The 56731-nt window shown below is 54.6% G+C and carries 55 protein-coding genes (2 of these 55 running past the window's edge); 42 read left to right on the top strand and 13 right to left on the bottom strand.

Going from position 1 to position 56731, the window contains the following annotated elements; all coding sequences use genetic code 11:
- Nucleotides 1-131: the final stretch of a cytochrome c-type biogenesis protein CcmH gene (locus HYQ67_RS08220; protein WP_202303200.1), read on the top strand. 943 nt of this gene lie to the left of the window's left edge; only the last 131 of its 1074 coding nucleotides appear in the window; the start codon falls outside the window, past its left edge; it ends in the stop codon at nucleotides 129-131.
- Nucleotides 132-151: 20 nt separating this feature from the next.
- Nucleotides 152-910: a phospholipid-binding lipoprotein MlaA gene (mlaA, locus tag HYQ67_RS08215; protein ID WP_202303199.1), complete on the top strand. Its 759-nt coding sequence runs from the start codon at nucleotides 152-154 to the stop codon at nucleotides 908-910.
- A gap of 62 nt (nucleotides 911-972) precedes the next feature.
- Here mlaA and fadL read toward each other — a convergent pair whose 3' ends face one another.
- Nucleotides 973-2307 (bottom strand): long-chain fatty acid transporter FadL, encoded by a 1335-nt coding sequence (fadL, locus tag HYQ67_RS08210; RefSeq protein WP_489146060.1) that lies wholly within the window; start codon nucleotides 2305-2307, stop codon nucleotides 973-975.
- A gap of 366 nt (nucleotides 2308-2673) precedes the next feature.
- Between fadL and HYQ67_RS08205 the strand changes: the two genes are divergently transcribed.
- The 4 genes from HYQ67_RS08205 to sixA all read left to right on the top strand — a co-directional run bounded on the left by HYQ67_RS08205 (nucleotide 2674) and on the right by sixA (nucleotide 7373).
- The gene (locus HYQ67_RS08205) at nucleotides 2674-2958 is read left to right on the top strand and encodes a YfcZ/YiiS family protein (RefSeq protein WP_202303197.1); all 285 of its coding nucleotides are present in this window, start codon (nucleotides 2674-2676) and stop codon (nucleotides 2956-2958) included.
- A 245-nt stretch (nucleotides 2959-3203) separates the two neighbouring features.
- Nucleotides 3204-4514: an acetyl-CoA C-acyltransferase FadI gene (fadI, locus tag HYQ67_RS08200; RefSeq protein ID WP_202303195.1), complete on the top strand. Its 1311-nt coding sequence runs from the start codon at nucleotides 3204-3206 to the stop codon at nucleotides 4512-4514.
- Nucleotides 4514-6673 carry a fatty acid oxidation complex subunit alpha FadJ gene (gene fadJ / locus HYQ67_RS08195; RefSeq protein WP_202303193.1) on the top strand — a complete coding sequence of 720 codons (2160 nt, stop codon included), beginning with the start codon at nucleotides 4514-4516 and terminating at the stop codon, nucleotides 6671-6673. Before fadI ends, fadJ begins: the two co-directional genes overlap by 1 nt.
- 211 nt (nucleotides 6674-6884) lie before the next feature.
- Nucleotides 6885-7373 carry a phosphohistidine phosphatase SixA gene (sixA, locus tag HYQ67_RS08190; protein WP_202303191.1) on the top strand — a complete coding sequence of 163 codons (489 nt, stop codon included), beginning with the start codon at nucleotides 6885-6887 and terminating at the stop codon, nucleotides 7371-7373.
- Nucleotides 7374-7476: 103 nt separating this feature from the next.
- Here the strand turns inward: sixA and smrB are convergent, their stop codons facing one another.
- A complete protein-coding gene (gene smrB / locus HYQ67_RS08185) occupies nucleotides 7477-8028 on the bottom strand; it encodes an endonuclease SmrB (RefSeq protein WP_202303189.1) in 552 nt (183 codons plus the stop codon).
- Nucleotides 8029-8197: 169 nt separating this feature from the next.
- On the opposite strand from smrB, the gene prmB reads away from it, so the two are divergent.
- From prmB to HYQ67_RS08155, 6 genes are all read left to right on the top strand, one after another.
- The gene (gene prmB / locus HYQ67_RS08180; protein WP_202303187.1) at nucleotides 8198-9130 is read left to right on the top strand and encodes a 50S ribosomal protein L3 N(5)-glutamine methyltransferase; all 933 of its coding nucleotides are present in this window, start codon (nucleotides 8198-8200) and stop codon (nucleotides 9128-9130) included.
- An 83-nt stretch (nucleotides 9131-9213) separates the two neighbouring features.
- The gene (aroC, locus tag HYQ67_RS08175) at nucleotides 9214-10299 is read left to right on the top strand and encodes a chorismate synthase (protein ID WP_202303185.1); all 1086 of its coding nucleotides are present in this window, start codon (nucleotides 9214-9216) and stop codon (nucleotides 10297-10299) included.
- Nucleotides 10300-10303: 4 nt separating this feature from the next.
- Nucleotides 10304-11128, top strand: coding sequence for a penicillin-insensitive murein endopeptidase (gene mepA / locus HYQ67_RS08170; protein WP_202303183.1), 825 nt, complete (start codon nucleotides 10304-10306; stop codon nucleotides 11126-11128).
- A gap of 11 nt (nucleotides 11129-11139) precedes the next feature.
- Entirely contained in the window at nucleotides 11140-11937 is a 798-nt protein-coding gene (locus HYQ67_RS08165) for a sulfite exporter TauE/SafE family protein (protein ID WP_202303181.1), read from the top strand.
- A 16-nt stretch (nucleotides 11938-11953) separates the two neighbouring features.
- On the top strand, nucleotides 11954-12502 hold the full coding sequence (locus HYQ67_RS08160; protein ID WP_202303246.1) for an elongation factor P hydroxylase: 549 nt from the start codon (nucleotides 11954-11956) through the stop codon (nucleotides 12500-12502).
- A 27-nt stretch (nucleotides 12503-12529) separates the two neighbouring features.
- Nucleotides 12530-12808, top strand: coding sequence for a YfcL family protein (locus tag HYQ67_RS08155; RefSeq protein WP_202303179.1), 279 nt, complete (start codon nucleotides 12530-12532; stop codon nucleotides 12806-12808).
- 135 nt (nucleotides 12809-12943) lie between these two features.
- On the opposite strand, the gene mnmC is transcribed toward HYQ67_RS08155, so the two are convergent.
- Nucleotides 12944-14944, bottom strand: coding sequence for a bifunctional tRNA (5-methylaminomethyl-2-thiouridine)(34)-methyltransferase MnmC2/FAD-dependent 5-carboxymethylaminomethyl-2-thiouridine(34) oxidoreductase MnmC1 (gene mnmC / locus HYQ67_RS08150; protein ID WP_202303177.1), 2001 nt, complete (start codon nucleotides 14942-14944; stop codon nucleotides 12944-12946).
- Between the two features lie 156 nt (nucleotides 14945-15100).
- Here mnmC and fabB point away from each other — a divergent pair, with 156 nt between their 5' ends.
- Together fabB and HYQ67_RS08140 are read left to right on the top strand one after the other, a co-directional pair.
- Nucleotides 15101-16321, top strand: coding sequence for a beta-ketoacyl-ACP synthase I (fabB, locus tag HYQ67_RS08145; RefSeq protein WP_202303174.1), 1221 nt, complete (start codon nucleotides 15101-15103; stop codon nucleotides 16319-16321).
- A 222-nt stretch (nucleotides 16322-16543) separates the two neighbouring features.
- The gene (locus HYQ67_RS08140; protein WP_202303172.1) at nucleotides 16544-17725 is read left to right on the top strand and encodes an MFS transporter; all 1182 of its coding nucleotides are present in this window, start codon (nucleotides 16544-16546) and stop codon (nucleotides 17723-17725) included.
- 63 nt (nucleotides 17726-17788) lie between these two features.
- Here the strand turns inward: HYQ67_RS08140 and flk are convergent, their stop codons facing one another.
- Nucleotides 17789-18796 carry a flagella biosynthesis regulator Flk gene (flk, locus tag HYQ67_RS08135; RefSeq protein WP_202303170.1) on the bottom strand — a complete coding sequence of 336 codons (1008 nt, stop codon included), beginning with the start codon at nucleotides 18794-18796 and terminating at the stop codon, nucleotides 17789-17791.
- 124 nt (nucleotides 18797-18920) lie between these two features.
- Between flk and pdxB the strand changes: the two genes are divergently transcribed.
- The 9 genes from pdxB to purF all read left to right on the top strand — a co-directional run bounded on the left by pdxB (nucleotide 18921) and on the right by purF (nucleotide 28009).
- Nucleotides 18921-20057 carry a 4-phosphoerythronate dehydrogenase PdxB gene (gene pdxB, locus HYQ67_RS08130; protein WP_202303168.1) on the top strand — a complete coding sequence of 379 codons (1137 nt, stop codon included), beginning with the start codon at nucleotides 18921-18923 and terminating at the stop codon, nucleotides 20055-20057.
- Nucleotides 20058-20124: 67 nt separating this feature from the next.
- A complete protein-coding gene (locus HYQ67_RS08125) occupies nucleotides 20125-21138 on the top strand; it encodes an aspartate-semialdehyde dehydrogenase (protein WP_202303167.1) in 1014 nt (337 codons plus the stop codon).
- The gene (gene truA / locus HYQ67_RS08120; protein WP_202303165.1) at nucleotides 21138-21953 is read left to right on the top strand and encodes a tRNA pseudouridine(38-40) synthase TruA; all 816 of its coding nucleotides are present in this window, start codon (nucleotides 21138-21140) and stop codon (nucleotides 21951-21953) included. Before HYQ67_RS08125 ends, truA begins: the two co-directional genes overlap by 1 nt.
- Nucleotides 21954-21985: 32 nt before the next feature.
- Nucleotides 21986-22645, top strand: coding sequence for a DedA family protein (locus HYQ67_RS08115; protein ID WP_202303163.1), 660 nt, complete (start codon nucleotides 21986-21988; stop codon nucleotides 22643-22645).
- 137 nt (nucleotides 22646-22782) lie between these two features.
- Nucleotides 22783-23703 carry an acetyl-CoA carboxylase, carboxyltransferase subunit beta gene (gene accD, locus HYQ67_RS08110; protein ID WP_202303161.1) on the top strand — a complete coding sequence of 307 codons (921 nt, stop codon included), beginning with the start codon at nucleotides 22783-22785 and terminating at the stop codon, nucleotides 23701-23703.
- 63 nt (nucleotides 23704-23766) lie between these two features.
- Nucleotides 23767-25035: a bifunctional tetrahydrofolate synthase/dihydrofolate synthase gene (folC, locus tag HYQ67_RS08105; RefSeq protein ID WP_202303159.1), complete on the top strand. Its 1269-nt coding sequence runs from the start codon at nucleotides 23767-23769 to the stop codon at nucleotides 25033-25035.
- Nucleotides 25025-25744, top strand: coding sequence for a cell division protein DedD (gene dedD / locus HYQ67_RS08100; RefSeq protein WP_202303157.1), 720 nt, complete (start codon nucleotides 25025-25027; stop codon nucleotides 25742-25744). The genes folC and dedD overlap by 11 nt, the downstream gene beginning before the upstream one ends.
- 224 nt (nucleotides 25745-25968) lie before the next feature.
- A complete protein-coding gene (gene cvpA / locus HYQ67_RS08095) occupies nucleotides 25969-26457 on the top strand; it encodes a colicin V production protein (RefSeq protein ID WP_202303154.1) in 489 nt (162 codons plus the stop codon).
- A gap of 34 nt (nucleotides 26458-26491) precedes the next feature.
- Entirely contained in the window at nucleotides 26492-28009 is a 1518-nt protein-coding gene (gene purF, locus HYQ67_RS08090) for an amidophosphoribosyltransferase (RefSeq protein WP_202303152.1), read from the top strand.
- A gap of 39 nt (nucleotides 28010-28048) precedes the next feature.
- Here the strand turns inward: purF and HYQ67_RS08085 are convergent, their stop codons facing one another.
- Complete coding sequence (locus HYQ67_RS08085) at nucleotides 28049-31084, bottom strand: glycosyl hydrolase family 95 catalytic domain-containing protein (RefSeq protein ID WP_202303150.1); 3036 nt, start codon at nucleotides 31082-31084, stop codon at nucleotides 28049-28051.
- A 305-nt stretch (nucleotides 31085-31389) separates the two neighbouring features.
- Here HYQ67_RS08085 and HYQ67_RS08080 point away from each other — a divergent pair, with 305 nt between their 5' ends.
- The 6 genes from HYQ67_RS08080 to hisP all read left to right on the top strand — a co-directional run bounded on the left by HYQ67_RS08080 (nucleotide 31390) and on the right by hisP (nucleotide 36230).
- Nucleotides 31390-31959, top strand: a complete 570-nt coding sequence (locus HYQ67_RS08080) for a UbiX family flavin prenyltransferase (protein ID WP_202303147.1) — start codon at nucleotides 31390-31392, stop codon at nucleotides 31957-31959.
- Between the two features lie 290 nt (nucleotides 31960-32249).
- Nucleotides 32250-33026 (top strand): lysine/arginine/ornithine ABC transporter substrate-binding protein ArgT, encoded by a 777-nt coding sequence (argT, locus tag HYQ67_RS08075; RefSeq protein WP_202303145.1) that lies wholly within the window; start codon nucleotides 32250-32252, stop codon nucleotides 33024-33026.
- A 163-nt stretch (nucleotides 33027-33189) separates the two neighbouring features.
- Nucleotides 33190-33972, top strand: coding sequence for a histidine ABC transporter substrate-binding protein HisJ (gene hisJ, locus HYQ67_RS08070; protein WP_202303143.1), 783 nt, complete (start codon nucleotides 33190-33192; stop codon nucleotides 33970-33972).
- A 74-nt stretch (nucleotides 33973-34046) separates the two neighbouring features.
- Nucleotides 34047-34733 (top strand): histidine ABC transporter permease HisQ, encoded by a 687-nt coding sequence (locus HYQ67_RS08065; protein ID WP_202303141.1) that lies wholly within the window; start codon nucleotides 34047-34049, stop codon nucleotides 34731-34733.
- The gene (locus tag HYQ67_RS08060; RefSeq protein WP_202303140.1) at nucleotides 34730-35446 is read left to right on the top strand and encodes an ABC transporter permease; all 717 of its coding nucleotides are present in this window, start codon (nucleotides 34730-34732) and stop codon (nucleotides 35444-35446) included. The genes HYQ67_RS08065 and HYQ67_RS08060 overlap by 4 nt, the downstream gene beginning before the upstream one ends.
- 10 nt (nucleotides 35447-35456) lie before the next feature.
- Nucleotides 35457-36230: a histidine ABC transporter ATP-binding protein HisP gene (gene hisP / locus HYQ67_RS08055; RefSeq protein ID WP_202303138.1), complete on the top strand. Its 774-nt coding sequence runs from the start codon at nucleotides 35457-35459 to the stop codon at nucleotides 36228-36230.
- A gap of 99 nt (nucleotides 36231-36329) precedes the next feature.
- Here the strand turns inward: hisP and HYQ67_RS08050 are convergent, their stop codons facing one another.
- The 3 genes from HYQ67_RS08050 to yfcG form a co-directional block, all read right to left on the bottom strand.
- On the bottom strand, nucleotides 36330-37223 hold the full coding sequence (locus HYQ67_RS08050; protein WP_202303136.1) for a TIGR01777 family oxidoreductase: 894 nt from the start codon (nucleotides 37221-37223) through the stop codon (nucleotides 36330-36332).
- Nucleotides 37224-37245: 22 nt separating this feature from the next.
- The gene (gene folX / locus HYQ67_RS08045) at nucleotides 37246-37614 is read right to left on the bottom strand and encodes a dihydroneopterin triphosphate 2'-epimerase (protein ID WP_202303134.1); all 369 of its coding nucleotides are present in this window, start codon (nucleotides 37612-37614) and stop codon (nucleotides 37246-37248) included.
- Nucleotides 37615-37684: 70 nt separating this feature from the next.
- Complete coding sequence (yfcG, locus tag HYQ67_RS08040; RefSeq protein WP_202303133.1) at nucleotides 37685-38314, bottom strand: GSH-dependent disulfide bond oxidoreductase; 630 nt, start codon at nucleotides 38312-38314, stop codon at nucleotides 37685-37687.
- A gap of 151 nt (nucleotides 38315-38465) precedes the next feature.
- On the opposite strand from yfcG, the gene yfcF reads away from it, so the two are divergent.
- Genes yfcF through yfcD form a run of 3 tightly spaced genes read left to right on the top strand, consistent with a single transcriptional unit; the run spans nucleotide 38466 to nucleotide 40324 of the window.
- Nucleotides 38466-39110, top strand: a complete 645-nt coding sequence (yfcF, locus tag HYQ67_RS08035) for a glutathione transferase (protein ID WP_202303131.1) — start codon at nucleotides 38466-38468, stop codon at nucleotides 39108-39110.
- Between the two features lie 58 nt (nucleotides 39111-39168).
- Nucleotides 39169-39720 (top strand): phosphodiesterase, encoded by a 552-nt coding sequence (gene yfcE, locus HYQ67_RS08030; RefSeq protein ID WP_202303129.1) that lies wholly within the window; start codon nucleotides 39169-39171, stop codon nucleotides 39718-39720.
- 58 nt (nucleotides 39721-39778) lie between these two features.
- Nucleotides 39779-40324 (top strand): NUDIX hydrolase YfcD, encoded by a 546-nt coding sequence (gene yfcD, locus HYQ67_RS08025; protein WP_202303127.1) that lies wholly within the window; start codon nucleotides 39779-39781, stop codon nucleotides 40322-40324.
- A 74-nt stretch (nucleotides 40325-40398) separates the two neighbouring features.
- Here the strand turns inward: yfcD and HYQ67_RS08020 are convergent, their stop codons facing one another.
- Nucleotides 40399-41418 carry a LacI family DNA-binding transcriptional regulator gene (locus HYQ67_RS08020; RefSeq protein WP_202303125.1) on the bottom strand — a complete coding sequence of 340 codons (1020 nt, stop codon included), beginning with the start codon at nucleotides 41416-41418 and terminating at the stop codon, nucleotides 40399-40401.
- Nucleotides 41419-41675: 257 nt separating this feature from the next.
- Here HYQ67_RS08020 and HYQ67_RS08015 point away from each other — a divergent pair, with 257 nt between their 5' ends.
- The 5 genes from HYQ67_RS08015 (at nucleotide 41676) to HYQ67_RS07995 (ending at nucleotide 45632) form a co-directional block, all read left to right on the top strand.
- Nucleotides 41676-42119 (top strand): PTS sugar transporter subunit IIA, encoded by a 444-nt coding sequence (locus HYQ67_RS08015; protein ID WP_202303123.1) that lies wholly within the window; start codon nucleotides 41676-41678, stop codon nucleotides 42117-42119.
- An 82-nt stretch (nucleotides 42120-42201) separates the two neighbouring features.
- Nucleotides 42202-42474, top strand: coding sequence for a PTS sugar transporter subunit IIB (locus HYQ67_RS08010; RefSeq protein WP_202303121.1), 273 nt, complete (start codon nucleotides 42202-42204; stop codon nucleotides 42472-42474).
- A 20-nt stretch (nucleotides 42475-42494) separates the two neighbouring features.
- The gene (locus HYQ67_RS08005; protein ID WP_202303119.1) at nucleotides 42495-43874 is read left to right on the top strand and encodes a PTS ascorbate transporter subunit IIC; all 1380 of its coding nucleotides are present in this window, start codon (nucleotides 42495-42497) and stop codon (nucleotides 43872-43874) included.
- Nucleotides 43874-44710 carry a transketolase gene (locus tag HYQ67_RS08000; protein WP_202303117.1) on the top strand — a complete coding sequence of 279 codons (837 nt, stop codon included), beginning with the start codon at nucleotides 43874-43876 and terminating at the stop codon, nucleotides 44708-44710. The genes HYQ67_RS08005 and HYQ67_RS08000 overlap by 1 nt, the downstream gene beginning before the upstream one ends.
- A complete protein-coding gene (locus HYQ67_RS07995; protein WP_202303115.1) occupies nucleotides 44700-45632 on the top strand; it encodes a transketolase family protein in 933 nt (310 codons plus the stop codon). Before HYQ67_RS08000 ends, HYQ67_RS07995 begins: the two co-directional genes overlap by 11 nt.
- Nucleotides 45633-45734: 102 nt before the next feature.
- On the opposite strand, the gene pta is transcribed toward HYQ67_RS07995, so the two are convergent.
- Entirely contained in the window at nucleotides 45735-47876 is a 2142-nt protein-coding gene (gene pta / locus HYQ67_RS07990) for a phosphate acetyltransferase (RefSeq protein ID WP_202303114.1), read from the bottom strand.
- 80 nt (nucleotides 47877-47956) lie between these two features.
- Nucleotides 47957-49159, bottom strand: a complete 1203-nt coding sequence (gene ackA / locus HYQ67_RS07985; RefSeq protein ID WP_202303112.1) for an acetate kinase — start codon at nucleotides 49157-49159, stop codon at nucleotides 47957-47959.
- 333 nt (nucleotides 49160-49492) lie between these two features.
- Between ackA and yfbV the strand changes: the two genes are divergently transcribed.
- The 4 genes from yfbV (at nucleotide 49493) to HYQ67_RS07965 (ending at nucleotide 53131) form a co-directional block, all read left to right on the top strand.
- Nucleotides 49493-49948: a terminus macrodomain insulation protein YfbV gene (gene yfbV / locus HYQ67_RS07980; protein ID WP_202303110.1), complete on the top strand. Its 456-nt coding sequence runs from the start codon at nucleotides 49493-49495 to the stop codon at nucleotides 49946-49948.
- Between the two features lie 97 nt (nucleotides 49949-50045).
- Nucleotides 50046-50540, top strand: a complete 495-nt coding sequence (locus HYQ67_RS07975; protein ID WP_202303108.1) for a YfbU family protein — start codon at nucleotides 50046-50048, stop codon at nucleotides 50538-50540.
- The gene (locus HYQ67_RS07970) at nucleotides 50533-51213 is read left to right on the top strand and encodes a sugar phosphatase (protein WP_202303106.1); all 681 of its coding nucleotides are present in this window, start codon (nucleotides 50533-50535) and stop codon (nucleotides 51211-51213) included. The genes HYQ67_RS07975 and HYQ67_RS07970 overlap by 8 nt, the downstream gene beginning before the upstream one ends.
- A gap of 85 nt (nucleotides 51214-51298) precedes the next feature.
- Entirely contained in the window at nucleotides 51299-53131 is a 1833-nt protein-coding gene (locus HYQ67_RS07965; RefSeq protein ID WP_202303104.1) for an SLC13 family permease, read from the top strand.
- 109 nt (nucleotides 53132-53240) lie between these two features.
- Here the strand turns inward: HYQ67_RS07965 and yfbR are convergent, their stop codons facing one another.
- Nucleotides 53241-53840, bottom strand: a complete 600-nt coding sequence (gene yfbR / locus HYQ67_RS07960; protein ID WP_202303102.1) for a 5'-deoxynucleotidase — start codon at nucleotides 53838-53840, stop codon at nucleotides 53241-53243.
- Between the two features lie 83 nt (nucleotides 53841-53923).
- The gene (gene alaA, locus HYQ67_RS07955; protein ID WP_202303100.1) at nucleotides 53924-55138 is read right to left on the bottom strand and encodes an alanine transaminase AlaA; all 1215 of its coding nucleotides are present in this window, start codon (nucleotides 55136-55138) and stop codon (nucleotides 53924-53926) included.
- Nucleotides 55139-56135: 997 nt separating this feature from the next.
- Between alaA and lrhA the strand changes: the two genes are divergently transcribed.
- Nucleotides 56136-56731: the 5' portion of a transcriptional regulator LrhA gene (gene lrhA / locus HYQ67_RS07950; protein WP_202303098.1), read on the top strand. Its footprint extends 340 nt past the window's final position; 596 of the gene's 936 nt are visible here — the first part of the coding sequence; the start codon lies at nucleotides 56136-56138; its stop codon lies off the right edge, out of view.

The following is a 56731-nucleotide window of genomic DNA, read 5'->3' as shown; positions in this document are numbered from 1 at the left end:
TTGGTGCCTGGCAGGTCATGCTGAAACTGCTTCCCGCGAACGATCAACGCCGCGCTGTCGTCGAGCGCAGTATCGCGCAGGCACAGGCTCAGGCAGGCAAGGACATGACCAAACCTGAGAGCGTAAACTAACAATAACAGGGAGACGCATAATGAAATTTCGCCTGACGGGGCTGGCCCTGGCTACGACCCTACTCGTAGGGTGTGCCAGTTCGGCCGATCAACAGACACAGGGCCGTTCGGATCCGTTTGAAGGATTCAACCGCACCATGTATGACTTCAACTTCAATATGTTGGATCCGTATGTTTTGCGGCCTGTCGCCGTTGTCTGGCGTGATTATGTGCCGCAACCCGCACGTAACGGGATCAGCAACTTCACGAGCAACCTGGAAGAGCCGGCCATTATGGCCAACTACTTCGTGCAGGGTAATCCGTACCAGGGGATGGTGCACTTTACGCGCTTCTTCCTGAATACCGTGCTTGGCATGGGCGGGTTAATCGACGTGGCAGGCATGGCGAATCCGAAGCTGCAGCGTGAAGAGCCGCACCGCTTCGGTTCGACGCTGGGTCATTATGGCGTGGGTTACGGCCCGTATCTGCAGCTGCCTTTCTACGGAAGCTTTACGCTACGTGATGAAGGGGGTGATAACGTCGATGCGCTCTATCCGGTGCTCTCCTGGCTGACGTGGCCAATGTCTGTGGGCAAGTGGGCCATCGAGGGCATAGAAACCCGTGCGCAATTGCTGGATTCCGACGGTCTGCTTAAGCAATCCTCCGACCCGTATATTCTGGTGCGCGAGGCATACTTCCAGCGCCATGATTTTATTGCTAACGGCGGCAAGCTGACGCCACAGGTGAACCCGAACGCGGCGTTGATTGAGGACGATCTTAAAGATATCGACTCGCAGTAAACCGCTAATGGCATTAAAAAGGCGACCTTTTCAGGGTCGCCTTTTTTGTTACTGCTAACTTATCAGAACGCGTAGTTGAAGTTCATGCCGTACAGCCAGGCTTTCCCTTCGGATTTGAAGGTGTATGGCCCTTCGTTGATCTCTACGTGCTGACCGTGCATGTAGGAAACACCCACGTCGACAGACGCATCATCGTTAAACGCATAGGTAGTACCAGCGCTCAGCCACAGACGGTCCTGATCCGGGATGGAGATAGAGCGGTTATCAGCCGGAACCGGGCTATCGTCAAATGCGATACCGGTGCGGAAGGTCCAGTTCTTATCCATAAAGTAGGTGGTACCCAACGCAATGCGGTACGCATCTTTAAAGCTTTCGTCTTTATAGAACAGAGTCTGCCCGTTGTTGCCGGTGGCTTTCAGTTCCTGGAACTGGCTCCAGCTGGTGTAGGTTACGCTGTAGTGGATAGCCCACTGCGGTGCAACTTTGTTGTAACCGGACAGTTCCCACATTTCAGGCAGGTTCAGAGTCAGTGCACCAGGAACGGTTCGACCGTTAGTGCCCGCTGGTAAGCCAAAGTTGGACAACAGCGGGTTATACGCTGAAGGCAGACTGCTCTTATAGTCGCCGTCGAAGTCAATTTTTACTTCTGAACGGTAGGTGAAGCCGTAGCGGTTATCTTTATCGATTTCATAAAGAATACCGGCGTTCCAGCCAAAGCCCCATTCGTCACCTTTCAGGTGGGCAATCTGGGTATCGCCAGGAATTGAACCGATAGCCTGGCGCTGCGCCGGCGTCAGGCCTGATGCTGGGTTACCCGCGACTAACTGAGGTAAATCACCTGCGTAACGTTCGATTTTCGCTCTGGCGTAAACCGCATCAAAGCCAACGCCGAAGCTCCAGCTGTTGTTTAAACGGTAGGCACCGCTCAGGTTCAGGTTCATGGTGGTCAGGTCGGTTTTACCGCCCATGGAACCGGCCGTGTAGTTGTCATTAAATTCGGTGGCAAGACCGTAGTTAGAGGTGACAGAAGCCCCCCAACCGAATTGATCGTTGATTGGTGCAACGAAGTGCAGGTTAGGTACCCAGGCGGTCGGCGCGATGTTATCTGCGTCGGTGCTGCGGCCTGATGGTGAAGTCCCTGAAATATTCACATCGGGATCGATGAAGATCGCACCACCAGAGAAAGAAGGGCGATCAAACATCATGATGGTGGCTGGGTTGCGGCTGGCTGAGCCCGCGTTGTCCGCCACTGCACCTTCCCCCGAATACGCTCGGCCAAGGCCAGAGGAAGAGAACTCGTTTAATTGAAAGCCGGCGGCGTACGCCTGCGAGGAGACAATTGCCACTGCAACCGCGAGGGCTGACTTTGTAAACAGGTTTTTCTGGCTCATGACCAAAACCTCATAGATTTATTTTTATACAAACAATGTTACATACAGTAACAGGAGCGCGAATAGTAGGGACTGATCGGGTTCAGAGAAATCTGACCAGTGGCGAGAGTATAGGTCTGACCAGATGGGATGTTGCAAGTATGTTTCTAAACTTTTTCAAATTTGATCGCCAAAACGAGATCCGCCTGGCAAAAACGCGGCCAGGCTGTTTAAGCCAGAGGTATGAAATTTGTTTTAGATCAGTTTTAAGTGTGATTTTGCTCACCTGGCGCATCAGATAATATTAACGGCTGGTGAGCATTCAACTGGGAGCGTAAAATAGACAGTAATTGTTGAATCCCTTCCCATCTTTAGATACAGAGGAAAATCATAATGAGTAAGAACAGCGCTGATGAAACCCCGGTTTGCTGCTGTATTGATGTCGGCTCCATCATTGATAATACCGACTGCATCGCAACCTATAGCCGCGTCTTTGACAACAAAGCCGAGGCAGAAGAAACGCTGGCTGCGCTGAGCGCGAAGGCGCGTGAAGTCGAGTCCGAACCCTGCCAGATCACCCCAACTTTTAAAGCGGTTGAGGGCGGCGTGCAGATGGATATCGATTTTGTCTTCAGCTGCCAGGCTGAAACCATGATCTTCCAGCTCGGCCTGCGATAATTTTTTCTAACCACCCTATGCCCGAGCGGACGTAGGGTGGATAAGCGTCAGCGTCATCCACCGTAAAATTTGTCCGATGACGCAAGCTTCATCCTGCGTCGTCATCTCCAGAATTCCTTCGTTAAAGCGTGTCCCCCCTCCCAAATTTATTCTCCCCCGGTTGGCTGAATGTAACTTTTTGGTTAAAACTGTGATCAGGTCAGACCACTATTTTATCTGCTTACATTTTTTAACAGGGGCGCGTTATGAGTAAGGCACTTCCGCTGGTCACCCGCCAGGGCGACCGCATTGCCATCGTCAGCGGTTTACGCACGCCGTTTGCAAAACAGGCGACAGCTTTTCACGGCATTCCCGCCATCGATCTTGGCAATATGGTGGTCAGTGAGTTGCTGGCACGCAGCGAAATATCCCCGGAAATCATTGAGCAGCTTGTTTTCGGCCAGGTTGTACAGATGCCGGAAGCGCCAAATATTGCCCGTGAAATCGTGCTCGGCACCGGCATGAGCGTGCATACCGATGCCTATAGCGTCAGCCGTGCATGCGCGACAAGTTTCCAGGCGGTTGCTAACGTCGCGGAAAGTTTACTTGCCGGGACGATTCGAGCAGGTATTGCGGGCGGGGCCGACTCATCCTCCGTATTACCCATTGGCGTGAGCAAAAAGCTCGGTCGTACGCTGGTGGACGTAAACAAAGCCCGCACTCTCGGCCAGCGGCTGAAACTTTTCTCTAAGCTTCGCCCGCGTGATTTACTGCCGGTCCCTCCTGCGGTTGCTGAGTATTCAACTGGGTTACGCATGGGCGACACGGCCGAACAAATGGCGAAAACGCATGGCATTACCCGCGAACAGCAGGATGCTTTGGCTCACCGTTCACATACCCGTGCGGCGCAGGCATGGCAGGAAGGGAAGCTGTCGGATGAAGTTATGACGGCGTTTATCCCGCCTTATCGCCAGCCGTTTGCGGAAGATAACAACGTGCGCAAAGGTTCTTCTCTGGAAGATTACGCAAAGCTGCGTCCCGCCTTCGACCGGAAGCACGGCACGGTAACCGCAGCGAACAGCACTCCGTTAACCGATGGGGCCGCAGCCGTGATCCTGATGACGGAATCACGGGCCAGAGAGCTGGGGCTCAAGCCGCTTGGCTTTTTACGCAGCTATGCTTTTACCGCCGTCGATGTCTGGGAAGATATGCTTTCAGGCCCGGCCTGGGCGACGCCGCTGGCGCTGGAACGCGCCGGGATCACCCTTGCCGATCTGACGCTTTTTGATATGCATGAAGCCTTTGCGGCGCAGACGCTCGCCAATTTGAAAATGCTTTCCAGCGAGCGTTTTGCGCGTGATGTGCTGGGCCGCGCTCACGCCACGGGAGAAGTGGATGATGCCAAATTCAATGTGCTCGGCGGATCGATTGCCTACGGGCATCCTTTTGCGGCAACAGGTGCGCGCATGATTACCCAGATGCTGCATGAACTACGCCGTCGCGGCGGAGGTCTGGGCCTGGTGACAGCCTGTGCGGCCGGTGGTCTTGGCGCAGCAATGGTCCTGGAGGTCGAATAATGGAACAGACAAGCGCGTTCACTCTGCATGTCCGACTCGACAACGTGGCGGTTGTCACCATCGACGTTCCCGGCGAGAAGATGAATACCCTCAAGGCTTCGTTTGGCCCTGAAGTACACGCCATCATCAAACAGGTGCGTGATAACCATGCGTTACAGGGCTTAGTGTTTATTTCTGGCAAGCCGGATAATTTTATTGCCGGTGCGGATATCAACATGATTGCGGGCTGCCAGTCTGCCGCAGAAGCCCAGGCGCTGGCACAGCAGGGCCAGCAGATCATGGCCGAAATTGCTGCGTTACCCATCCCGGTGGTGGCCGCCATCCACGGTGCCTGCCTGGGCGGTGGCCTGGAGCTGGCGCTGGCCTGCCATGCGCGTATCTGCACTGACGACGAAAAAACGAAGCTGGGGCTGCCGGAAGTTCAGCTAGGCCTGCTGCCGGGTTCCGGCGGCACGCAACGTTTGCCGCGCCTGGTGGGCGTAAGCAACGCGCTGGATATTATCCTGACCGGTAAACAGCTGCGTCCGAAACAGGCGTTGAAACTGGGGCTGGTAGACGACGTTGTGCCTCAGTCTATTTTGCTGAATGCGGCAGTTGAGCTGGCGCTGAAAGGCCGTAAACCTTCACGAGTTTTACCCGTGCGGGAACGAATTCTTGCCGGGCCGCTTGGCCGCTCTTTGCTGTTTAACATCGTCGGAAAAAAGACCGAGCAGAAAACCAAAGGCAACTATCCGGCGACCCGACGCATTCTTGACGTCATCAGAACTGGATTAGAGCAGGGGAGCCACAGCGGCTATGAAGCGGAAGCCAAAGCTTTCGGCGAGCTGGCGATGACGCCTCAGTCAGCCGCGCTGCGGGGGATTTTCTTTGCCAGCACGGAGCTGAAAAAAGAGCATGGTGGCGACGCTGTGCCTCGCCCGATTGAGGCTGTAGGTGTCCTGGGCGGTGGGCTGATGGGCGGAGGCATCGCCTTTGTTACGGCAACCAAAGGTCATCTGCCCGTTCGAATCAAAGACATCAGCCATGACGGTATCAACCATGCGTTGAAATACAGCTGGGATCTGTTGGATAAAAAAGTCCGTCGTCGCCACATGAAAGCCGCCGAGCGGCAGCGGGAAATGGCGCGTATCTCTGGCGGCACGGATTACCACGGTTTCAGCCATCGTGACATCGTGGTGGAGGCCGTGTTCGAGGATTTAGCCCTGAAGCAGAAAATGGTGGCGGAGATCGAACAGCACGCCGCGCCGCATACTATCTTTGCTTCCAATACCTCTTCTTTACCGATTGCGGATATCGCCGCGAACGCCGCACGTCCTGAACAGGTTATCGGTCTGCATTACTTCAGTCCGGTGGACAAAATGCCGCTGGTGGAAGTTATTCCTCACGCCGGTACATCTGCGGAAACCATTTCCACAACGGTTGCTTTGGCGAAGAAACAGGGTAAAACGCCAATCGTGGTCGGCGACAGCGCCGGGTTCTATGTCAACCGAATTCTGGCACCTTACGTCAATGAAGCCATGCGCTGTCTGGTTGAAGGGGAGCCGGTAGAGAAGATCGATGAGGCTCTGGTGCAGTTTGGTTTTCCTGTCGGCCCAATCCAACTTTTGGATGAGGTGGGAATCGACGTGGGGACTAAAATTAGTCCAATTCTTGAGAATGCTTACGGCGAACGTTTTGCTGCTCCGCCTGCGATCGACGCAATTTTGAAGGACGATCGCAAAGGGAGAAAAAATGGGCGTGGTTTCTATCTTTATCCGAACAAAGGGCGTAAAAGCAGAAAACAGGCTGACCCGGCAATTTATAAGCTGTTAAGCGTCACACCTAAAGGGCAGCTCGATGCGCAGGTTATCGCTGAGCGCTGCGTGTTAATGATGCTTAACGAAGCCGCTCGTTGCCTGGATGAGGGTGTAATACGCAATGCGCGTGACGGTGATATAGGTGCGGTGTTTGGTATTGGATTCCCACCTTTCCTGGGTGGCCCGTTCCGCTATATGGATAGCCGGGGCGCGGGTGACATTGTGGCCAGGCTCGAACGGCTGGCAAGCCTGCTTGGGGAGCGTTTCTCGCCTTGTGAACGGCTAAAACAGATGGCAGAGAACAACCATACTTTCTGGGGAATACTGAACCCTGTAGCGGAAGTTGGGGTCAAAGAATCATGAGTTTGCCCTTCCCCCTGGTATGGGTTTAACTCGGTGAATGCGCGCTGCCTGGTCAATGTGTAAACACTAATTGACTATACTTACAGCAATAAGGTAAAAAACAGCGTTTCATTCGATGTATGGATAAGGCACAATGCCCGGCTGCTGAATATATCCTCTTCTCCTGATGGGGATGTTGCGCAGCATTCCTGGTTAACAAAAGCGGTGCAATATGCAAGTTTTTATCATGCGTCACGGCGACGCGGCACTCGATGCCGCCAGTGACTCGGTACGTCCTTTAACCCAGTGCGGTTGTGACGAATCTCGGGTTATGGCGACCTGGTTGAAAGGTCAGGTAGCGGATATCGAACGTGTTCTGGTGAGCCCTTACCTGCGAGCTGAACAGACCCTGGACGTGGTGCGGGAAGCGCTTAACCTCCCGGAAAAAGAAGACATCCTGCAGGAGTTAACTCCGAGCGGCGATGTGGGGCTGGTAGGAGACTACCTGCAAGCCCTGGCCAATGAAGGCGTTGAATCTGCGCTGGTGGTTTCGCACCTGCCGCTGGTCGGTTACCTGGTGTCTGAACTCTGCCCCGAAGAGTCACCACCCATGTTCTGTACTTCGGCCATTGCCAACGTCACGCTGGATCGGGAAACCGGTAAAGGCGTGTTTAACTGGCAGGTGAACCCGTGCAATCTGAAAGTGGCTAAAGCTATCTGATAGCCGTAAGCATGAAAAAAGAGCCGCAATATGCGGCTCTTTCTGTTTTTGGCGGATGGCGCTGGCGCTTATCCGCCCTACGATAATTGTCATCCGATAAAACTTAAGGCAGCTCCGGTGGCTGCCACTCTTCCACTTCAATCAGCATCAGTAGTGCTGCATCCCCGCCATACTCTTTTGGCGCCTGATGGAAGGCCATCACGTGCGGATGCTGGGCCAGCCACAGCGGCGTTTGCTGTTTTAAGACGTGCTTGCCATGTCCGTGCATCACGCAGGCGCAAAATACGTGCTCCCGGCGGCAGGCGGCAATCAGCGCGCCCAGCTCCTGTTTTGCCTGTAGCTGCGTTAACCCGTGCAAATCCAGAAACAGCTCAGGGGAGTAATCGCCCCGGCGAATCTTCTTTAATTCAAAATGGCTGACGTCTTCGCGGACATAGCGTGTAGGGCCTTCCGTCGCCAGCCGCGGCTGAAACTCATCGGAAAAGTAGTGACTGGCGTCAGCTTGTTCCTGTAACAGCCGTTTCACCGGCACTTGCTGGAGCTTTTTACGCACCGGACGGTGAACAATGGTGTCCTGGGTGAGTTTTTTGGTGCCGCTCATCAGATCGCGGAAAAGGTTCTGATCGTCAGCGCTGAGCGGTAGTTTCTTCTTCATCTGTTTCTCGTCTCGCATCTGCTATGCCGTCAGTTTACCCGCTTTGCCGTCCAGCACTAAATAAAACGCAATTTTCAGGCCGCCACGGCGATTGTCTGCTGATTTGTCGCGGCCTTCATGGCAAACTAATCGATTATTGTATTAGCGCGAACGGCCTGCGGAGGGCAACGTGGATAAAATTTTCGTCGATGAGGCAGTGAGTGAACTGCACACCATTCAGGATATGCTGCGCTGGTCAGTCAGCCGCTTCAGCGCCGCCAACATCTGGTATGGTCACGGCACCGATAACCCGTGGGATGAAGCCGTTCAGCTGGTGCTGCCAAGCCTCTATCTGCCGCTGGATATTCCTGAGGACATGCGCACCGCACGTCTCACCTCCAGCGAACGTCATCGTATCGTGGAGCGCGTGATTCGCCGCGTCAACGAACGTATCCCGGTTGCCTATCTGACTAATAAAGCTTGGTTCTGCGGCCATGAATTTTACGTGGACGAGCGCGTGCTGGTGCCGCGTTCGCCAATCGGTGAGCTTATCACCAACCGCTTTGCGGGCCTGTTTGACGGCGAGCCGCAGCACATTCTGGATATGTGTACCGGCAGCGGCTGCATCGCCATCGCTTGTGCCTATGAATTCCACGATGCGGAAGTCGACGCGGTTGATATTTCTTTGGATGCGCTGGCTGTTGCCGAGCAGAACATCGCTGAGCACGGCCTGGAAAACCAGGTCACGCCAATTCGTTCCGACCTGTTCCGCGACCTGCCGAAGGTGCAGTACGACATTATCGTCACCAATCCGCCGTACGTGGATGCGGAAGATATGTCCGACCTGCCGGGCGAGTTCCGCTTCGAGCCGGAGCTGGGTCTGGCTGCGGGCAGCGACGGTCTGAAGCTGGCGCGCCGCATTCTGGCCTGCGCGCCGGATTACCTGGCGGACGGCGGCGTGCTGGTCTGCGAAGTGGGGAACAGCATGGTTCACCTGATGGAGCAGTACCCGGAGGTGCCGTTCACCTGGCTTGAGTTCGACAACGGCGGCGACGGTGTCTTCATGCTCACCAAAGCGCAGCTGATTGCGGCGCGCGAGCACTTCAGCATCTACAAAGATTAATCTGTGCAGACGGGCCGCAAGGCCCGTTGTTGTATCACTCAACAACACAATTAAAAAATGACAACGGTAAGGAGCCGTGAAAAATGGCAGGAAACTCAATCGGACTGGTTTTTCGCGTAACGACATTTGGTGAGTCTCACGGTATTGCTCTGGGCTGCATCGTGGACGGCGTGCCTCCTGGTATCCCACTGACAGAAGAAGATTTACAGCACGACCTCGATCGCCGCCGCCCTGGTACCTCTCGCTACACCACGCAGCGCCGCGAGCCGGACCAGGTTAAAATTCTCTCCGGCGTGTTTGAAGGCGTCACCACCGGCACCAGCATCGGCCTGCTGATCGAAAATACCGACCAGCGCTCGCAGGATTACAGCGCCATTAAAGACGTCTTCCGCCCGGGACACGCCGATTACACCTATGAGCAAAAATACGGCCTGCGCGATTATCGTGGCGGTGGCCGCTCTTCCGCCCGTGAAACGGCTATGCGCGTAGCCGCCGGTGCGATTGCCAAAAAATATCTGGCGCATAAATACGGCATCACTATTCGCGGTTGCCTGACGCAGATGGGCGACGTGCCGTTAGAGATTAAGGACTGGGAGCAGGTCGAGCAGAACCCGTTATTCTGCCCGGATCCGGACAAAATCGACACCCTCGACGAGCTGATGCGCGCCCTGAAAAAAGAGGGTGACTCCATCGGTGCGAAAGTCACCGTGGTGGCAGACAACGTGCCGCCAGGCCTTGGCGAGCCGGTGTTCGACCGTCTTGATGCGGATATCGCCCATGCGCTGATGAGCATTAACGCCGTGAAAGGCGTTGAGATTGGCGAAGGCTTCGGCGTGGTCAGCCTGCGCGGCAGCCAGAACCGCGATGAGATAACCAAAGAGGGCTTCCAGAGCAACCATGCGGGCGGCATTCTCGGCGGCATCAGCAGCGGCCAGCAGATCGTGGCAAACATGGCGCTGAAGCCAACCTCCAGCATTATGGTGCCGGGCCGTACGATCAACCGCGAAGGGGAAGAGGTTGAAATGGTGACCCGTGGGCGTCACGATCCGTGCGTTGGGATCCGCGCGGTGCCGATCGCGGAGGCTATGCTGGCGATCGTTCTGATGGATCACATGCTGCGTCAGCGCGCTCAAAACGCCGACGTGACACCACCTTTGCCACAGTGGTAATACAATGAAAAAAGCGCTCGTTGGTCTGCTGGCCCTCGTTGTCAGCAGCATCACTTTTGCAGCCACCCCGTGGCAAAAAATCACCCATCCCGTTGCGGGTAGCGCACAGTCCATCGGCTCGTTTGCCAATGGCTGTATCGTCGGCGCACACGGGTTGCCGCTTGAAGATGCCAACTACCAGATTATGCGTCAGGATCAGCGCCGCTATTTCGGGCATCCCGATCTGGTGCTGTTTATTCAGCGCCTCAGCAATCAGGTTCACCAGCTGGGGCTGGGCACGGTGTTGATTGGCGATATGGGGATGGCCGCAGGCGGGCGCTTCAGTTCTGGCCACGCCAGCCACCAGACCGGGCTGGACGTGGATATCTTCCTGCAGTTGCCGAAGACGCGCTGGACCTCGGCCCAGCTGCTCAGGCCGCAGGCGCTGGATTTAGTCGCCAGCGACGATAAACACGTTATCCAGCGTTTGTGGCAGCCGGAAATCGACAGCCTGATCAAACTTGCCGCGAAAGATAACGAGGTCATGCGCATCTTCGTCAATCCGGCTATCAAACAGCAGCTTTGTCTGGATGCCGGTGCGGATCGCGACTGGCTGCGTAAGGTTCGTCCGTGGTTTGCCCATCGCGCCCATATGCACGTTCGCCTGCGCTGCCCGGCAGACAGCCTCGAATGTGTTGACCAGCCGTTACCGCCTCCTGGCGACGGCTGCGGAGCCGAACTGCAAAGCTGGTTCCAGCCTCCGGCACCTGGCAGCAAGCCGCCTAAGAAGAAAACGCCGCCGCCAATACCGGCCTCATGTCAGGCCCTGCTGGATAATCACGAAATCTGACGGATACCCTCATGGAATGGTTTTTAGTTTCTCCCCTGATGCTGGTGACGCTGTTCTTTGTCGCGCTGCTGGCGGGGGTTATTGATGCGCTGGCGGGCGGCGGCGGCCTGTTGACCGTGCCCGCGCTGCTGGCCGCCGGAATGTCTCCGGCCCACGCGCTGGCGACCAATAAGCTTCAGGCCTGCGGCGGGTCGGTCTCCTCCTCGCTCTATTTTATTCGCCGAAAAGTCGTCAGCCTTGCGGATCAGAAGCTCAATATTCTGATGACCTTCATCGGGTCAATGACCGGCGCGCTGCTGGTGCAGCACGTTAAATCAGACTTATTACGTCAGATCCTGCCGCTGCTGGTTATCGGGATTGGCCTGTACTTCCTGCTGATGCCGAAGCTGGGGGAAGAAGATCGCCAGCGCCGCCTGTACGGCCTGCCGTTTGCGCTGGTTGCCGGTGGCTGCGTCGGCTTTTACGACGGTTTCTTTGGCCCTGGCGCCGGCTCCTTTTACGCCCTGGCGTTTGTTACGCTGTGCGGCTTCAACCTGGCAAAATCTACCGCTCACGCCAAAGTGCTGAACGCCACGTCTAACCTTGGCGGGCTGCTGCTGTTTATCATCGGCGGGAAGGTGATTTGGGGCACCGGCTTTGTGATGATGGCCGGGCAATTTTTGGGCGCGCGCATGGGTTCGCGCCTGGTATTAAGCAAAGGGCAGAAGCTCATCCGGCCGATGATCGTGATCGTTTCGGCGGTGATGAGTGCCAAACTATTATTCGACAGCCACGGAACGGAGATCCTCCACTGGATGGGGATAGCATGAGATGACTACAGCAAGTATGACGACTGAACACCACTATCAGCAGCTGATCGATATCTTCGACGGCTGTTTTAAAGATGATTTTAATACCCGTCTGATTAAAGGCGACGACGAACCGATCTATCTTCCCGCAGACGAAGAGCTGTCGTACAACCGTGTGGTGTTCGCCCACGGCTACTACGCAAGCGGAATGCATGAGATTTCGCACTGGTGCATCGCGGGGAAAGCCCGCCGTGAGCTGGTGGATTTCGGTTACTGGTACTGCCCGGACGGCCGTGATGCGCAAACGCAGAGCAGGTTCGAAGACGTGGAGGTTAAGCCGCAGGCGCTGGAGTGGCTGCTGTGCATGGCGGCGGGCTTCCCGTTTAACGTCAGCTGCGACAACTTAAGCGGCGACGTCGACCCGGACAGAATTGCGTTCCAGCGTCGTGTTCATGCCCAGGTGATGATTTATCTGGAGCAGGGCATCCCTGAACGCCCGGCGCGCCTGATGGCGGCGCTTCGTGACTATTATAAAACGCCGCCGGTGACAGCCGATCTGTTCCCGTGGCCGGAAGATCTAAACTAATTACCTGCAAATGAGGAAAGACGTACGATGATCGCGGAATTTGAAACACGCATTCTGGCGCTGATTGATGGAATGGTTGAAGTGGCCAGTGATGACGAGCTGTTCGCCAGCGGTTATCTGCGTGGCCACCTCACCCTGGCCGTAGCCGAAATAGAACACGGCGAAGACCACTCCCCGGAAGCGCTGCATGCGGCGGTGTCCGGCAGCCTGGAAAAAGCGATTCAGGCGGGCGAGCTCTCCCCGCGCGACCAGTCCCTGGTGCTGGGGATGTGGGATAATTTGTATAAGCAGGCCGAGTTTAAGTAACCGGTGGATGACGCTGCCGCTTATCCACCCTACAACATCCGTCCGCCGGGTCGGATAAGCGCGGCGTCAACCGAAAAATTCACCCATAACCCGCCATTATGGTAGGTCGGATAAGCGCAGCGTCATCCGACGAAGTTATTTAACCTCTCTGCCTTTCAGCAGCTTCCGTACCCAGAACCGATTCGGGTTAATTGCCGCAAGCGTTGTGCTGTCCAGCGGTATCGGCTCGTCGCTCATCTGCGCGGCTAAAACTTCCGCCGCCAGCGGGGCGGAGCACAATCCTCTTGAACCCAGCCCGGCGAGCATAAAGAGATTTTCATAGACCGGCGCGTTCACCGCGTTCTCTTTGCTGTGTACCAGCCCCGCGTAGCTTTCCAGCGTCTGCTCATAGTCCGGCACGCTGCCGATAAGCGGCAAATGGTCGCGGGAGGCGCAGCGAACGCCGCAGCGGGCGTTACCAGCAGAAACATCTACCTCCTGCGGCCAGCCCTGCTCAGGCAGGCAGTTAATAAGCCGCTGGCGATTCTGCCGCTGGTCTTCCTCGTTGTACTGCATATCCTCCACGCCGCGATGGTAGCTCGCCCCGATGCAGTGCTGCTGATTCGCCGGGTTTTGCGGCGTCAGGTAGCCGTCGTAGCACAGAACCTGGCGGAGTGAGGATAGCGCCGGGCCGGTGGGAATATGGCTCACCTGGCCGCCAACCGCAGACACCGGCAGTTTTTCAGCCTGCGAGAAATGGTTAACCTTGTGTCCGTTAGCCAGCACCACGGCGTTATGCTGCCGAGACGGCTGCCCGGCAAACGTCAGCTTCCAGAGCTCGTCAGCTTTAACCAACTCATTCACGTGATGACCAAAATGTACTTTTAGCCCCTGTTTACGGGCAAGCTGAATAGCGCCAGCGGTCAGCTGCGCGGGACAAAGCCAGCCGCCCAGCGGATAGGTGATGCCGCCACAGCCTGTCGCAACGCCGCTAATTTCGGTAACGGTTTGTTCATCAACGGCGCGGGCGATACCTTCTGGGAACTCAAGGCTCAGCATCTGCTCGATTTTATGGCGGCTTCGCTCATCCCAGCCAAGCTGGGTGACGCCGCACCAGTCGCGATCGAACTCAACGGGCAGCGCATCGTAAAGACGGCGGGCGAAGGTGAAGGCCGTGGCGAAAAAGTCCGTCAGCGATGCGTCGTGAGTGCTCAGGAGAGGATAGAGTGCGCCCTGGCGATTGCCGGATGCGCCAAGCGCCGGTTCGTCGTCTTCGCAGTAGAGCGTCACCTCCCAGCCGCGCCGAAGTAATGACAGGGAGAGCAGGGCGCTGGCAATCCCTCCGCCCACTATCGCGACCTCTTTACCCTGGGCGGGCGGACGGTTAAACCACGGCGTCTGTAAGCGGAGAGGAAGTTCCTGCTCCATGGTCCCGGTCAGCATCGTGCGCTTACGCCCGAAGCCTTTGGTTTTGAACATCGTAAAGCCCGCGTCGATAAGCCCCCGGCGCACGAAGCCAGCGCAGGTAAAGGTAGCCAGGGTACCGCCCGGACGAGCCAGCTTCGCCATGGCATTGAACAGCTGGGGCGTCCACATATCCGGGTTTTTCGACGGCGCAAAGCCGTCCAGGAACCAGGCATCTACCTGCTTCGTTAAGGTGTCATCCAGCTGGGGGATAAGATCGTTAATATCCCCAAACCACAGATCGAGCGTGATTCGGCCTCCGGCCAGCAGCAGGCGATGGCAGCCAGAAAAAGGCTGCGGCCAGTTTTTTTGCAGCTCGTGGGCAAATTCAGCCAATTCTGGCCAGTGGCCGTGGGCGGCCTGTAAATCCGCTGCCGTGAGCGGGAATTTTTCGAAACTGATGAAGTGCAGACGCCGCAGCGTGGTATCGGGCTGTTTCTGGCAAAATTCATCGAAGGCCTGCCATAAAGTCAGGAAGTTAAGCCCGGTGCCGAACCCGCTTTCGCCAACCACAAACAGCGGGCGGTCATGCGTGGCAAAGCGCTCTGACAGACGATTTCCCTCAAGAAAGACATAACGAGTTTCTTCCAGTCCATTATCATTAGAGAAGTACACATCGTCGAATTCTCGGGATACAGGTGTACCCTCTTCGTTAAAGCCAAGGCTGGCGGATTGTATAGGGGAGTGTTTCACGTAAGTTACTCGTCTGGCAGGCTGTGAAAGGATCATAACGATGTGTGCGAAGCGGCGCAAATTTCGGGCCGATTTCGCTGATCGGACTTGTTCGGCGTACAAGTGTACGCTATTGTGCCAGTCGAAATCCTAATAGTGCAGTGGAAGAGGTATTGAATGAAACGTGCAGTGATTACTGGCCTGGGCATCGTTTCCAGCATTGGTAATAACCAGCAGGAAGTCCTGGCATCTCTGCGTGAAGGACGCTCAGGGATCACCTTCTCTCAGGAGTTGAAAGACTCCGGCATGCGTAGCCACGTGTGGGGTAACGTCAAGCTGGACACCACCGGTCTCATCGATCGCAAAATTGTGCGTTTCATGAGCGATGCATCCATCTACGCTTACCTGTCCATGGAACAGGCTATTCAGGACGCCGGTCTCAGCGATGAAGCTTATCAGAATAACCCGCGTGTCGGCCTGATTGCAGGTTCCGGCGGCGGCTCCCCTCGCTACCAGGTGTTCGGTGCTGACGCAATGCGTAGCCCGCGCGGCCTGAAAGCGGTAGGGCCTTATGTGGTGACTAAAGCGATGGGCTCCGGCGTTTCTGCCTGCCTCGCAACACCTTTCAAAATTCACGGTGTGAACTACTCCATCAGCTCCGCGTGTGCGACTTCTGCACACTGTATCGGTAACGCTGTTGAGCAGATCCAGCTGGGCAAACAGGACATCGTGTTTGCCGGCGGCGGCGAAGAGCTGTGCTGGGAAATGGCCTGTGAGTTTGACGCCATGGGCGCGCTGTCCACCAAATACAACGAAGACCCAACCAAGGCTTCCCGTACTTATGATGCAGACCGTGACGGTTTTGTTATCGCAGGCGGCGGCGGCATGGTGGTGGTCGAAGAGCTGGAGCACGCTCTGGCACGTGGCGCACACATCTACGCTGAAATCGTTGGCTACGGCGCAACGTCCGACGGCGCAGACATGGTTGCTCCATCAGGCGAAGGCGCAGTGCGCTGCATGAAGATGGCAATGCACGGCGTTGACACCCCGATTGACTACCTGAACACCCACGGGACCTCCACGCCGGTTGGCGATGTGAAAGAACTGGGCGCAATTCGTGAAGTCTTCGGCGATAACTCTCCGTCTATGTCCGCAACCAAAGCGATGACCGGCCACTCTCTGGGTGCCGCAGGCGTACAGGAAGCGATCTACTCTCTGCTGATGCTCGAACACGGCTTTATCGCCCCAAGCATCAACATTGAACAGCTGGACGAGAAGGCCGTTGGCCTGAACATCGTGACCGAAGCGACAGAGAAGAAACTGAATACTGTGATGTCTAACAGCTTCGGCTTCGGTGGCACCAACGCCACGCTGGTGATGCGTAAAATCGACGCATAACAAACGCTTAAGCATGTAAGCGGGGTGCCTCTGGCGCCCCGTTTTTTTGCCTTTACACAAGTTGACGCGCCGGGGGATTAAAGGCACTATGCCGACCTCAACATTATCAAAATGATAATGCGTAAGCGTTTAACGTCATCCAACGCACCTTTAATCTGACCTGTCAGATAGAGAGGCGCGGCGAATTCCCCGCCTTACTCTGCTGTCAATGGAGTAAGCAGCATGTCTGCAACGATTGATTCTCATTTTAAGAAGCCGAAGTCGGCGGATAAATCCCTGTTTAAAATTGCCTTTGCCGTTTTCCTGACCTACATGACAGTCGGCCTGCCGCTGCCCGTCATTCCGCTGTTTGTCCACCATCAGCTGGGCTACGGCAATCTGATGGTGGGCGTCGCCGTGGGTATTCAGTTCCTGGCAACGGTGCTGACGCGCGGTTATGCGGGGCGCCTGGCCGATCAGCAGGGCGCAAAACGCACCGCGCTACAGGGCATGTTTGCCTGCGCGCTGGCGGGCGTAGCCTACCTGCTGGCGGCGCTGCTGCCGGTGGATAACACCATCAAGTTTGGGATACTCGTCGTCGGGCGTCTGATCCTCGGCTTTGGTGAAAGCCAGCTGCTGACCGGCACGCTGACGTGGGGCATGGGGCTGGTCGGTCCGGCGCGTTCCGGCAAGGTGATGTCGTGGAACGGCATGGCTATCTACGGCGCGCTGGCGGCCGGTGCGCCGCTGGGACTGATGCTCAACAGCCAGTGGGGCTTCATCGCGCTGGGCATCTCCACCATCGTTTTACCGCTGCTTGGGTGGCTGTTCAACGGACGCGTGCATGCCGTGCCTGCGCATAAAGGCGATCGCCCGTCGATGCTGACGGTGATTGGGCTTATCTGGAAGCCGGGCCTCGGGCTGGCGCTGCAGGGCGTGGGCTTTGCGGTAATAGGGACTTTTGTTTCGCTCTACTTTGTTTCAAAAGGATGGGCGTGGGCAGGGTTTACGCTGACCGCATTTGGCGGGGCGTTTGTGCTGATGCGCGTGCTGTTCGGCTGGATGCCTGACCGCTTCGGCGGCGTGCGGGTGGCGCTGGTTTCGCTGGTCATTGAAACGGTTGGTTTACTGCTGCTGTGGCAGGCACCGGTCGCCTGGGTTGCGCTGCTGGGCGCGGCGCTAACCGGCAGCGGCTGTTCGCTAATCTTCCCGGCGCTGGGCGTTGAGGTGGTTAAGCGAGTACCGGCCCAGGTTCGCGGCACGGCGCTGGGCGGCTACGCCGCGTTCCAGGATATCTCATACGGTGTTACCGCGCCGCTGACAGGCCTGCTGGCAACCTCATTAGGTTATCCATCGGTGTTCCTGGCCGGCGCGATTTCGGCGGTAGTGGGGATTGTAGTGACGCTGCTCGCATTCCGCAGATAGCCATTGCCGGGTGGCTGTTCGTAGGGTGGATAAGCGCAGCGTCATCCACCAAATGAAGTTGAGCTACACCACCATCCAAATCAGCAGCATCACGATAATCAGCGCGATAAATGCCAGCCCTGGCCGTGCTGAGACAGCCTTAAACGGTTCAATAAACGGCGCGATGAACGGGTTGTAAATCGGCTGGATATCGCGGGTCTCTATTGGCCCAACGTGCTGTTTCTCTGCGCGCTTCAGGAAGACCTGGTTGAGGATGTCCTGCACCTGTGCGGTGGTCAGCACCGCCTGCGGAGTTGCCTGGAAACGCTGCTGGGAATAGTCGGTCATCTCTTTCCACTCGTCTGCTTCCAGCGGCTGTTTTAGCGCCGCCTGAATCGTATGCAAAGTAGGTGAGCTATGCTGACTCAGTGAGATACGTGCCTGAAGCCAGGTGGTCAGTAACGTAAAGTGCCTGGCCGGGATCAGCTCGCCGCTTTTCACGCCGCTTAGCTCCAGCATCGACTGCCAGATCTGCTTGCCGGACTCGCCGGTTGTGGCGGTGAGCTTCGCGACCTGCTGATTCAGAGTGCTGTGCTCGGCGGGCAGCAGTGGACGATCCGTTGCCTGACGTTGCTGCGGCTGGGGAATCGCCAGCTGGTTATTTTGCAGCAGCGTGAGCACGGTTTTTAACTGCTGCGGCGTGAGCTGACTCAGCGCCGTCTGGCCAAACTGCTGGCGGATATAGTCGCTGACGGCCTGGCGGTTATTGCCCTGCGGCAGGAGTTCGCTCAGTTCATGGACTATCTGACGTGTGGCATGCGTTGTCTGCACGCTGGTCAGACGCTGGTTCAGGTTTTGTTCCGCCGCGGGAAAATGGCGCGACAGCAGCGGGGCCTCGTTCTTCAGGCCGAGATCGTGCTTCACGCCAGCCCATAGTTCAGCGCTCTGCTGCTGGCTGAGGGCCACGATACGTGTGATCAGGCGTTCCAGTACGGTACGCTGCACGGAAGAGAGCGGTTGCTCACCAGCAACGGATGGCGCAGGGGCGGGTTCCCCCGGAGGGCGCGGCGTGGCTCCCTGAATAGGCTGCATAGCTTTAGATCCTTATCTCACCTGAAAAACGACAAAACATTACAAGGTAGTTCGTTATGCCCGGAGGCCAGATTATGGCACACTATCGGGCTTAATCTCGACGATTAACAAACAGGTAGCGAACGTGAAAATTCTCGTTGATGAAAATATGCCCTATGCCCGCGAATTGTTTAGTCGCCTGGGCGATGTAACCACCGTGCCGGGCCGTCCCATTCCCGTTTCCGAACTGGCCGATGCTGACGCTTTAATGGTGCGTTCCGTCACCAAAGTGAACGCTGACTTGCTCGACGGAAAATCTGTCAAATTTGTGGGTACCGCCACGGCGGGGACGGATCATGTTGATGATGCGTATCTGGAACGCGCGGGTATCGCTTTCTCTGCGGCACCCGGCTGTAACGCCATTGCCGTAGTGGAGTATGTTTTCTCCTCGCTGCTGATGCTCGCTGAGCGCGACGGTTTTGCCCTGGCTGACCGCACGGTCGGCATTGTGGGCGTGGGCAACGTGGGTTCTCGTTTACAGGCTCGCCTGGAAGCCTATGGCGTACGCACGCTGCTTTGCGATCCCCCTCGCGCTGAGCGTGGCGACGAAGGCAATTTCCAGCCGCTGGACACATTAGTGCGCGAAGCCGACGTGCTGACGTTCCATACGCCCCTGTTTAAAGACGGGCCGTATAAATCTTTGCACCTGGCTGATGAAACGCTGCTTGCTGCCCTTAAGCCGGGCACCATCCTGATCAACGCTTGTCGCGGCCCGGTGGTGGATAACGCAGCGCTGCTGAAATGTCTGCAACGCGGGCAGGATCTCAGCGTGGTGCTGGACGTCTGGGAGCCGGAACCGGAACTGAATGTCGATCTGCTGAATCTCGTGGATATCGGTACGCCGCATATCGCAGGCTACACGCTGGAAGGTAAAGCTCGAGGCACGACTCAGGTGTTTGAAGCCTTCAGCAAGTTTATCGGCAAGCAGCAGCAGGTCGCGCTGGATACGCTGCTCCCGGCACCGGAATTTGGCCGCATAACGCTCCACGGCCCGCTCGATCAAGCCACACTCAAAAGACTGGTTCATCTGGTGTATGATGTGCGCCGCGATGACGCGCCGCTGCGAAAAGTCGCGGCTGTGCCGGGTGAATTCGACAAGCTGCGTAAAAACTATTTAGAGCGCCGCGAATGGTCGTCACTCTTTATTCAGTGTGACGATGAACCTGCGGCACAAACACTGCAAAAACTGGGCTTCAGCGCGGTCTTTCACACCGCTCGTTAAGCCAATTCTTTTGTCCCACCGGCCATCTCCGGTGGGATGCTGTTTTATAAGTCTGGAGTAAACCAACATGTCTGAAGGCTGGAATATTGCCGTTTTAGGTGCCACGGGTGCCGTTGGCGCAGCTGTTTTTGAGCTGCTCGCTGAACGCCAGTTCCCGGTTAGTGAGCTGTATGCCCTGGCCCGTAGCGAAAGCGCCGGGGAAAATCTGCGTTTTGAAGGTAAAACGGTAATGGTGCAGGACGTCGCCGAGTTTGACTGGACTCAGGTGCAACTTGCCTTCTTCGTCGCAGGCGCTGAAGCTTCCGCGCAGTATGTTGATGAAGCAACCAACGCGGGCTGCCTGGTGATTGACTCCAGCGGCCTGTTCGCCCTCGAACCGGATGTGCCGCTGGTGGTGCCGGACGTGAACCCGTTCGTGCTTGATGAATACCGTAATCGTAATCTTGTGGCGGTTGCAGACAGCCTGACCAGCCAGCTGCTGACAGCGTTAAAACCGCTGATCGAACAGGGTGGTTTGTCACGTATCCAGGTAACTAACCTGCTGGCCGCTTCCGCACGTGGAAAAGTTGCCGTTGACGCTTTGGCGGGACAGAGCGCGCGCCTGCTAAACGGTTTGCCAATTGAAGAGAACGATCTGTTTGGCCGCCAGCTGGCGTTCAACATGCTGCCGCTGGTGCCGGATGCGGAAGGCAGCGTTCGCGAAGAGCGCCGCCTGGTGAATGAAGTTCGCAAAATTCTTCAGGATGAGAACCTGCCGATCTCCGTCAGCTACGTGCAGGCTCCTATCTTCTACGGGCATGCGCAAATGGTGAATTTTGAAGCCATGCGTCCGCTGGCCGCAGAAGAAGCACGCGATGCGTTTGGCCAGGTTGCCGACCTGGAGCTGTCCGAAGAGGGCGACTATCCGACTCAGGTTTCTGATGCTTCCGGCAGTGCGCATCTCTCCATTGGCTGCGTACACAACGACTACGGCATGCCTGAGCAGATCCAGTTCTGGTCCGTTGCGGACAACGTTCGCTTTGGCGGCGCGCTGATGGCGGTGAAAACGGCTGAAAAATTAGTGCAGGAGTACATGTACTAATGTCCGGCGAGTTGGTTGAAAGCCCGAAGCGCAAGATTGCGCTCGGTATTGAGTACGACGGCAGTAAATATTACGGCTGGCAGCGCCAGAACGAAGTGCGCAGCGTGCAGGAGAAGCTGGAAAAGGCGCTGACAAAAGTCGCCAACGAGCCGATCAACGTGTTCTGCGCCGGACGCACCGACGCGGGCGTACACGCTACAGGTCAGGTTGTGCACTTCGAAACGACCATGGACAGGAAAGATGCGGCCTGGACGCTGGGCGTAAATGCGAATTTGCCTGGAGACATCGCGGTGCGTTGGGTTAAAGCTGTGCCCGACGATTTTCACGCCCGATTCAGCGCCACGGCGCGCCGCTACCGTTATGTTATTTATAACGAGCGGCTGCGCCCGGCGGTGATGGGGCAGGGGGTGACGCATTTTTATCACCCCCTTGACGCCGACCTGATGCATCGTGCTGCGCAGTGCCTGCTGGGCGAGAACGATTTTACCTCGTTCCGCGCGGTGCAGTGCCAGTCACGCACTCCGTGGCGCAACCTGATGCACATCACCGTCACCCGCTATGGCTCTTACGTGGTGGTGGATATCAAGGCCAACGCCTTTGTGCATCATATGGTGCGTAACATTGTCGGCAGTCTGATGGAGATCGGCTGCGGTAACCAGGCTGAAAACTGGATGGCAGAGCTACTGGTGGCGAAAGATCGTAAGCTCGCTGCGGCCACCGGCAAAGCGGAAGGGCTATACCTGGTGTCGGTAGATTATCCAGAACATTTTGCGTTACCTACTCCCCGGATGGGGCCTCTGTTTTTAGCGGACTGATGCAGTCATAGCAGTCGTAAAGGTAAGTCACGATGGAATTTATCCACTTTATTATTGATTTTATTCTGCATATTGATGTGCATCTGGCTGAGCTGGTCGCAGAGTATGGCGTCTGGGTATACGCGATACTTTTCCTCATCCTGTTCTGCGAAACGGGGCTGGTGGTCACGCCGTTCCTGCCGGGCGATTCGCTTCTGTTTGTTGCCGGTGCGCTGGCCGCGCTGCCAACCAACGATCTGAATGTCCATGTGATGGTGATGTTAATGGTGATTGCTGCCATTGTTGGCGACGCCGTAAACTACACTATTGGTCGGCTGTTTGGCGAAAAGCTGTTCAGCAACCCTGACTCGAAGATCTTCCGCCGCAGCTATCTCGATAAAACTCACGCTTTTTACGAGCGTCACGGCGGAAAAACGATTATCCTCGCGCGCTTCGTTCCAATTGTGCGAACCTTCGCACCGTTCGTCGCGGGGATGGGACACATGTCCTATCGCCACTTTGCGATGTATAACGTTGTTGGAGCGCTGCTGTGGGTGCTGCTGTTTACCTACGCGGGCTACCTGTTCGGTGATTTGCCGATTGTGCAGGAAAACCTTAAGTTGCTGATTGTGGCGATTATCGTGCTGTCGGTACTGCCGGGCGTCATCGAAATTATCCGCCACAAACGCGCCGCCGCACGGCTGCAAAAATAACTCCGTACAGCGGTTCGACCACTTTTTTGTCCAAAGTCGCGGGCCGTTATGTTTTAATGAGCACCATTTATGGTCTGGGGCAGCGTTAGCGCCACAGAAAAACTGGCATCGACCAGGTTCAAGCAGAAAGGTCATCAATGAGCTGGATTGAACGAATTCTCAAGAGTAATAACATCACCCCCACCCGTAAGGCGAGCATCCCTGAAGGTGTGTGGACGAAATGCGACAGCTGCGGCCAGGTCCTGTACCGCGCCGAGCTGGAACGCAATCTGGAAGTCTGCCCGAAGTGCGATCACCACATGCGTATGGCGGCGCGCGAGCGTCTGCACAGTCTGTTAGACGAAGACTCCATGGTGGAGCTGGGCAGCGAACTTGAGCCGAAAGACGTGCTGAAGTTCAAAGACTCGAAAAAGTATAAGGATCGTCTGGCAAGCGCCCAGAAAGAGACCGGCGAGAAAGACGCGCTGGTGGTCATGAAGGGTACCCTGCACGGGATGCCTGTTGTCGCGGCGGCCTTTGAATTTGCTTTCATGGGCGGTTCTATGGGTTCTGTTGTGGGGGCTCGTTTTGTCCGTGCCGTTGAACAGGCGCTGGAAGATAACTGCCCGATGATCTGTTTCTCCGCCTCCGGCGGTGCTCGTATGCAGGAAGCGCTGATGTCGCTGATGCAGATGGCAAAAACCAGCGCTGCGCTGGCGAAGATGCAGGAGCGCGGTCTGCCGTACATCTCTGTGCTGACTGACCCGACCATGGGCGGCGTCTCCGCAAGCTTTGCAATGCTGGGTGACCTGAACATCGCCGAGCCAAAAGCGCTGATCGGCTTTGCCGGGCCTCGCGTTATTGAGCAGACCGTGCGTGAAAAACTGCCGCCGGGCTTCCAGCGCAGTGAATTCCTGATCGAAAAGGGCGCCATCGACATGATCGTCCGTCGTCCGGAGCTGCGCCTGAAGCTGGCGCGCGTGCTGGCTAAATTTATGAATCTGCCGGCACCAAACCCGGAAGCGCCGCGTGAACCTATTGTGGTTCCGCCAGCGCCGGAACAAGGTCAAGAGGCCTGATAGTCAATAAAGGCAGGGCCGCTCGCGGAACTGCCTTTTTTCTTGAACCGAAGCGTGGGCATCATGGAAAAACATCACACTCCTCAAGCCACGTCGCCTCTGGCCACGTGGCTTTGCTATCTTGAAAATCTCCACTCCACGGCCATTGAGCTGGGCCTTGCCCGCGTTCAGAAAGTGGCGGCGGCGCTCGACGTACTGAAACCGGCCCCCACCATCTTTACCGTCGCCGGCACCAACGGCAAAGGCACCACCTGCCGGACGCTGGAAATGGTGTTGATGGCTGCGGGCTACAGCGTAGGTGTTTACAGCTCGCCTCATCTGGTGCGCTATACCGAGCGCGTGCGTATTCAGAATGAAGAGCTGGACGAGGCATACCACACGGCGGCGTTTGCCGAAATAGAAGCCGCGCGCGGCGAAACTTCACTGACCTACTTCGAATACAGCACGCTGTCGGCGCTGTTGCTGTTCAAACAGCTAAACGTGGACGTGGTGATCCTTGAAGTTGGTCTGGGGGGGCGTCTGGATGCCACCAATATTGTTGATGCTGATGTGGCCGTAGTGACCAGTATTGCGCTTGATCATACCGACTGGCTCGGGCCGGATCGTGAAAGTATTGGGCGCGAAAAGGCCGGCGTCTTCCGTGGCGAAAAACCGGCCATTGTTGGTGAGCCGGATATGCCACAAAGTATTGCTGATGTCGCGGTGGAGAAGGGGGCGCAGCTGTTGCGTCGCGGTGTGGACTGGTCATATAGCGTGGAAGCGGAAAGCTGGAGCTTTAAGGACGGCAAGGGTGAACTTACTGATTTGCCGCTGCCGCTGGTGCCACAGCCCAATGCGGCAACCGCACTTGCAGCCCTGCGGGCCAGCTGGCTGGACGTTAGCGAAACGGCGATTCGCCAGGGGTTAAAAGAGGCCACGTTACCGGGGCGCTTCCAGATTATCTCCCAGTCCCCACGTGTGATTCTGGACGTTGCGCATAACCCTCATGCAGCCGCTTACCTGGCAGAGCGTCTGACACAGCTGCCAAAACAGGGGCGTGTACTGGCGGTAATCGGCATGTTGCACGATAAAGACATCGCGGGCACGCTGGCGTGTTTGGCGGGTCAGGTCGATAGCTGGTATTGTGCACCACTGGAAGGGCCACGCGGCGCGACCGCAGAACAGCTGGTGGAACATCTTCAGGCGGGCGCAGTCTATGACAGCGTGGCTGAAGCCTGGCAGGCAGCAATGGCCACTGCCGGGGCAGATGACACCGTGCTGGTGTGTGGGTCGTTCCACACGGTAGCCCACGTAATGGAAGCGCTGGAAGCGGGGAGAAAAGGTGGCGAGTAAGTTTCAAAACCGATTAGTCGGGACCATTATTCTGGTCGCAATGGGAGTGATTATTCTTCCGGGCCTGCTCGACGGGCAGAAAAAACATTATCAGGATGAGTTTGCTGCCATCCCTCTGGTGCCAAAACCAGGGGACACGGACGAGCCGGACATGCTGCCTGCAGCGACCCAGGCACTGCCTTCGCAGCCGCCGGAAGGGGCCGCAGAAGAGGTCAGGGCGGGTAACGCTTTTGCCCCAGGGCTTGAGACGGCGACGCTACCGGGTGAAGCTGGTGCGGATATTGACGAAGTGCCCGTCACCCGTGAGAAACCACCGCAGCCAAAACCCGTAGCTGAAAAGCCAAAGCCTAAGCCACAAAGCAAGCCGGCGGTCGATCAAACCGAAGAGCGGCTGTCGATGGGCAGTGAGCAACCGCCGAAGACAGACAAACCAGCTAAACAGGACGACCAGCCAGCGGCACCGACCGGCAAAGCCTATGTCGTGCAGCTTGGTGCGCTCAAAAATGCCGACAAAGTGAATGAAATCGTTGGTAAACTGCGTAGCGCCGGATTCCGGGTTTACACCTCTCCGTCAACGCCTGTGGCGGGTAAAATTACCCGTATTCTGGTCGGGCCGGATGCGTCGAAAGACAAGCTGAAGTCCTCGCTTGGCGAGCTGAATTCGATCTCCGGGCTGAAAGGCGTGGTGATGAACTACTCGGTTCGTTAAGCACGCCGTGAACGAGCCTGGTGGTGGATGGCGCTGGCGCTTATCCACCCTACGATACGGGCTCAAACGGGCGGCTGCGAGGCAAAACTCCAATGGCGTTGATGACTTTTTCAACGCCATTATTTATTTACGCGGGGGAAGGAAATCCCTACGCAAACGTTTTCTTTTTCTGTTAGAATGCGCCCCGAACTGGACGACAGGGCCATTTGACGCGAGATTTGCGCATGGTATGGATTGATTACGCCATTATTGCTGTTATCGGCTTTTCGGCTCTGATTAGTGTGATTCGTGGCTTCGTCCGCGAAGCGTTATCGCTGGTGACATGGGGGGTAGCCTTCTTTGTTGCCAGTCACTACTACACTTACCTTTCGGTCTGGTTCACTGGCTTTGAAGACGAACTGGTACGTAATGGGATTGCTATCGCGATACTGTTTATCGCGACGCTCATCGTCGGCGCGATTGTCAATTATGTGATTGGCGCGCTGGTAGAGAAAACCGGCCTGTCGGGTACAGACAGGGTGTTGGGGATCTGTTTTGGCGCTCTGCGTGGTGCCCTGATTGTCGCCGCCATTCTGTTTTTTCTTGATACCTTCACCGGCTTTTCAAAGAGCGAAGACTGGCAAAAGTCGCAGCTTATCCCACAATTCAGTTTCATCATCAGATGGTTCTTTGACTATCTGCAAAGCTCGTCAAGTTTCTTGCCCCGGCCATAAGGTGGGGGGTGTGGCTTAATGAGGAAAAGACAACATGTGCGGTATTGTCGGTATCGCCGGTTTTATGCCGGTCAACCAGTCGATTTATGACGCGTTAACGGTGCTTCAGCACCGTGGCCAGGATGCCGCAGGCATCGTCACCATTGATGCTTTAAACTGCTTCCGTCTGCGTAAAGCGAACGGCCTGGTGAGTGATGTATTTGAAGCCCGCCACATGCAACGTATGCAGGGCAACATGGGTATTGGCCATGTCCGCTATCCGACCGCTGGCAGCTCCAGCGCCTCCGAAGCACAGCCGTTCTATGTTAACTCCCCGTACGGTATTACTCTGGCGCACAACGGTAATCTGACCAACGCCCACGAACTGCGCAAAAAGCTGTTCGAAGAGAAACGCCGTCACATTAACACCACCTCAGATTCTGAAATTCTGCTCAATATCTTTGCCAGCGAGCTGGATAACTTCCGTAATTATCCGCTGGAAGCCGATAACATTTTTGCTGCCGTGGCGGCGACGAACCGTCAGATCCGCGGCGCCTACGCCTGTGTGGCAATGATTATCGGCCACGGCATGGTCGCGTTTCGCGATCCAAACGGCATCCGTCCGCTGGTGATGGGCAAACGCGAACTGGGCGACGGGCGCACCGAATATATGGTTGCTTCCGAGAGCGTGGCGCTTGATACCCTCGGCTTCGAGTTCCTGCGTGATATTGCCCCGGGCGAAGCGGTGTATATCACCGAAAAGGGCCAGCTGTTTACCCGCCAGTGTGCGGATAATCCCACCAGCAACCCGTGCCTGTTCGAGTACGTTTATTTTGCGCGTCCGGACTCTTTCATCGATAAAATCTCCGTCTACAGCGCTCGCGTTGAGATGGGGAAAAAACTCGGTGAAAAAATTGCCCGCGAATGGGAAGACCTGGATATCGACGTGGTGATTCCGATCCCGGAAACCTCCTGCGATATCGCGCTGGAAATCGCCCGTATTCTCGACAAGCCGTATCGCCAGGGCTTCGTGAAAAACCGCTACGTTGGCCGCACGTTTATCATGCCAGGCCAGCACCTGCGTCGTAAGTCGGTGCGTCGTAAACTGAACGCTAACCGCGCTGAGTTCCGCGATAAGAACGTGCTGCTGGTGGATGACTCTATCGTGCGTGGGACGACCTCCGAGCAAATTATCGAGATGGCTCGCGAAGCGGGTGCGAAGAAGGTCTATCTGGCCTCTGCGGCACCGGAAATTCGTTTCCCGAACGTTTACGGTATCGATATGCCAAGCGCCAACGAGCTGATTGCCCATGGTCGTGAAGTCGATGAAATCCGCCAGATAATCGGCGCGGACGGACTTATCTTCCAGGATCTGAACGATCTGATTGAAGCGGTGCGCGTGGAAAATCCGGACATCACCCAGTTTGAGTGCTCCGTTTTCAACGGCGTGTACGTCACCAAAGACGTTGACCAGCAATACCTTGAGTATCTCGAATCCTTACGTAATGACGACTCGAAAGCGCTGCTGCGTCAGAACGAAGTGGAAAACTTAGAGATGCACAACGAAGGGTGATTCTAATTGAGCCGGGGATACCCGGCTCAACAAGACTGATCAGTTCGGTATTATTATTTTTCTCTCACCGTTGACCATCAGTGTCACACTGCTTCCTTTGACACCGCTATCCGCCACAATGGAGTATTCTGTCACTTTGCCACTGACCCATTGGCAGCTTACTGTATAGCCACCTCGAGCCCTAAGCCCGGTAAAGTAACCTTTGGCTCGCCAGTTTTCAGGTAAGGCTGGGAGTAATTCAATGACGCCTTGATGGCTCTGAAGCAGCATTTCACTCACCGCAGCTGTTATTCCGTAGTTGCCGTCAATCTGGAAAGGAGGATGGTTGGCAAAAAGGTTACTCAGCAGGTTATATGATAATAGCCCCTGAAGCATAATCAGTGCTCGATCACCCTCCTTCAATCTTGCGAATAGCGCTGTGCGCCATGGCCATGTCCATGAACGACGGCTATCACCGACGACAGTGGCTGCGGTGAAAGGTTGTCCGTCCTTTTCACTACAGCGAGCTTTTAGGGATACCAGTGCAGCATCTGCAAAGGCTTTATTTGTGTCAGGTGAAATTTGGCGTCCAGGATAAACAGCAAAGAGATGCGATGTATGGCGATGCGTATCGTTAACACTGTCTCTGTCTTCCTGCCATTCCTGGAGTTGACTCCAGGACCCTATGAGGTTTGGAGCTAATGAGCTTTGCAAACTTCTCACGGTGTCTTGGTAGGCTGAATCAAGGTTCAGGCAATTTTCAGCATCGATGTAATTCTGGAATAAATCCCAAATTATTTGCTGATCGTACATAACCCCATCCTCAACAGGTCCGTGTTCAGGAGACCAACCGTTTGGTGAGACAAGTTTACCGTCAGCTCTTCGTTTTAGTCGTTTTTCCCAGAATTGGCATACCTCTTTGATTATGGGATAGGCGGTTTCTGCCAACCAGGTTTTATCCTGAGTGAAGGCAAAGTGCTCCCACAGATGTTGCATATACCAGGCGCTCGCAACCATGTTCCAGTCCCAGGCATTGCCGCCAAAAATATTCTGTGATGTTCTTGCCGTCCAGCCTGGTTGGCTGGCGCCAAACTGTTTCTGTGTCGCCTGGCGACAGGGCTCGAGATTGTTAACGACGAAATCAATTAACGGTTGATGACACTCGGAGAGATTCGTGACTTCAGCAAGCCAATAGTTCATCTGTATATTGATATTGTTGTGATAATCACTTGCCCAGGCAGGCGTATTAGAGTTATTCCATAATCCCTGCAAATTTGCTGGTAATCCATCTGGGCGGGAGGCACTGATGAGCAAATAACGACCAAAGTTGAAGAGGGTTTGTTCAAGTGTTGGATCGGCTTTTGTTACCCCGTAAAGAGATAATCTTTTTTCGGTCGGTAAAGCGATGAGTGCTTCGTCACTTGTACCCCAGGCAACTGAAACTCGCGCCATCAATGACGAGAATTGTTTTATATGCTGACTCTTTAATGCGTCATAACTCAAGGCCTCGGCTTTAAGTATGTTAGCTTCCATAATAGCCTGGGGATTATGTTGACTGCGCCACCCTTTAGTATAGTCAGCAAGATAGTTTGTTCTGGCATCGACAAAGAGTGTTATTGCATCGCAATCCGTAAAAAGCAATTGATTATTTTCGGAGCGAGTTTCACCACCCTCACACGCTGCATAAATGCCAGCAGCGTACAATAATCCATTTTCCAGACTACCAGAAAATAGTAGCCAGTTTGGCTGGGGCGTACTGGTTTTTGCTGTTTGTCCCGAAGTTAAAGATATTTTTCCATTAAACAGACCTTTTGTGTTAGCGGTATAGCGCAAAATAATAATATCGTCAGCGCTGCTGGCAAAACTTTCTCGCTTGACCTGGCTCGAACCAATTCCGAAGTAAGTGCTGTGAATGCCGCTATCCATATCAATCTGGCGGCAATATTCTGAAATGGGAATTGCGGATGAAACCAGATCCCAATTGTCATTTATCAGATTAATTCCGCTGACCTGGAAGTGAGTTGCATTTTGAGGATTAGAAAACGTCAAACGGAAATAAAACCATTGCTTTTTATTATCGATAGCAAAAGTTTTGGTTTGATAACGATGTTCAAATGAAGCGTTCAATAATTGGGTATCCAGGGTTTCCCAATTGTCACCGTCGACGGATGCACTTAACACCCATTGGCGTGGATCTCGTTCGGGTCTGTCATTGGCACTGGTTAATTCATAGCTTGTTAATGCTGTGGCTGCTTGCAAATGGACCTGCCAGACAACAGGGGTATTTGATGTTTCCACACACCATTTGGTTTTATCATTGTTATCGCAGGTTTGATTGATGGTCTCCCCAAACGTAGTTGTGCCTTGTGCATGCCCACTCGGCGAAGTAAGCCAGGCTATGCTTTTGTTGGTCAACGGCGTATCGCTTAGCGATATTTCTCCTATCTGGAAATGTGTTACGCCTGATATAGGGATAAATGTCAGACGATAGTAGAGCCAGGAAAGATTGTTTGTAAAACTAAAAACTTTACTCATATAACGGGATTCAAATGGTGCTGATAAATTTTGTCGGTCCAGTTCCGTCCACGTTACTCCATCATTTGAACCGCTTAACACCCATTGACGTGGATCCCGCTCTGGGCAATCATTTGCGCTGGTTAATGTATAGGAGTTAATACATTTCATTTCAGGTAATTTGACTTGCCAAATAACTGAGTCGGCAGGGTTGGCAATACACCATTTGGTTCTTATGTTATTGTCAATAGATTGGGCTACCCCCTCGCTACTGGACATGCTACCATGCGGATTGATATATTTCACTTCTGGACTGTTAGAGAAGTTAACTTCAATATCTCCAAAGTTTTTATAAGATCCGAATTGAGAACCTGAAGTGTCATACGTCGGACTATCAAAATTGTTCTTTCCTGACCATAGGCTATTTTCATTAAATTGTACTCTATCGATAAATGGATCCGAAAAAAGCATGGCACCCAAACGTCCATTACCAATGGGGTAAGCCTCAGATTCCCATGACAGAGCTGATTTATTATTCCATATTAACGTGTTTTTCGGGTCTGATGTGTTTGAATTAAACATTGTTAACCTCAGTTAAGTTAATTGTTGAAATAGTAATGTTGCATATTTAAATGAATGGAAGAGAATAAACTACACGATGGGGCGTTTTGTTGTGAACGCTTTTTTGGACATTTATATTTAATGGTGAATGGTTTATGGATATTATATTTTGCTGATAAATTAATTTATATCATTTATATCATTTATATCATTTATATCATTTATATCATTTATATCATTCCTGTCATTTCTATCATTTATGTAGAAGTTGACGACGAGCAAGACATGCGGCAAAGTCAGCCCAAATGAACTTGATGGGCAAACGCATGAAACGGTTAATTGTTGGAATTTCAGGTGCCAGCGGCGCAATCTACGGAGTGCGACTGCTTCAGGTGCTGCAACAGATACCTGAGGTGGAAACCCATCTCATCATGAGCAACGCTGCCCGCCAGACCCTCACTTTAGAAACGGATTTATCCCTGCGCGACGTTCAGGCGCTGGCCGATGTCGTTCATGATGCGCGTGATATCGCCGCAAACATCTCCTCAGGCTCTTTTAAGACTCAAGGCATGGTTGTCCTGCCTTGCTCGATCAAAACGCTTTCAGGCATCGTTCACAGCTATACAGACGGTCTGCTGACGCGCGCCGCCGACGTAGTCCTCAAAGAGCGCCGTCCGCTGGTGCTGTGCGTCCGTGAAACCCCTCTGCACCTTGGGCATCTTCGCTTAATGACCCAGGCCGCTGAACTGGGCGCGATGATCATGCCGCCGGTGCCCGCGTTCTACCACCGCCCGCAGACGCTGGATGACGTTATCAATCAGACGGTCAACCGCGTTATCGATCAGTTTGACATCGAGCTGCCCGAGGATCTCTTCCAGCGCTGGCAGGGAGCCTGATTCACTGCACCAGCGCGGTGCATCACAAAATCGCCTGCATCAATGTGGGGCGATTTTGTAACCCCGATCGCTTTTCTGCAATTTAGTCCGCCGTTTACTCCGTAAACGTTTTGTCCCATCGCCATAGCTGCTATCTTTCAACCAGACGACAGAGTTGCAACGTTTTTTTAACATAAAATTGCGCACTTTCTTTCACGCACAAAGAAGTGGCACAAGAAGTGCAACTCCTCGTCTGCTACACCACACCACACAACACGACACCATAATAAGAGTCAACTTGAGGGTTATGTATGAAGAAGCAGGTTCTCGCTCTGTCTTTGCTGCTCGGTCTGACCAGCACCGTTTACGCAGCAATTCCGCAGAACGTTCGTATTGGTACGGACGCCACCTATGCACCCTTCTCTTCTAAAGATGCGAAAGGGCAGTTTGTCGGTTTTGATATCGACCTCGGTAACGAACTGTGCAAACGCGTTAACACCAAATGTACCTGGGTGGGCAGCGACTTCGACTCGCTGATCCCTTCTTTGAAAGCGAAAAAAATCGACGCCATTATCTCCTCCCTGTCTATTACTGAGAAACGCCAGCAGGAGATCGCTTTCTCCGACAAACTCTATGCGGCTGACTCCCGCCTGATCGCGAGCACTGGTTCACCCATTAAACCAACTCTGGACTCACTGAAAGGCAAGCACGTAGGCGTTCTGCAAGGCTCCACACAGGAAGCGTTTGCTAATGCTGAATGGCGTCCGAAAGGCATCGATGTTGTCGCCTATGCTAACCAGGATCTGATTTACTCTGATCTGGCTGCGGGCCGTCTGGATGCAGCGTTCCAGGATGAAGTCGCCGCGAGCGAAGGCTTCCTCAAACAGCCTGCCGGAAAAGCATTTGCCTTCGCTGGTCCGTCCGTGAAGAACAAACAGTACTTTGGTGATGGTACCGGGATCGGCATGCGTAAAAGCGATACTGAGCTGAAAGCGGCGTTCGACAAAGCCCTGGCAGAGATGCGTAAAGACGGGACTTATGACAAGTTTGCCAAAAAGTACTTCGATTTTAATGTTTACGGTGATTAAGGTTTTCCCGTAGTCTGTGGCCCGGTTTTGAATATATTCTTAACCGGGCTGGATAAAAATGCAGATGGCGGCCAGGCTGGCTGCCCTTTTTTGGTGCACTTTTATCCTTCTTAATTAGCCATGAACCGGCATTAGCGCTAAAAGACAGTCTATGAGGATAATTATGAAAAAGTTGGTGTTGTCCCTTTCACTGGTGCTGGCATTCTCCAGTGTTTCCACAGCATTCGCCGCCATTCCGAAAAATGTGCGTATCGGTACCGATCCCACCTATGCCCCGTTCGAATCCAAGAACGCTCAGGGTGAATTAGTGGGCTTTGATATCGATCTGGCCAAAGAACTCTGCAAACGCATCGAAACCAAATGTACGTTCGTTGAGAACCCATTAGATGCACTGATCCCTTCTTTGAAAGCGAAAAAAATCGACGTGATTATGTCGTCGCTTTCCATTACAGAAAAACGCCAGCAGGAAATCGCCTTTACCGACAAGTTGTATGCGGCAAACTCCCGCCTCGTCGTGGCTAAAGGTTCACCTATTCAGCCAACGCTCGCTTCCCTGAAGGGTAAACGCGTGGGCGTCCTGCAGGGCACCACTCAGGAAACCTACGGTAACGAGCACTGGGCGCCAAAAGGCATCGAGATTGTTTCCTACCAGGGCCAGGACTCTATTTACGCTGACCTGACGGCGGGACGTATCGATGCGGCCTTCCAGGACGAAGTAGCGGCCAGCGAAGGCTTCCTGAAACAACCAGTCGGCAAAGATTATCAGTTTGGTGGCCCGTCCATTAAAGATAACAAGCTGTTTGGCGTCGGGACCGGCATGGGCCTGCGTAAAGAAGATACCGAGCTGCGCCAGGCGCTGAACAAAGCGTTTGCTGAAATGCGTAAAGATGGTTCCTACGACAAGCTGGCGAAGAAGTACTTCGATTTTGATGTTTATGGTGGTTAACAGTCACCGGTGGTTGGGCCTGTCCCGTAACGGCTGGCCCGGTTTGTGCAGACACTGACGACAGGATACGCACCATGCTGTATGGCTTTTCTGAAGTGATTTTCAAAGGGGCGTTGGTTACCCTGGAGCTGGCGTTAAGCTCGGTTGTCCTTTCTGTCGTGATTGGGCTGGCCGGAGCAGGCGCTAAGCTCTCCAAAAGCCGACCGTTAGCGCTGCTGTTTGAAGGGTATACCACGCTGATTCGTGGCGTACCGGATCTGGTTCTGATGCTGCTGATTTTTTACGGTCTGCAAATGCTGTTAAACAGCATAACGGATGCGCTGGGCGTGGGGCAGTTTGATATCGACCCGATGGTGGCCGGTATTATCACCCTCGGCTTTATCTACGGGGCCTATTTTACCGAAACCTTCCGCGGTGCCTTCCTCGCTGTGCCAGGAGGGCATATCGAAGCCGCAACCGCCTTTGGTTTTACCCGTTCGCAAACCTTTCGTCGCATTTTGTTCCCGGCCATGATGCGCTACGCGCTGCCCGGTATCGGCAATAACTGGCAGGTTATCCTGAAAGCAACCGCGCTGGTTTCCCTGCTAGGTCTGGAAGATGTGGTGAAAGCCACGCAGCTTGCCGGTAAAAGCACCTGGCAGCCGTTCTATTTCGCCATTGTCGCCGGGATTATCTATCTGGTCTTCACTACCCTCTCCAACGGTGTGCTGCTCTGGCTTGAGCGTCGCTATTCGGTTGGCGTGAAGAGGGCTGAGCTATGATTGATATCCTACAGGAATACTGGAAATCCCTGCTGTGGACCGACGGCTACCGCTTTACCGGCGTGGCGATCACCCTGTGGCTGCTGATTTCTTCGGTTATCATGGGCGGGATTCTGGCGCTGTTTTTGGCCATCGGGCGCGTCTCCAGCAATAAGTTCATCGCTTTCCCCATCTGGCTGTTCACCTATATTTTCCGCGGCACGCCGCTGTATGTGCAGCTGCTGGTGTTCTATTCCGGGATGTATACGCTGGAAGTGGTTAAGGGGACCGTGCTGCTGAACGAGTTCTTCCGCAGCGGGCTGAACTGTACCGTGCTGGCGCTGACGTTGAACACCTGCGCCTATACCACCGAGATTTTCGCCGGGGCGATTCGCTCTGTGCCGCACGGTGAAATCGAAGCCGCGCGGGCCTACGGCTTCTCGCAGGTAAAAATGTATCGCTGTATTATTCTGCCGTCCGCCCTGCGTATTGCGCTGCCGGCGTACAGCAACGAGGTGATTTTAATGCTGCACTCTACCGCGCTGGCCTTCACCGCCACCGTGCCGGATCTGCTGAAAATTGCCCGAGATATTAACTCCGCCACCTACCAGCCGTTTACGGCCTTTGGCATCGCGGCGGTGCTGTATCTGATTATCTCTTACGTGTTGATTAGCCTGTTCCGCAAAGCCGAGCAGCGTTTTATGCAGCATGTTAAACCCAGCTCTACGCATTGAGTGATTTCCCATGGCTGATAATAAATTAAACGTTACTGATTTACACAAACGCTACGGCGAACATGAAGTGCTGAAAGGGGTTTCTTTGCGGGCTAACGCCGGGGATGTGATCAGCATCATCGGGTCGTCCGGTTCCGGGAAAAGTACGTTTTTGCGCTGCATTAACTTCCTCGAAAAACCGAGCGAAGGCACGATTGTGGTCAGCAACCAGAACATCAACCTGGTGCGCGACAAAGACGGGCAGCTGAAGGTGGCGGATAAAAACCAGCTGCGCCTGCTGCGTACCCGCCTGACGATGGTGTTTCAGCACTTCAACTTGTGGAGCCACATGACGGTGCTGGAAAACGTTATGGAAGCGCCGATTCAGGTGCTGGGCTTAAGTAAACAGGAATCGAAAGAGCGTGCTCTGAAATATCTCGCCAAGGTGGGCATTGACGAGCGCCAGCAGGCAAAATACCCGGTGCATCTGTCCGGCGGTCAGCAGCAGCGCGTCTCTATTGCCCGCGCGCTGGCTATGGAGCCGGAGGTTTTACTGTTCGATGAGCCAACGTCCGCGCTGGATCCGGAACTGGTGGGTGAAGTGCTGCGTATCATGCAGCAGCTTGCCGAAGAGGGGAAAACGATGGTGGTGGTCACGCACGAGATGGACTTCGCCCGTCACGTTTCAAGCCACGTCATCTTCCTGCATCAGGGCCGCATTGAAGAAGAGGGCGCACCGGACGAGCTGTTCGGCAACCCTAAGAGCGCTCGTTTGCAGCAGTTTCTTTCTGGATCGCTGAAGTAATTGTCAGAGGGCTTTGTCGGGAGGCGCTTGCGCTTACCCGACCTACGAAGGATGAATTTGTAGGGTGGATAAGCGCATGCGCCATCCACCGTTTACCGACTAGCGAACCACATCCGCCAGCGCTTCTTCCAGGTCAAAATAGCGGAAGCCGAAGCCGGATTCTTCCAGCCGTTTCGGCAGCGCTCGCTGCCCACCTAGCACTAATACCGACGATTCGCCCATCATCAGCTTCACTGCTGTGGCTGGCGCTCGCATAAACGCCGGGCGGCTCAGAGCGTGGCCGAGCGCGTGGGAGAACTGTTCGTTGCGTACGGGGTAGGGCGAGACCATGTTGAACGGGCCGCGCAGGTCGTTGTTCAGCAGCCAGAGGATGCCGTTGATCATATCGTCGATATGGATCCACGCGAGATACTGACGGCCTGAACCTATCGGACCACCCAGACCTAAACGGAAGATCGGTAGCAGCTTCGCCAGGATGCCGCCTTTCGGGGCCAGAACGACGCCGGTGCGCAGCAGGCAAACGCGAGTATTATCGCTTTGCGCGCCACAGGCGATTTGCTCCCAGCGGGCGCAGAGCTTGTGGGTAAATTCGTTGTGCGGTGGTTCGTCTTCGGTGACGACAACCTCGCCCAAATCCCCGTAGTAGCCCGCAGCAGAACCGGATATCAGGACAGACGGCGGCGTGCTGCTCGCTTTGAACATCTCCACCAGGCGCTCGGTGATTTGCCAGCGGCTCTGACACAGGCGCTGTTTCTGGCTTTCTGTCCAGCGCTTGTCGGCGATTGGCTCGCCCGCAAGGTTTATCACCGCATCGAATCCATCAAGGTTTTCATGCTCGTTCAGTCCTTTCCACAGCACCACGCGCCGATCGAAGTGGCCGCGGGCTTTGTCCGGGTCGCGTGTCACCAGCGTGACTTCGTGGCCGGTTTCCAGCAGGCGAGGAACCAGGTGGCTGCCAATCAGCCCGGTGCCACCGGTAATGAGTATCTGCATGCGCGTCTCCTGAAGGCTACGCTTATCGCCGCCAGCTCATGGTCATGGAGACCGAGTCGGCGTAGCGCAGCGCGTGAAGTTTATCGATCTCTACTTCAGCATAAGACACCCACGGATGGTCACATGCGATATCGAGCACATCCTGAGTTAATTTTTCCAGCAGCGAGAAACGGTTGTTCTCGACCAGCTGGATGATTTGCTTGGTAATAGTGCGGTAGTTCAGGGCGTCGTTGATATCTTCGCTGGCGCGCGCTTTATCCGCCGGGTAGTGAATGGCGACGTTGACGACGATATCCTGACGGTTGGCGATCTCTTCTTCCTTGATGCCAATGAAGGTGCGCAGGCGTAGGTTTTTAATACGAATAATGGCGTCTGGCTGAGGGGATGACATTGCAGGTTTTCTCCGTGTGTTGCTTCCCGCCACAGATTACACCACGGCGGGAAGATTTTGACACGTCGGATCAGCCGTTTTCAGCCTGTTTGTAAGCGCGTTCTGTCGCCGGTCGGGAGCGAATTCTTTCAAACCAGTTTTTTACCGCAGGGTAGGTCGCAAGGTTAATGCGCTGGCGTTCAAAAGAGACCACCCACGGGTAGGTGGCGATATCCGCAATGCTGTATTCCTGTCCGCCAAGCCACGGCGTTTTCTCCAGCTGCTTGTTCAGCACGCCGTACAGGCGCTGTGTTTCCACCTGGTAGCGTTCGATTGCGTAAGGCACCGACTGCGGCGCAAAGTGGTTAAAGTGATGATTCTGCCCGAGCATCGGGCCAAATCCGCCAACCTGCCAGAATAGCCATTGCAGGGTGTGGGTGCGTTCGCGCAAATCTTTACTGAGCAGTAAATTTGTCTTCTCTGCCAGATAAAGCAGGATCTCACCGGATTCAAAAACGCTTAGCGGGCCGCTGCCGTCAGCGGGCAGATGGTCGACGATTGCGGGAATTTTGTTGTTTGGCGAAATAGCGAGGAAGTCTGGTCTGAACTGGTCCCCTTTGCCAATATCAATGCGGTGAATGTTGTACTCAAGCCCTGCCTCTTCCAGAAACAGCGTGATTTTGTGCCCGTTGGGCGTTGGCGCATAAAAGAGATCGATCATAAACAGCCTCTGATAAGTGTTTTCGGGAAACTTTTGCAGTATAGGTCCTGTGACGTGAGACGGGCGCTCAATGTTGAGGTTTGCTCAGGTGACAGGCCTCCGTTTTCGCTATATGTTCAGAACTCGGATGCGATGAATGACGAGGATCACCATGAGCCAGCCTGTAATTACCCTTTGGTCAGATGCTAACTTTTTCAGCCCCTATGTGCTGTCCGTCTATGTCGCCCTAAAAGAGAAGGGCCTGAATTTTACGACTGAAACCGTCGATCTCGCCGCCGGACAGCAGCTACAGCCTGGCTGGAAAGGCTATGACTTCACGCGTCGCGTGCCGCTGCTTGCGGTAGACGATTTTATACTGAGCGAATCCTCCGCCATTACCGAGTATCTGGAAGAGCGCTTTGCGCCGCCAACCTGGGAGCGCATTTATCCCGTTGAAATTGAGAAGCGCGCCCGGGCCCGCCAGATTCAGGCCTGGATACGCAGCGATTTAATGCCGATCCGCGAAGAGCGTTCGACGGATGTGGTGTTTGGCGGCGTGAAAAAACCAGCGCTGACCGCGGCGGGGGAAAAGGCCGCGGAGAAGCTTTTTGCCACGGTAGAGTCCTTTTTGCCGGTTGGCCAGCAGAATCTGTTTGGCGAGTGGTCGATTGCCGATACTGATGTTGCGCTGATGCTTAATCGTCTGGTGCTTAACGGCGATGCGGTGCCAGAACGCTTGCAGGAGTATGCGGCCTTTCAGTGGCAACGAGCCTCGGTGCAGCGCTTCATTGCCCGTTCGGCAAAACGTTCGGGCTGATCCCGAAGGCTTTGTTCGCTATCATTGAGCCACTTACCATTAAAAGAGGTGTGGGTTTATGAAGCTGATGTTTGCCTCAGATCTTCACGGTTCATTACCGGCCACTGAAAAGGTGCTGGAAACATTTGCGGGAAGCGGCGCACAGTGGCTTGTGCTGGTGGGCGATTTGCTCAACCACGGCCCGCGTAACGCGCTGCCGGAAGGGTACAATCCTGCTGCAGTTGCAGATTTACTTAATAGCGTTGCGGATAACATCATCGCGGTTCGCGGGAATTGCGACAGTGAAGTTGACCAGATGCTGCTGAAATTTCCGATTACCGCGCCCTATATGCAGATTCTGCTGGAGCAGCAACGGCTTTTTGTCACCCACGGGCATCTTTTCAATCCCGAAAATTTGCCACCTTTAGCACCACATGATGTGCTGGTTTTCGGTCATACTCATCTTCCCGTGGCGCAAAAACGCGACGGGCTTTATTTTTTCAACCCAGGTTCAGTGAGCATCCCGAAAGGGGGCTTTGATGCGAGCTACGGTATTCTGAACGATGGTGTTCTGACCGTTCACGTACTGAATAACAACAGGGTTATTGCACAGGTAGAGATTACCCCGTAACTTACCGCTGGTAAGATCTTAAACGCGCCGTAAGAGCGCCCAATAGAGAAGGTTTCCGATGGTGGAACAGAGTGAGTTTGGTGGCACGGAATGGGTTGACATTGTCAACGAAGACAATGAAGTGATAGCACAAGCCAGCCGTGAGCAAATGCGCGCGCAGGGCCTGCGTCATCGGGCTACCTACATTGTTGTTCACGACGGCATGGGTAAGATCCTGGTGCAGCGTCGCACCGAGAACAAAGATTACCTGCCGGGCATGCTTGATGCGACAGCCGGTGGCGTTGTGCAATCGGATGAACAACTGCTTGATTCCGCACGTCGTGAAGCCGAAGAAGAGCTGGGCATCGCGGGCGTTCCTTTTGCAGAACACGGCCAGTTCTATTTTGAAGACTCCCACTGTCGCGTATGGGGAGGGCTGTTCAGCTGCGTCTCCCACGGCCCATTCGCACTCCAGGAAGATGAAGTCAGCGAAGTGAGCTGGATGTCGCCGGAAGAGATAACCGCCCGCTGCGATGACTTTACCCCGGATTCGTTAAAAGCGCTGTCGCTGTGGATGACGCGTAACGCCAAGAACGAATCGAAGTCGACTACAATCACCGAATAATCTTCCTGATGACGCAGGCTTATCCTCCCTACAGCTACCTCACGTAGGGGGGATAAACGAAGTGTCATCCACCTCTAGCAGCTATCCCGCATGCACAGCGCTGAAGCAATGGTCGGGTTCGCATCCCACGGTTCATCGTTAATTCTTGCCAGTAATGCACGACCTGCTTCAATGCCAATCTTACGATGCGGCACCGCAATCGTTGTCAGCGCAGGCTGGCAGACGCGGCTGACGTCGCTGTCCCCAAAACCAACAATCGCTAAATCATCCGGCACCTTGATGCGCCTGCGCTGACATTCGTACAGCGCGCCGCAGGCGAGTTCGTCCGATACGCAGACCAGCGCATCCAGCTCCGGCCAGGCCAGTAAAAATTCGGGCAGCTGCGCCGTTCCGGTTGAGAAGACGGGCGGGGCGGCGGCGTTGATCACCCGATTGGGCGACATATGGTGGCGCAGCATCGCCTTATACCAGCCCTGAAGGTGCTGCTGGAAAATCCACTGCTCCTGGTTGGCGCACAGTAGCCCAATATTCTGGTAGCCGCGCTTGATGAGCATCTCCGTCAGTTCACACATCGCCGCGACGTTATCGATGCCGATGTTCATGTCGATAGGATCTTCACGCGTCGCGCCAATTTCCAGCACCGGGATGCTGGCGTGGTTCAGCCAGTTACGCACGGTATCGCTGTGATCCACGCTCAGCAGAATTGCCGCCGCAAGGTTGGAGGTCAGCAATGTTTCCAGCAGCTTTTCTTCTTGCTCCAGCCGGTGCTGGGATTCCGCCAGCACAATCTGATAACCCGCCGGTTGCAGCACCTGCTGGAGACCGGCAAACATCTCGGTACAGCCAGACTCACCAAGGCTTGGGACAACCATGGCAATGGTATAGGACGATGCCGAGGCCAGAGCGCTGGCGGCAAGATTCGGCATATAGCCTAATTCACTAACGGCAGCTTCAATTTTTTCGCGCAGCTTATCGGAAACCTGATCCGGGGTGCGCAGCGCTCGTGAGACGGTCATCGTGCCGACTCCGGCCAGCTGGGCCACATCGGCAAGCGTGACCTTCCCTGTACTTCGTCGCTTTCGGGTCATGGACATGGTTATGCCTGTTCTTATCGTTGTTGTGACATCTTCCCCCCTGAATCTACAGGGGAAATCGCGGTTAAGTATACGCCGTTAATCTGTCTGGTTCGTATGATTTCCGGTAATGATGACGATCTGATAGCGCTATCACAAATTTGCACGATAGTTTTTGGTAGCGCTATCTTTGTGATAATCATCACTGTCAGAAAGCGAAGCGTTGCATAAAGTTTGCCCATCTTGCTGGTTCGTTTTTACACCAAAAGGGGGACAACGTGCTCAATCGCTGGTTACACGACGACACGATCAGGGTGCTGCCGAAGATGGAGAACTGGAGACAGGCGCTGGAGGCCTGTGCTCAACCGTTATTAGCTGCGGGCGTTATTACACCTGACTATCTCACCGCCATCATGCAGCAGCACAGCACGCTGGGACCGTATTATGTTCTGGCTCCCGGTCTGGCCATGCCGCATGCCCGACCGGAGGAAGGGGCGCAGGGATTAGGGCTATCTTTGCTGAAACTGGAAAAAGGCGTCAGTTTTGACTCTGCGGATAACGATCCTGTTGATGTCATTGTTATGCTCGCCGCCCCGGATAAGCACAGCCATATAGAGACAATTTCTGCGTTGGCAGAATTATTTTCCAGTGATGAAGATATGGTTTTATTACATGAGGCAACAAACGTGGAGGACATTAAAAAAATAATTAAACGTTACTGAATTATTTTTCCACCCTGATTTCTTACATTGCATTTGAAATGCGGTGCGGCTATTGGCTGCCCAAAAATAAAAGGACACAAAGATGAAAATAATGGCTATCTGCGGTTCAGGTCTCGGTAGCAGCTTTATGGTCGAGATGAATATTAAAAAAGTCCTCAAAAAGCTGAATATCGAGGCAGAGGTTGAGCACTCTGATTTATCTTCGGCCACGCCGGGGGCCGCCGACCTGTTCGTGATGGCAAAAGACATCGCTGAAAGTGCCAGCGTGCCGGACGACAAGCTGGTAGTCCTCACCAGCATTATTGATATCAACGAACTGGAAAATAAGCTCAGCGCTTATTTTGCCAACCGTTAATCCTCACAGGCGAGGTGGATATGTTTATCCTGGAAACGCTTAATTTTATTGTTGATATTCTCAAAGTGCCCGCCATACTGGTAGGGTTAATTGCTTTGATTGGTCTGGTGGCGCAAAAGAAATCTTTTTCTGATGTCGTGAAAGGCTCAATTAAAACGGTATTAGGTTTTATTGTTCTTGGCGGCGGAGCAACGGTTTTAGTTAGCTCGCTGAATCCTCTGGGCGGCATGTTTGAGCACGCTTTTAATATTCAAGGTATTATTCCTAATAACGAGGCCATCGTTTCAATTGCGCTGGAGAAATACGGCGCGTCCACCGCGCTGATTATGGCGTTCGGCATGGTGGCGAACATCATCGTCGCCCGCTTCACCAGGCTGAAGTACATCTTCCTGACCGGCCACCACACGTTTTATATGGCCTGCATGATCAGCGTGATCCTGACCGTCGCTGGCTTTACAGGGGTGGGGCTGGTTTTCACCGGCTCGCTGATTCTTGGGCTGATCATGGCGTTCTTCCCGGCGATTGCCCAGCGCTATATGCGCCGCATTACCGGCACGGATGACATCGGGTTTGGGCACTTCGGGACGCTGGGCTATGTGCTCTCCGGCTGGATCGGCAGCAAATGCGGTAAAGGCTCGCGCTCAACGGAAGAGATGAACCTGCCGAAAAACCTGAGCTTCCTGCGGGACAGCTCCATCTCAATCTCGCTGACCATGATCGTCATCTACATGATCCTCGCCGTCTGCGCGGGCAAAGACTATGTCGAAAGCCAGCTCAGCGGCGGACAAAACTTCCTGGTTTATTCGATTATTCAGGCGATTACCTTCGCCGCGGGTGTCTTCATCATCCTGCAGGGCGTGCGGCTGATTCTGGCGGAGATTGTCCCGGCGTTTACCGGCTTCTCTGAAAAACTGGTGCCAAACGCCCGGCCAGCGCTCGACTGCCCGGTAGTCTATCCCTACGCGCCAAACGCGGTGCTGATTGGCTTCCTGTTCAGCTTCCTCGGCGGGCTGGTGGGGCTGTTCCTGCTCGGGCAGATGAAGCTGGTGCTGATTTTGCCGGGCGTGGTGCCGCACTTCTTCACCGGGGCGACGGCGGGCGTGTTCGGTAACGCAACCGGCGGCCGCCGTGGCGCAATGCTCGGCTCATTTGCCAACGGCCTGCTGATCACCTTCCTGCCCGTCCTGCTGCTGCCGGTACTGGGGGCGATCGGCTTCGCTAATACCACCTTCTCGGACGCGGACTTCGGCGTGGTTGGCATCGTGTTGGGCAATCTGGCGCGCTTCGTGTCGCCGGTTGGCATCACCGCTCTGGTGGTCGCGCTGTTCGCGGTGCTGGTGGGCTTCAACTATCTGGGCAAAAAGAAAGTGCCGTCTGAAAATAATGCAGAGGTGAAATGATGAGTAATCTGGCAGAGGTAACGACCCTTGCGCGCCACATCCGTCTGGAAACGCTGAAGGCGTTAACGCAGCTCGGTTTCGGGCACTACGGCGGCAGCATGTCGGTGGTAGAGACGCTGGCGGTGCTGTATGGCGACGTGATGCGTATCGATCCGGGCGACCCGGACTGGGTGGAGCGCGACTATTTTGTACTGTCGAAAGGCCACGCGGGCCCGGCGCTGTACAGCACGCTGGCGCTGAAAGGCTACTTCCCCGTTGAGCAGCTTTCCACGCTCAACGAGAACGGCACCAAATTACCCAGCCATCCCGATCGCCTGAAAACGCGCGGCGTGGATGCGACCACCGGTTCGCTCGGGCAGGGGATTTCCATTGCGGCGGGGATGGCGCTGTCCCACAAACTTGCCGGGCGCAGCAATCGAGTTTTTTGCATCGTCGGTGACGGCGAGCTTAACGAGGGGCAGTGCTGGGAGGCGTTTCAGTTTATCGCCCACCATAAGCTGAACAACCTGACGGTGTTTATCGACTGGAACAAACAGCAGCTGGACGGCGAGCTGGATGAAATTATCTGCGCCTTTGACCTGCCGGGGAAATTCACCTCGTTTGGCTTCGACGTGCAGACCGTGAAAGGCGATGATATCAGCGGCCTGCTGGCAGCCGTGAAGCCAGTACGGGGCAAAGACGAGCGTCCGCTGGTGGTGATTCTCGACAGCATCAAGGGGCAGGGCGTGCCTTATCTGGAGCAGCTCAGCAATTCACATCATATTCGACTGACCGATTCCTCAAAACAGGCGCTTGAGCAGGCAATGGCAGAGCTGGAGGCAGCAGATGACAAATGACAGCATTGAGATGCGTAAGGTCTACGCCGGGTTTGTGCAGCAGCAGATTGCGGCAGGCAGCGAGATTATCGCGCTGGAAGCGGATCTGATGAGTTCGATGGCGATGGACAGCGTGCAGCGGGACTACCCTCAGCAGGTGATTAACTGCGGCATTATGGAGGCCAACGTGATTGGCGTGGCGGCGGGGCTGTCGCTTACCGGGCGCAAACCGTTCGTCCACACCTTTACCGCATTCGCCAGCCGCCGCTGCTTCGATCAGCTGTTTATGTCTTTGGACTACCAGCGCAACAACGTGAAGGTGATTGCTTCCGACGCGGGGGTAACGGCCTGCCATAACGGCGGCACGCATATGTCGTTTGAGGATATGGGCATCGTGCGCGGGCTGGCGAACTCGGTCGTGCTGGAGGTGACGGATGCGACGATGTTCAAAGATATCCTCAGTCAGCTGATAACGCTGGAGGGTTTTTACTGGGTGCGCACCATCCGCAAGCAGGCGGTGAAGATCTACGAAGAAGGGGCGACCTTCACCATCGGCAAGGGCAACGTGCTGCGCGACGGCGAGGACGTTACGCTTATCGCCAACGGCATTATGGTCGCCGAAGCGCTGAAGGCGGCGGACATGCTGGCGGTGCAGGGCGTGAAGGCGGCGGTGATCGATATGTTTACCCTCAAGCCCATCGACCGCATGCTGGTGAAGAACTATGCGGAGAAAACCGGGCGCATCGTGACCTGTGAAAACCACAGCATCCACAACGGACTGGGATCGGCGGTGGCGGAGGTCTTAGTGGAAACCTGTCCGGTACCGATGAGGCGGGTAGGGGTGAAAGAACGCTATGGCCAGGTGGGAACCCAGGACTATTTGCAGAAGGAGTACGGCCTGACTGCGGACGATATAGTTAAGGCCGCGCGGGAACTGCTTTAGCTTTTTCGGTGGATGACGCTGGCGCTTATCCACCCTACAGGCCGACTGGTCAACGCCAATAAAAAAGGCCGCTTTCGCGGCCTTTTTACTCATCAACGAAACTTAGTCCTGCTGGGAGGACTGGATCGCCGTCAGCGCGATGGTGTAAACGATATCGTCTACCAGTGCACCACGGGACAGGTCGTTGACCGGCTTGCGCATGCCCTGCAGCATTGGCCCGATGGAGATCAGATCAGCTGAGCGCTGTACCGCTTTGTAAGTGGTGTTACCGGTGTTCAGGTCAGGGAAGATGAACACGGTAGCACGACCCGCAACCGGGGAGTTTGGCGCTTTGGATTTCGCAACGTCTGCCATCACGGCGGCGTCGTACTGCAGCGGGCCGTCGATCATCAGGTCAGGACGTTTTTCCTGTGCCAGACGAGTCGCTTCACGCACTTTCTCTACGTCGCTACCTGCACCAGAGGTACCGGTGGAGTAGGAGAGCATCGCTACGCGTGGCTCGATGCCGAATGCAGCAGCGGAATCCGCAGACTGAATCGCGATCTCTGCCAGCTGCTCTGCGGTTGGATCCGGGTTGATCGCGCAGTCGCCGTAAACGTATACCTGTTCAGGCAGCAGCATGAAGAACACGGAGGAAACCAGCGAGCTGCCCGGTGCAGTTTTGATCAGCTGCAGCGGTGGGCGGATGGTGTTCGCGGTGGTGTGAACCGCACCGGAAACCAGGCCGTCAACTTCGTCCTGCTCCAGCATCAGCGTGCCGAGTACCACGTTGTCTTCCAGCTGCTCGCGAGCAACGGCTTCGTTCATGCCTTTGTTCTTGCGCAGCTCAACCAGGCGGGCAACGTAGCTTTCGCGAACCACTTCCGGGTCAACGATTTCGATGCCTGCGCCCAGCTCAACGCCCTGCGCCGCAGCAACACGGGTGATCTCATCCGGGTTACCCAGCAGCACACAGGTCGCGATACCGCGTTCAGCACAGATTGCGGCCGCTTTCACGGTACGCGGCTCGTCGCCTTCTGGCAGCACAACGCGCTTGCCGGCTTTACGGGCCAGTTCGGTCAGCTGGTAGCGGAACGCCGGTGGAGACAGGCGACGGCTGCGCTCGGAGGTGGCGGTCAGGGATTCGATCCACCTGCTGTCGATGTGGCTTGCCACATATTCCTGCACTTTCTCGATGCGCTGATGGTCGTCGGTCGGCACTTCCAGGTTGAAGCTCTGCAGGCTCAGGGAGGTCTGCCAGGTATTGGTATCAACCATGAACAGCGGCAGGCCGGTGGCAAAGGCACGTTCGCACAGCTTGGTAATGCGCGGGTCCATTTCGTAACCGCCGGTCAGCAGGATGGCACCGATTTCAACGCCGTTCATCGCGGCCAGGCAGGCTGCAACCAGCACGTCCGGACGGTCTGCGGAGGTCACCAGCAGTGAACCTGGGCGGAAGTGTTCCAGCATGTGTGGAATGCTGCGCGCACAGAAGGTCACGGACTTCACGCGGCGGGTTTTGATGTCACCTTCGTTGATCACGGTTGCGTTCAGGTGGCGAGCCATATCGATTGCGCGGGTGGCAATCAGCTCGAAGCTCCAGGGTACGCAGCCCAGCACCGGCAGCGGGCTGTCGGCAAAGAGCTCTTTCGGATCGATGTTCGCAATGCTCGCTTTGGTGGAGTCATCGAAAATCTCGGACAGATCCGGACGGGTACGACCCTGCTCATCAACCGGGGCATTCAGCTTATTGATGATAACGCCGGTGATGCTGGTGTTTTTGCTGCCGCCGAAGCTGCTGCGCGCCAGTTCGATACGCTCTTTCATCTGTTCCGGGGTGTTGTTGCCCAGGGACATCACGAAGACGATTTCAGCGTTCAGGGTTTTGGCGATTTCGTAGTTCAGGGACTGGGCGAACTCGTGCTTACGAGTCGGCACCAGGCCTTCAACCAGCACCACTTCCGCATCTTTGCTGCTGGCGTGGTAGTTGGCGATGATCTCTTCCATCAGCACGTCCTGCTGGTTGCTGGAGAGCAGCGACTCAACGTGGGACATGTGCAGCGGCTCGGCCGCAGGGATGGTGGAGTTAGCACGCACGATGCTGGTGGTCTGGTCTGGCGTATCGCCGCCGGTACGCGGCTGGGCAATAGGCTTGAAGACGCTAAGGCGAACGCCTTTCTGTTCCATAGCACGGATAACGCCCAGGCTGACGCTGGTCAGGCCGACGCTGGTTCCGGTAGGGATCAACATAATAGTACGGGACACGGGATAACCTCTTTGTTGCACAAGCGGGGCTTGTGAGACTCAGAAAACAACACCGCCAGCTAAGGCTGGCGGCGGGAGAATCAGGCTGTCAGGCGAGATGCATCCTGAGCGATAACCAGCTCTTCGTTGGTCGGAATGACCACCGCCGGGCGGGTACCCTCTTTGTTGATGTAGCCAGACTTGCCGAAACGAGCGGCCAGGTTACGTTCGTGGTCAACTTCAAAGCCCAGAACGCCCAGTTTGCCCAGAGACAGTTCACGTACCATTGCCGCGTTTTCACCGATACCACCGGTGAACACTACCGCGTCCAGACGACCGTCCATCAGCGCAGTGTAAGAGCCGATGTATTTCGCCAGACGGTGGCAATAAACGTCCATTGCACGCTTAGCGTCAGCTTTGGTTTCGTAGTTATCTTCAACATAACGGCAGTCGCTGGTGACTTCGGTCAGACCCAGCAGGCCAGACTCTTTGGTCAGCATTTTGTTGATGTCTTCAACGCTCATGCCCAGGGAGTCGTGCAGGTGGAAGATGATAGCCGGGTCGATGTCACCAGAACGGGTGCCCATGACCAGACCTTCCAGCGGGGTCAGACCCATAGAAGTATCAACACATTCGCCGTTACGGATAGCAGAAACAGAACCGCCGTTGCCCAGGTGGCAAGTGATGATGTTCACTTCGTTTACCGGCTTGTTGAGCATTTTTGCCGCTTCCTGAGTCACATAGAAGTGGCTGGTGCCGTGTGCGCCGTAGCGACGAACGCCGTGCTCTTTGTACAGTTTGTACGGCAGGGCGTAGAGGTAAGATTCTTCCGGCATGGTCTGATGGAACGCGGTGTCAAACACGGCAACGTTTTTATCAGCCAGTTTCGGGAAGGATTTCAGCGCTTCAGCGATACCGATCAGGTGCGCCGGGTTATGCAGCGGTGCAAAAGAGGCAGAATCTTTGATACCCTGAATAACAGAGTCGTCGATAACGACGGAGCTGGTGTATTTTTCGCCGCCATGGACGATGCGGTGGCCGATTGCGGTCAGTTGCTCGGACAACTCTGGTTTTTGTGCCAGAATGGTATTAACCATATAGTTAAGAGCTTCACTGTGAGCGGCGCCTGCACCTAAAGCCGCTTCTTGTTTACCGCCATCCATTTTCCACTTGATACGGGCTTCAGGAAGATGGAAACATTCGGCTAAACCAGAGAGGTACTCGTCACCGTTTGATGCATCAATGATTGCGAATTTCAGTGAGGAGCTACCGCAGTTCAGAACCAGTACTAACTTACTCGACATGGAAGTACCTACTTTTACGTGGCTAAAAAAACGTCAGATAGTCTCTCAGCGTAGCGCATGAAGAGGCTGACATTTATGATTAACGTCATGCCAAAGTGGTTTTTCTGGCATGGCGAAGAAAGTCTCTTGAGTTTACGCCATTTTGCGCATTTTTTCGGCAAAGGCGAGTAGAGTGATAATTTGACAGGCGCGGGTTTCCCGGCTACGACCATCAAAAGCCGGCACAGGATAACCTCCGTGGCCCGTAAAGACAAAATATTTTGAATGATGTCATATAGAGTTGTTGTCTTGCACAAAAATTTTATTTTTTATATGTGAAGTTGAGGTAAAGCCATGTCGACACCCCAGAATAGCCACATAAGCTGGTTCAGCCTTTTTGGTCGTGGCCAGCATTATTCAAAGACCTGGCCCGTGGATAAACGCCTCGCCCCTATCTTTGTCGAAAACCGCGTGATCCGCGCCACCCGCTTTGCGATCCGCTTTATGCCTCCGCTCGCCATCTTCACGTTGACCTGGCAAATCGCCCTTGGCGGCCAGCCTGGACCCGCCGTAGCAACCGCACTTTTTGCCTGTAGCCTGCCGATGCAGGGGCTGTGGTGGCTGGGCAAACGCTCCGTGACGCCGCTGCCGCCAACCCTCCTGAGCTGGTACTACGAAGTGCGCGGTAAACTTGAAGAGGCCGGACAGGCGCTGGCACCCGTTGAAGGCAAACCAGATTATCAGGCACTGGCCGATGTGCTTAAACGCGCCTTTAATCAGCTGGATAAAACTTTCCTCGATGATTTGTAATTGCCGTACGGTTGCGCATATAAAGGAAGCCTGTTTTTTAGCAGGGTATTTTACTGCTTATTCTTTGCACTTTTTTCCATGACTACAGGAGCCAGAAATGGAAATGACTCACGCCCAGCGTCTGATTTTATCTAATCAGTACAAAATGATGACCATGCTTGACCCGGACAACGCCGAGCGTTATCGCCGTCTGCAAACTATCATCGAGCGCGGCTACGGCCTGCAGATGCGCGAACTCGACCGCGAGTTTGGCCAGCTGACCGAAGAAACCTGCCGCACCGTTATCGACATCATGGAGATGTATCACGCGCTGCACGTTTCCTGGACCAACCTGAAAGACAGCCAGAGTATTGACGAACGCCGCGTGACTTTCCTGGGGTTCGATGCCGCAACCGAAGCGCGCTTCCTGGGCTACGTGCGCTTTATGGTTAACGTTGAAGGCCGCTATGCGCACTTCGACGCGGGCACGCATGGCTTCAATGCCCAGACCCCGATGTGGGAAAAATATCAACGTATGCTGAAAGTGTGGCAGTCCTGTCCACGTCAGTATCACTTAAGTGCGAACGAAATCGCGCAGATTATCAATGCCTGAGGACAGACGTGTGGTGAAGTGTAAAGGTTTCCTGTTTGATTTGGACGGTACGCTGGTGGACTCTCTGCCGGCCGTTGAGCGCGCGTGGGTCAACTGGGCACAGCGTTTCGATATTTCTCCGCAGGAGGTGCTTGGCTTTATCCACGGCAAGCAAGCGATCACTTCACTGCGCCATTTTATGGCAGGGGCCTCTGAAGAAGAGATCCAGCAGGAGTTTCTTCGCCTTGAGAAAATTGAATCTGAAGACACCGATGGCGTCACGGCGCTGCCGGGTGCGGTTGAGCTGCTGACTCATCTTAACGAAGCGGGCATTCCCTGGGCGATAGTCACCTCTGGTTCGGTGCCGGTTGCCGCCGCGCGCCGCCTGGCGGGTGGTCTGCCGGAGCCAGAGGTTTTCGTCACCGCAGAACGTGTGGCACGCGGCAAACCAGAGCCGGATGCGTATTTGTTGGGCGCGCAGCTGCTGGGTCTTGAGCCGGAAGAGTGTGTGGTGGTGGAAGATGCCCCTGCGGGGATCCTTTCAGGTCTGGCGGCAGGTTGCCACGTTATTGCGGTAAATGCTCCTGCCGATACGCCTCGTCTCGAACACGTTGACTATGCATTGAAGTCCCTCACCGAACTGCTGATTCAGAAATTACCGGACGGTAATGTTGAAGTGCTAAGAAAACACTGATCCCATGATTTAACCCCGCACCGGCGGGGTTTTTTTATGGCATTCTCAGCGCATTCGCTTAGTTTTCGGAAAACAAGGACGCGTTTTGAATTCGGAATTGGTGTGGGTGTTATCGTTGTTGGGCATTGCCGTCGTGCTGTTTGCTACCGGCAAGGTTCGGATGGATGCCATTGCGCTACTTGTGGTTGTCGCCTTTGTGCTTAGCGGTACCCTGACGCTCAGCGAGGCGTTTTCCGGTTTCAGCGACCCGAACGTTATTCTGATAGCTGCCCTCTTTATTATCGGTGACGGGCTGGTGCGTACCGGCGTCGCCACTAAGATGGGATCGTGGCTGGTCAGCGCCGCGGGCAGCAGCGAAACCAAAATGCTGATCCTGCTGATGCTCACCGTCGCCGGACTGGGCGCCTTTATGAGCTCCACCGGCGTAGTCGCCATCTTTATCCCCGTTGTACTCAGCGTTTCCATGCGCATGAAAATCTCCCCGGCGCGGCTAATGATGCCGCTGAGCTTCGCCGGGCTTATCAGCGGCATGATGACGCTGGTCGCCACGCCACCTAACCTGGTTATCAACAGCGAACTGCTGCGCGAAGGGCTGCAGGGCTTCAACTTCTTTAGCGTGACGCCAATCGGTCTTGTCGTACTGGTGCTGGGCGTCGTGTATATGCTGTTCGCTCGTTTTGCGCTTAACGGCCAAAGCAAAGAAGACGGCAAGGCAGGGTGGAAGCGACGCACGTTCCGTGACCTGATTAAAGAATATCGTCTGACCGGACGCGCCCGTCGCCTGGCGATCCGCGCGGGTTCTCCAATGGTCGGTCGTCGGCTGGATGATTTAAAACTTCGTGAGCGTTACGGGGCCAACGTGATTGGCCTGGAGCGCTGGCGTAAATTCCGCCGGGTGATCGTCAACGTGACCGGGGTGACGGAGTTCCGCGCCCGCGACGTACTGCTGATCGATATGTCCGCCTCGGATGTGGATCTCAGGGAGTTTTGCACCCAGCAGATGCTGGAGCCAATGGTGCTGCGAGGAGACTACTTCTCTGACCAGGCGCTGGACGTGGGCATGGCGGAAGTGTCGATGATCCCCGATTCCGAGCTTATCGGGCAGACGCTTCGTGAAATCGGTTTTCGTACCCGCTACGGGCTGAATATTGTCGGGCTTAAACGCAACGGCGAGGCGCTGGAAGGTGTGTTAGTCGATGAATCGCTTCAGTTAGGAGACATTCTGCTGGTGGTCGGGGACTGGAAGCTCATCAGCCAGCTGAATCAGAAGAGCCGCGATTTCCTGGTGTTGAACCTGCCGGTGGAGGAGGGGGAAGCCTCACCCGCCCACAGCCAGGCGCCGCATGCGATTTTCTGCCTGGCCCTGATGGTTGCTCTGATGCTGACAGACGAGATTCCCAACCCCATTGCGGCGATTATTGCCTGCCTGCTGATGGGGAAATTCCGCTGTATTGATATGGAAAGCGCCTACAAGGCGATTCACTGGCCGAGCATCATCCTGATCGTCGGCATGATGCCGTTTGCGCTGGCGCTGCAAAAAACCGGTGGGGTGGATTTAATCGTCAGCGGATTAATGTCCTTCGGCGGCGGATACGGACCGTACATCATGCTGGTGTGCCTGTTCGTGATGTGCGCGGCTATCGGGCTGTTTATCTCCAATACCGCAACGGCGGTGTTAATGGCGCCGATTGCTCTGGCGGCGGCAAAATCAATGGGCGTTTCCCCTTATCCGTTTGCGATGATTGTGGCGCTTGCCGCTTCTGCCGCATTTATGACTCCGGTTTCCTCTCCGGTCAACACGCTGGTACTGGGGCCTGGAAACTATAAGTTCAGCGACTTTGTGAAGCTGGGCGTGCCGTTTACGGTGATTGTGATGGTGGTTAGCGTGGTGATGGTGCCGATGCTGTTTCCGTTTTGAGATGAATTTTGCTGGAAATGTCGGATGGCGCTAACGCTTATCCGACCTATGTTTCAGACCAATATTGTAGGGGGAGAAGCGCAAGCGTCATCCACCGGAATCGAAAGACCTAAAGCGGGGAATCCTGGCTGATTTCATCGAGCGACAGCTGGAAGCTTGGCACAAATACGTTCATAAAATAGTCCATCTCTTCGCTGTGCCGGTCAGCGAGCGTTTTTTCCAGACGGCTTTTTGCCAGCAGGAATTCATTGTTACCGGCGGACAGCTCTTCAAGGCATTTCAGGTAGGCGCATAGCGCATCGGCCTGTTTCACAATGGCTCTCTCTTCTTCGCTGCATTGATGTTCATCAATCAGCGGCGCCCAGATATCCCGCAGCTCCTGCGGTACCATATCAATCAGCTTCTGCTGGGCTATTTTCTCAATGGCTTTGTACTCATGCGCAATCTGAGAGTTGAAGTATTTCACCGGAGTAGGCAGATCACCGGTTAAGACTTCGCTGGCATCATGGTACATCGCGAGTAGCGCAATGCGTTCTGCGTTCACATTGCCATTGAATTTACGGTTTTTGATCGCCGCAAGCGCGTGGGCAACCATTGCTACCTGCAGACTGTGCTCCGAAACATTTTCAGTGCGTACATTGCGCATTAGCGGCCAGCGATTGATGAGTTTCAGGCGGGAAAGATGGGCGAAGAAATGGCTTTGACTCATGGGATCACCGATTTGTGCGTAGGGCGGGTAAACAGAGCGTCACCCACCGGAAAGAGGGTGGGCGACCACCCTGATATCTTAAATTACTGGTGGTAGTGGCCGAGGAAACGACCCAATTTGTTGATCGACATCTCCAGATCGTCCACGCGCGGCAGTGTGACAATACGCACGTGATCGGGCCATGGCCAGTTAAAGGCGGACCCCTGAACCAGCAGTACTTTTTCCTGAAGCAGGAAATCCAGCACCATTTTCTGGTCGTCGTGAATATTAAACCGCTTAGCGTCGATCTTCGGGAACATATACAGCGCGCCGCGCGGCTTCACGCAGGAAACGCCAGGAATGTCATTGATCAGCTCCCAGGCGCGGTTACGCTGTTCATACAGACGTCCGCCCGGAACGATAAATTCGCTAATGCTTTGGTAGCCGCCTAGCGCGGTCTGAATGGCATGCTGTGCAGGCACGTTGGCACACAGGCGCATAGACGCGAGCATTTCCAGCCCTTCTATATAGCCTTTGGCGTGCTTTTTCGGCCCGCTCAGCACCATCCAACCCTGGCGGAAACCTGCCACACGGTAGGTTTTAGACAAGCCGTTAAAGGTAATGGTCAGCAGATCCGGTGCCAGCGTGGCGATGGAGATATGCTCTGCTTCGTCATAAAGAATTTTGTCGTAGATTTCATCCGCGAAGATGATCAGGTTGTGCTGGCGCGCCAGCTCAACGATCTCCATCAGCAGCTCTTTCGAATAGACTGCCCCGGTTGGGTTATTCGGGTTGATAATTACGATGCCGCGGGTGCGGGGCGTGATTTTGGCGCGGATATCGTCGAGGTCCGGGAACCAGTCTGCGGATTCATCACACAGGTAGTGCACCGCTTTGCCGCCGGAAAGAGAGACTGCGGCGGTCCAGAGTGGGTAATCCGGTGCCGGGACCAGCATTTCGTCACCGCTATTCAGCAGCGCCTGCATAGATTGAACAATCAGCTCGGATACACCGTTGCCGATATAAATGTCTTCGACGGTTACGTCACGCATACCACGGGCCTGGTAATGCTGCATGATAGCCTTGCGCGCAGAGTACAACCCTTTCGAATCGCAATATCCTTGCGCGGTCGGAAGATTGCGGATCACATCGACAAGGATTTCATCCGGGGCGTCAAAGCCAAACGGCGCAGGATTGCCGATGTTCAGCTTAAGCACTTTATGGCCTTCTTCTTCCAGGCGTTTCGCCTCTTTAAGAACCGGACCGCGAATGTCGTAACAGACGTTATCTAATTTGCTGGATTTTTCGATAGGGGACATGAACCTTCGACCTTAAATGTTAGCGTTACTTCCTGCCGTGGAAGCAACCAGCCACCAATGTACTCCTGCCTGACTGAGATTTGAAGCGAGGCGAGTGAACAGGTGGCGTTGACGCATTGCTGATGAATAGTGAGAAAGCTATGTTAACCGTTTGGTTTGTGGAGCTTAATATTCTAAATTTGTAATTAGTTGGTGTATCAATCTCGCTCTGGCCTTTGTGCGTGATTTTATCCACTGATCTAACCTGGAGCGGCCAGGGGAGTCGTGGAGTGAGGTGACAGGGAGAGTGAGCAAAATATTAGAAAAAATGAATGTTCATGCAGCAAATTGAATAGCACAGGGGTGGCGTTAAGAAGATGTTTATAATAGTGGTCAAGGATGTGATTATTATATGCAGTGATAATAGTTAAGAGAGATTTATTATAGGGCGTGACAAAACCAGTACAAGTTAAGAATAATTTCGTGAGTGAAATGCGAAAAAAGAGAATAAGATCAGATAATTCGCATGTCATCTTATAAGTTTGCTTGGTTTGCGGTAAGATACCCCCTACGCAATAAGGTAGGTTTACAGTCTCTCTTTTTTGATAATCCCCTGTTTTACTGGCTGTTCACTGGTATCTGTTTGATAGCTCCTCTGCACTGGGCGCCTTGTCCTCCCGAGCTGGTGCTAAGCTGCCACCGTTTCATACATACGGTAATGAATAAATAAAGTAGTGTCAGAAGTGAGATTAAAATTATTACGTCATTTTAATTAAACATACTGGTATGACAAGACGATTATTTGTATGTTGTATTAGTTGGCGCGATATCCCGCAGTGATTTTCTCAAAATAGAGAACACACAGCGGAAATAAATATTAAAAAAACAGAGCGGCTGCCCGAATGGCAGCAGACGCCTTCATGGAACGTTCTGTAAATGGAATTGCTTTATCTCTTTGATAAATCACAGCAATAGAACAAGGGCAGACTCGTAAGAGCAACCTACTAGTGAAAAAATTATGATTAACGCAAATCGTCAGATACTTAATCTCGACCTCGATCTGCTGAGGACTTTTGTTGCGGTTGCCGATCTAAACACTTTTGCGGCCGCTGCCGCAGCGGTACGTCGCACTCAATCCGCCGTTAGCCAGCAGATGCAACGCCTGGAGCAGTTGGTTGGTAAAGAGCTCTTTGCACGTCACGGTCGTAACAAGCTGTTGACCGAGCACGGTATCCAGCTGTTGGGCTACGCACGAAAAATTCTCCGTTTCAACGATGAAGCCTGCACGTCATTAATGTTCAGTAATTTGCAGGGCGTGCTGACGCTTGGCGCATCCGATGAAACAGCGGACACGATTTTACCCTTCCTGCTTAATCGGATTAGCTCTGTCTATCCGAAGCTTGCGCTGGATGTTCGCGTCAAACGTAATCCTTTCATGATTGAAATGCTGAACCAGCAGGAAGTTGATTTGGTGGTGACCACGTCCAAACCTGCCCATTTCGACTCTATCGTTCTGCGCACCTCACCCACATTGTGGTACTGCGCGGCGGATTATGTTTTTCAGAAAGGGGAGGCTGTCCCGCTGGTCATGCTCGACGATCCCAGCCCATACCG

It is taken from the genome of Dryocola clanedunensis subsp. sulfonylureivorans, assembly GCF_016756775.1.
Lineage (GTDB): Bacteria > Pseudomonadota > Gammaproteobacteria > Enterobacterales > Enterobacteriaceae > Dryocola > Dryocola clanedunensis.
This window is presented reverse-complemented; position numbering and strand designations above follow the sequence as displayed.

Excerpts from the sequence above, each read along its gene's own strand:
- HYQ67_RS07995 (WP_202303115.1), top strand. The coding sequence starts at position 44,700 with ATGACAAATGACAGCATTGAGATGCGTAAGGTCTACGCCGGGTTTGTG.
- yfcE (WP_202303129.1), top strand. The coding sequence starts at position 39,169 with ATGAAGCTGATGTTTGCCTCAGATCTTCACGGTTCATTACCGGCCACT.
- mepA (WP_202303183.1), top strand. The coding sequence starts at position 10,304 with ATGAAAAAAGCGCTCGTTGGTCTGCTGGCCCTCGTTGTCAGCAGCATC.
- smrB (WP_202303189.1), bottom strand. The coding sequence starts at position 8,028 with ATGAAGAAGAAACTACCGCTCAGCGCTGACGATCAGAACCTTTTCCGC.
- HYQ67_RS08140 (WP_202303172.1), top strand. The coding sequence starts at position 16,544 with ATGTCTGCAACGATTGATTCTCATTTTAAGAAGCCGAAGTCGGCGGAT.
- yfbR (WP_202303102.1), bottom strand. The coding sequence starts at position 53,840 with ATGAGTCAAAGCCATTTCTTCGCCCATCTTTCCCGCCTGAAACTCATC.
- cvpA (WP_202303154.1), top strand. The coding sequence starts at position 25,969 with ATGGTATGGATTGATTACGCCATTATTGCTGTTATCGGCTTTTCGGCT.
- fadJ (WP_202303193.1), top strand. The coding sequence starts at position 4,514 with ATGGAACAGACAAGCGCGTTCACTCTGCATGTCCGACTCGACAACGTG.
- yfbV (WP_202303110.1), top strand. The coding sequence starts at position 49,493 with ATGTCGACACCCCAGAATAGCCACATAAGCTGGTTCAGCCTTTTTGGT.
- aroC (WP_202303185.1), top strand. The coding sequence starts at position 9,214 with ATGGCAGGAAACTCAATCGGACTGGTTTTTCGCGTAACGACATTTGGT.
- hisP (WP_202303138.1), top strand. The coding sequence starts at position 35,457 with ATGGCTGATAATAAATTAAACGTTACTGATTTACACAAACGCTACGGC.
- argT (WP_202303145.1), top strand. The coding sequence starts at position 32,250 with ATGAAGAAGCAGGTTCTCGCTCTGTCTTTGCTGCTCGGTCTGACCAGC.
- flk (WP_202303170.1), bottom strand. The coding sequence starts at position 18,796 with ATGCAGCCTATTCAGGGAGCCACGCCGCGCCCTCCGGGGGAACCCGCC.
- HYQ67_RS08080 (WP_202303147.1), top strand. The coding sequence starts at position 31,390 with ATGAAACGGTTAATTGTTGGAATTTCAGGTGCCAGCGGCGCAATCTAC.
- HYQ67_RS08125 (WP_202303167.1), top strand. The coding sequence starts at position 20,125 with ATGTCTGAAGGCTGGAATATTGCCGTTTTAGGTGCCACGGGTGCCGTT.
- alaA (WP_202303100.1), bottom strand. The coding sequence starts at position 55,138 with ATGTCCCCTATCGAAAAATCCAGCAAATTAGATAACGTCTGTTACGAC.
- HYQ67_RS08165 (WP_202303181.1), top strand. The coding sequence starts at position 11,140 with ATGGAATGGTTTTTAGTTTCTCCCCTGATGCTGGTGACGCTGTTCTTT.
- mlaA (WP_202303199.1), top strand. The coding sequence starts at position 152 with ATGAAATTTCGCCTGACGGGGCTGGCCCTGGCTACGACCCTACTCGTA.
- HYQ67_RS08020 (WP_202303125.1), bottom strand. The coding sequence starts at position 41,418 with ATGTCCATGACCCGAAAGCGACGAAGTACAGGGAAGGTCACGCTTGCC.
- ackA (WP_202303112.1), bottom strand. The coding sequence starts at position 49,159 with ATGTCGAGTAAGTTAGTACTGGTTCTGAACTGCGGTAGCTCCTCACTG.
- hisJ (WP_202303143.1), top strand. The coding sequence starts at position 33,190 with ATGAAAAAGTTGGTGTTGTCCCTTTCACTGGTGCTGGCATTCTCCAGT.
- folC (WP_202303159.1), top strand. The coding sequence starts at position 23,767 with ATGGAAAAACATCACACTCCTCAAGCCACGTCGCCTCTGGCCACGTGG.
- HYQ67_RS08155 (WP_202303179.1), top strand. The coding sequence starts at position 12,530 with ATGATCGCGGAATTTGAAACACGCATTCTGGCGCTGATTGATGGAATG.
- truA (WP_202303165.1), top strand. The coding sequence starts at position 21,138 with ATGTCCGGCGAGTTGGTTGAAAGCCCGAAGCGCAAGATTGCGCTCGGT.
- yfcF (WP_202303131.1), top strand. The coding sequence starts at position 38,466 with ATGAGCCAGCCTGTAATTACCCTTTGGTCAGATGCTAACTTTTTCAGC.
- HYQ67_RS08205 (WP_202303197.1), top strand. The coding sequence starts at position 2,674 with ATGAGTAAGAACAGCGCTGATGAAACCCCGGTTTGCTGCTGTATTGAT.
- HYQ67_RS08085 (WP_202303150.1), bottom strand. The coding sequence starts at position 31,084 with ATGTTTAATTCAAACACATCAGACCCGAAAAACACGTTAATATGGAAT.
- HYQ67_RS08000 (WP_202303117.1), top strand. The coding sequence starts at position 43,874 with ATGAGTAATCTGGCAGAGGTAACGACCCTTGCGCGCCACATCCGTCTG.
- HYQ67_RS08060 (WP_202303140.1), top strand. The coding sequence starts at position 34,730 with ATGATTGATATCCTACAGGAATACTGGAAATCCCTGCTGTGGACCGAC.
- HYQ67_RS08005 (WP_202303119.1), top strand. The coding sequence starts at position 42,495 with ATGTTTATCCTGGAAACGCTTAATTTTATTGTTGATATTCTCAAAGTG.
- yfcG (WP_202303133.1), bottom strand. The coding sequence starts at position 38,314 with ATGATCGATCTCTTTTATGCGCCAACGCCCAACGGGCACAAAATCACG.
- HYQ67_RS08050 (WP_202303136.1), bottom strand. The coding sequence starts at position 37,223 with ATGCAGATACTCATTACCGGTGGCACCGGGCTGATTGGCAGCCACCTG.
- purF (WP_202303152.1), top strand. The coding sequence starts at position 26,492 with ATGTGCGGTATTGTCGGTATCGCCGGTTTTATGCCGGTCAACCAGTCG.
- sixA (WP_202303191.1), top strand. The coding sequence starts at position 6,885 with ATGCAAGTTTTTATCATGCGTCACGGCGACGCGGCACTCGATGCCGCC.
- yfcD (WP_202303127.1), top strand. The coding sequence starts at position 39,779 with ATGGTGGAACAGAGTGAGTTTGGTGGCACGGAATGGGTTGACATTGTC.
- HYQ67_RS08160 (WP_202303246.1), top strand. The coding sequence starts at position 11,954 with ATGACGACTGAACACCACTATCAGCAGCTGATCGATATCTTCGACGGC.
- fabB (WP_202303174.1), top strand. The coding sequence starts at position 15,101 with ATGAAACGTGCAGTGATTACTGGCCTGGGCATCGTTTCCAGCATTGGT.
- fadI (WP_202303195.1), top strand. The coding sequence starts at position 3,204 with ATGAGTAAGGCACTTCCGCTGGTCACCCGCCAGGGCGACCGCATTGCC.
- accD (WP_202303161.1), top strand. The coding sequence starts at position 22,783 with ATGAGCTGGATTGAACGAATTCTCAAGAGTAATAACATCACCCCCACC.
- folX (WP_202303134.1), bottom strand. The coding sequence starts at position 37,614 with ATGTCATCCCCTCAGCCAGACGCCATTATTCGTATTAAAAACCTACGC.
- HYQ67_RS08115 (WP_202303163.1), top strand. The coding sequence starts at position 21,986 with ATGGAATTTATCCACTTTATTATTGATTTTATTCTGCATATTGATGTG.
- HYQ67_RS08065 (WP_202303141.1), top strand. The coding sequence starts at position 34,047 with ATGCTGTATGGCTTTTCTGAAGTGATTTTCAAAGGGGCGTTGGTTACC.
- HYQ67_RS07975 (WP_202303108.1), top strand. The coding sequence starts at position 50,046 with ATGGAAATGACTCACGCCCAGCGTCTGATTTTATCTAATCAGTACAAA.
- HYQ67_RS08010 (WP_202303121.1), top strand. The coding sequence starts at position 42,202 with ATGAAAATAATGGCTATCTGCGGTTCAGGTCTCGGTAGCAGCTTTATG.
- HYQ67_RS07970 (WP_202303106.1), top strand. The coding sequence starts at position 50,533 with ATGCCTGAGGACAGACGTGTGGTGAAGTGTAAAGGTTTCCTGTTTGAT.